The sequence below is a fragment of the Annamia dubia NIES-4383 genome (genome assembly GCF_055394725.1).
Genome location: NZ_AP025630.1, coordinates 2,285,687 through 2,343,357, shown reverse-complemented (window position 1 = coordinate 2,343,357; position 57,671 = coordinate 2,285,687). Strand labels below are relative to the sequence as shown.

The window sequence follows — 57,671 nt, the reverse complement described above, 5'->3', positions numbered from 1 at the left end:
TGACGGAGTTTTATTCTCTTTTTCTACATTGTTAATAAAATCATCAGAAACATTTGTTAACACATCAAGCAAACTAGAAACTATTTTTCCTATTTGTTTGCCAGTGTTTACCGCTCCTTGCATATCACTTATTTTAGCCATAACTTTTATTCCTCTAACATAATGTAGTTACCTGAATTATATCATTATGTTTATTTTTTTACTAATTTTTTTAGTTTTTTCGTTCTTGATTATTCTTAAATAAGACTTTAATTTTTGTTTATTCCTTTTAGATTTATCCCTTTTTCTGATTTGTGCAAGAAGTCTATTACAATTATTTTTAACCTTAAAAACAATTTAACCATTGTTTACTGTTGATTGCTCACTGTTTGAGTAATTTCCGTACCAAAAACAACAGCTAAAGCATTTTGACTGTGTTAAAATTTGTAAATACAAGGGAATAGTAGCAATTTATAAAAAAAAATTATGTTTGAACGCTTTACAGAAAAGGCCATTAAAGTCATTATGTTGGCTCAAGAAGAAGCTCGTCGCTTGGGTCATAACTTTGTTGGCACGGAACAGATCCTCCTCGGTTTAATTGGTGAAGGCACTGGTGTGGCCGCCAAGGTTTTAAAATCTATGGGAGTTAACCTTAAAGATGCTCGGATCGAAGTTGAAAAAATTATCGGTCGTGGCTCTGGTTTTGTGGCGGTAGAAATTCCTTTCACCCCTAGAGCTAAAAGAGTTTTAGAGTTATCTTTAGAGGAAGCCCGTCAACTCGGTCATAATTATATCGGCACTGAGCATTTACTCTTAGGTTTAATTCGTGAGGGTGAAGGGGTGGCCGCCAGAGTTCTCGAAAATTTAGGCGTTGATCTGGCTAAAGTTCGCACCCAAGTGATCAGAATGTTAGGAGAAACTGCGGAAGTGGCGGCCGGTGGCGGTGGCTCTCGTAGTAATAAAACTCCTACCCTCGATGAGTTTGGCTCTAATTTAACTCAGTTAGCGGTTGATGGTAAACTTGATCCCGTTGTAGGTCGTCAAAAAGAGATCGAGCGGGTGATCCAAATTCTTGGCCGTCGTACCAAAAATAACCCTGTGTTAATTGGTGAGCCGGGGGTAGGTAAAACAGCGATCGCTGAGGGCTTGGCTCAACGCATTGCTAATAAGGACATTCCAGACATCCTAGAAGATAAGAAGGTTGTAACCCTTGATATTGGTTTACTGGTAGCCGGAACGAAATACCGAGGGGAATTTGAGGAACGTCTCAAAAAGATTATGGACGAAATTCGTCAAGCTGGAAACGTAATTTTAGTTATTGATGAAGTTCACACTCTGATCGGTGCAGGTGCGGCCGAAGGCGCGATCGATGCGGCCAATATTCTCAAACCTGCTTTGGCAAGGGGTGAATTACAATGTATTGGAGCTACTACCCTAGACGAATACCGTAAGCATATTGAGCGGGATGCGGCCTTAGAAAGACGTTTTCAGCCCGTGATGGTGGGTGAGCCTTCCGTTGAGGAAACCATTGAAATTCTCTATGGTTTACGGGAACGCTATGAACAGCACCACAAACTGAAAATTTTAGATGAGGCTTTAGTGGCGGCCGCTAAATTATCCGATCGCTATATCAGCGATCGCTTTTTACCCGACAAGGCTATTGACTTAATTGATGAAGCCGGATCCCGTGTCCGTTTAATTAATTCCCAGTTACCTCCGGCCGCTAAGGAATTAGATAAGGAATTGCGTCAAGTCTTAAAAGATAAGGATGATGCGGTGCGCGCCCAAGAATTTGATAAAGCGGGAGAACTGCGCGATCGAGAAATGGAAATTAAGCAACAGATCCGGGAGTTGGCCGCCTCAAAAACAGGGGAAGGTAACAACGGTGATGCTGTAGTTGACTCTGAGGAGATCGCTCACATTGTAGCATCTTGGACGGGTGTACCCTTAAATAAACTTACCGAGTCCGAGTCTGAAAAACTGCTACAGATGGAAGATACCCTCCATCAACGCTTAATTGGTCAAGAAGAAGCGGTTAAAGCCGTTTCCCGTGCGATCCGCCGTGCCAGAGTGGGCTTGAAAAATCCCAACCGCCCGATCGCTAGTTTCATCTTTTCCGGGCCTACAGGGGTGGGTAAAACCGAATTAACAAAAGCCCTCGCTTCTTACTTCTTCGGCTCAGAGGATGCCATGATCCGCCTTGATATGTCCGAATATATGGAACGTCACACCGTTTCTAAATTAATCGGATCACCGCCGGGCTATGTGGGTTATAACGAAGGTGGCCAGTTAACGGAAGCCGTACGCCGCCGCCCCTATACCGTTGTGTTATTCGATGAAATTGAAAAGGCACACCCTGACATCTTCAATATGTTGTTACAAATTTTAGAAGATGGACGGTTAACCGATGCGAAGGGACGTACGGTAGACTTTAAGAATACGCTCTTAATTATGACCTCTAACATTGGTTCAAAAGTGATTGAAAAAGGTGGCGGTGGCTTAGGCTTTGAGTTTGCGGATGATCAAGCCGAGTCTCAATACAACCGGATCCGTTCTTTAGTTAATGAAGAATTGAAAAACTACTTCCGCCCTGAATTTTTAAACCGTCTTGATGAGATTATTGTCTTCCGTCAATTGAATAAAGAAGAAGTGAAGGAAATTGCGGAAATCATGCTCAAAGATGTGTTTAAACGCTTGACAGAGAAAGAAATTGATCTGGCTGTCACCGATAAATTTAAAGAGCGTCTGATTGAAGAAGGTTATAATCCTGCCTATGGGGCGCGTCCTTTACGCCGTGCGATTATGAGGTTATTAGAGGATGTGTTAGCCGAGGAAATTCTCTCAGGCCGTGTTAAAGAGGGTGACACTGCGATCGTTGATGTGAATGAGGAAGGAAAAGTTACGGTTAGCCCTGCCGAACAAAAACAATTAGTTGGTAGTGTTGCACCATAAACTTTAATTTTTTAAAAGATAACACTCATATTGTACGGAAATATAATTATTATTTCCGTACATTTTTTTAGTTATTGATTGAGAATATATTGATTAATAGTGACAAAATTTTTCGGCACAACGCACAAACATTTCTACACCAATACCTAAAGCCGTTTCATCAAAATTAAAACGGGGATGATGGTGAGGAAAATCTAAGCCTTTTTGACTATTGGCAGATCCCACAAAAAAATAACAACCGGGTATTTTTTGTAAAAAGAAAGACATATCTTCTCCTCCCATTGTTTGACATTGAGGCACAACTCCGGCCGGAGTTTCTAACACATTGATGGCTACAGATCGCACCAAGTCTGTCATTTTTTCATTGTTAATAACTGGGGGATAAAGTTGTTGATAATTTAACTCAAAGGTTGCCCCGTGTGCTTGACAAATTCCGCCGATAATCTCCCTAATTCTGTGATCAATTACCCGATCTAATTGGGGATTAAAATATCTAACTGTACCCTGCATTTTCGCAGTATCGGCGATTACATTGTGAGTTGTTCCTGCATGAAGGGATCCCACAGTGACAACGGCGGAGTCAAGGGGGTTAACATTGCGGGAAACAATGGTTTGCAAGGCGTTGACGATCTGACTACTCACAACCACTGCGTCTACTGTTTGATCGGGCATTGCACCATGGCCGCCTTTGCCAAAAATTGTGCATTCAAATAGCTCCACGGCCGCCATTAAAGCCCCACTTCTTACCCCGATCGTGCCTAATGGTAAGTTATTCCACAGATGTAAACCAATAATTCCATCCAGATCGGGATTTTTTAAAACCCCTTCTTCGATCATGGGTTTAGCCCCCCCCGGCCCTTCTTCGGCCGGTTGAAAAATAATTTTGATCTGCCCTTGAAATTGATCCCGATGTTGCCATAAATAATAAGCTGTTCCCAGTGCGATCGCTGTGTGGCCATCGTGGCCACATCCGTGCATTTTACCCTCATAAATGGAACGGTAGGAAACCTCATTTTCCTCTTGAATGGGTAAAGCATCCAGATCAGCCCTAATGCCTAAAACAGGGCCGGGTTTACCGCTATCAATGATAGCTACAATGCCAGTTTGAGCGATCTTAGTTTGATGGGGAATACCCCAATGGGTCAGCAGTCCAGAGACAAAGGAAGCGGTAAAATGTTCATTAAAAGCCAGTTCTGGCCGTTGATGTAAAGTTCTACGCCATTCTACTAATTTAGGGTATAAATCACGAATTTCTGAGCGAATTTGAGAAAGATTAATTAAATGAGGACTAGCCAGAGAAATAACCATATTTTAAAATAATTTCATTAATTGAAAATCACAATTTAGTTTTTTATATAATACCAATTTGGTCAGGATTATGACAAAATTTAATCTACTGGGGCGATCAATTATTTAATATTAAATATTAATGATTTTTTCGTAAATTAAAATACAGATTTTTCTGTTTAATTTTTTGACAATGACCTCTATTCAAAAATAGAGAATTGAAAGCAACGAAAAATTAGAACGGTTGTAAAATTAATCAAAAAATTAAAGAAAATCTATTCTTTAATTTTTTTAATCAATTGTTGTTACTTTTGCCTGTTAACTTTTCTGTTTATCCTGACTTGTGCAAGAAGTTTATTTTTTATTTTTGCCTATTTTGGCATTTTTAAACATAATTAACTAATTGTCAACTGATAAATGTTATATGATAATCAAGTTAATATTTTTTTAGTTCTACTTTAATTTTATTTATGTACGAAAAAATTACTCCCCCTACCACTGGCTCTAAAATTACTTTTAGTAATGGGAAACCTAATGTGCCGAATGATCCCATTATTCCTTTTATTCGGGGTGATGGCACGGGTATTGATATTTGGCCGGCAACGGAAAAAGTGATCAATGCCGCCGTAGAAAAGGCTTATGATGGAAAGCGTCAAATTCATTGGTTTAAAGTCTATGCAGGGGATGAAGCCTGTGAAAAATATGGCACTTATCAATATTTACCCCAAGATACCCTCACGGCTATTAAGGAGTATGGTGTGGCGATCAAAGGGCCTTTAACCACTCCTGTGGGCGGTGGTATTCGCTCTTTAAACGTGGCTTTGCGTCAAATTTTTAATTTATATGCTTGTGTGCGCCCCTGTCGTTATTATGCGGGTACGCCCTCTCCTCACAAAACTCCTGAAAAATTAGATATTATTGTATACCGAGAAAATACTGAGGATATTTATTTAGGAATTGAATGGGCTAAGGATAACGAAATTGGTAAAAAATTAATTGATTTACTTAATAATGAGTTAATTCCGGCCACTGCTGAACATGGGAAAAAACAAATTCCTTTAGATGCGGGAATTGGAATTAAACCTATTAGTAAAACTGGTTCTCAGCGTTTAGTTCGCCGTGCAATTTTAAATGCTTTACAGTTACCTCAAGATAAGCAACAAGTAACTTTAGTTCATAAGGGTAATATTATGAAATATACTGAAGGTGCTTTTCGTGACTGGGGTTACGAGTTAGCTACAACGGAATTTCGTAATGAATGTGTCACCGAGCGTGAATCATGGATTTTAAGTAATAAAGAGAAAAATCCTAACATTTCAACCGAAGAAAATGCCCGTCAAATTGATCCCGGTTATGATAATTTAACCCCCGAAAAACAAGGTAAAATCTGTCAAGAAGTGGAGGAAGTTTTAAATAGTATTTGGGCAACTCATGGCGATGGAAAATGGAAGAATAAAATCATGGTTAACGATCGCATTGCCGATAGTATTTTTCAACAAATTCAAACTCGCCCAGATGAATACTCAATTTTAGCTACCATGAACTTAAACGGTGATTATTTATCCGATGCGGCGGCGGCGATCGTTGGTGGCTTAGGGATGGGGCCAGGTGCTAATATTGGTGATGATTGCGCCATTTTTGAGGCTACTCACGGCACAGCCCCCAAACACGCCGGCCTTGACAGAATTAACCCCGGCTCGGTCATTTTATCCGGTGTGATGATGTTAGAGTTTATGGGGTGGCAAGAAGCGGCCGATCTGATTAAAAAAGGTCTTGGAGAGGCGATCGCCAATCAAGAAGTTACCTACGACTTAGCCCGTTTAATGGAGCCTCCCGTTGATCCCCCTCTCAAATGTTCTGAGTTTGCACAGGCGATTATTAATCATTTTTAAACTCAAATCATCCTAAAAATTAGTTTTTAAAAACACATTTTTAAAAACACAGTAGAGACACATTATAATGCGTCTCTACTAAAGATTAATAAAGCAATTTTGATTTATTATTCAACTTAAACTCTTAATAATTAGATAAAATAATTATAATTTTATTTAAGTTAAATTACCGATTAAGGTTTAATAGTTAAATTTACCATAATCGGAGCGGCGGGATTTGAACCCACGACCCCTACTACCCCAAAGTAGTGCGCTACCAAGCTGCGCTACGCCCCGTTTGTTCAGTGCTTAATCATAATAACTTATCTTTAGAAAAAAATCAAGGGGTGAGGGCAAAAATTTTTAAAGATAACGAAAATAATTAGTCGCCTGTGCCAATTCTTTGACACTATTTTCCGTCCAATTGCCCTCACAGCGTCTATCTTGATGTAAAATTAAACGCAAAGAATAATGTTCGGCCAAACCTTCCACTTCTAGCCAAACTAATTCGCTTTCCAATTCACAGGCGATCCTTTCTTCTTCCATTAATTCTTCTTTCATCATTTTCATAGTGTCTGTTAATTGTGGCAAAAGGCGACAAAAATCTTTAAATTCTGCTTCAGTTAATTCGATCGCCCATTGATCACTACCCACTAAACCTTTATAATAAGAAGCGTCTGGATCCCAGCCGATGCGCCATCCTTGCCCTTTTTTAAGAATACGACTCATTCAATAATTAATAATTGATAATTAAATGTTAAAATCTCAATAAATCGGCCGCTCCCGATGGTGGTAAATTAGGTAAAATCGGATTATTTTGTTGGTTATGGTCTGATGAATTATTCTGGTTAAGATTAGCATTTTGAGGGTTATAAATATTAACTAAAATATTTATTAATTGATTCCTTTGTTGACGGGTTAAAGATTGAATTATTCGGCGATCTTCCTCAAAAGGATTGACCGTAAAAAGAGTTCTCCCTGGGTATTGATCTAATAACATTGGTTCATTACTATCTAAATAATCAGCCAGAGTTAATTTCCAATCAAAACGATATTGCACTGGACGGCGTTTAATATATTGATGATAACGAATTAAACGGGTAATTAAAGTATTTTCGGGGGCTATTTGGCCAGTTTGTTGACTAATATATTGATTTTCTAATGGAAAATTATCTAACTGTTGATAAGCTTGAATTGCTACATTTTCAGGGGTTAAAGATTGGGCGATCGCAGTGGGATTAAAAGAATTAAAATAAGCAATTCCTAAAGTTAAAATTAAGGTGATTAAACTAATAGAAAAAAAAGAAATAATGTTATTTTTACTTTGCATAAAAATTAGGGATCAAAATGACTCATAACTAATGACTAATGACAGAGGAATAATGACCAATGATTAAAAATTAATCCCCAATAATTTCGGGTTGAGTTAATTCATCAGACATTTCAATAATGGCACGAATAACGGGTTTCATTAAAGGATCTTCGAGATTTTCAAACTCCTCATAACGCCTACGTTTAGCACGATTAGCCACTTGCACAGTAATTTTATAACGATTAGAAGCCGCCGCCATTAATTCATCAGAACGATACATAATTTGAGATGAATTAAAGGATTTTCTTTTATACATTCTTTTCATCATAGATGATTTGAGATTAATCAAAATAGGGTTTAATTACTTTTTTGATTTTATCACTTAAAAGACAATATTGGAAAATAGCCTCCTGTCTACCTCACCCCTTGCCCCTCTCCTCAGCAGAGATTAAAAATAAATTTTGACATTTTGAAAAGTCTGTGATATATTAGTAATTTGTAAGCGGATGTGGCGGAATTGGTAGACGCGCTAGATTTAGGTTCTTGTGTCTTACGGCGTGAAGGTTCGAGTCCTTTCATCCGCACTCAAAAAATAAAGCGAGAGGTTTTAACCTCTTGCTTTATTTTTTTATTCGATTTATTGATTTAAGGCTTTAATTAAGCTAGTTATTTGATCAAAAAATCCGGCTTTTTTCTGAGGATTTTGCTGTTCATTTAAACTATTTTCTTCAATTGGATTTAATAATTGATCTAAATATTCTCCCACTGGTTTATTGTTTTCTTGAGCTATCAACTCATAATCATCATCTTTTTCTCTTAATACCAACCAAGGTGAGGGATAATAGCGATATAACATTGCTCCCTCTAAGGGACGAATATAATAAGATGATTCTAAAATACTCAGAAAACGCTCTCTTAATTGACGAGCGGCATAACCGATTCCTACCACTGCCACATCTTCTAGTTGAGGTGTAAGTAGGATCACAGGGCGATCACCAACGATATTACATAATTTTTCCACTTTTTCCACTTCCACCGAGGAAGGGCAAACCAATAAAAATAGTTGATCATCATCACTCACTTTAGTTTCCACAGAAATTAAACGACTGCCGAGATCAACCACTTTAAAAGAGGTTTCCCCCCAGTCACGCCGTGCTAAGGCGGCCGCCCCCGTATCAGTAAAAATCACTTTTAAACCCATACCATAGTCGGCAAAAAAATCAGCAAATTGTTTAGCGATCATCTGTGCTTTTAAAGCAATTTCAGGAAAAACTAATTCAACTTGTAATCTATTTAAACCATCATTTAAAGCCTGTTGAGTTGCAATTTTAGCTTGATTAATTGCCTCATCTAAAGATTGAGGAAGATTGGGAATAGAACTGATCATAATTAGAAATTTAAAATAAATAATTTAAAATAATTTAGTTATTAAATAATTGTCAATTACCAATGGTCAACTGTCAATTGTTTGCCCCCAAATAGTGGCTAAAATTTGACGAGAACCTCCATAATTGCGATGTTCTCCTAAATAAATTCCTTGCCAAGTTCCTAAAGCAAAACGGCCATTTTTCACCGGAATTAAAACTTGACAACCCATTAAAGAAGATTTGATATGTGCGGCCATATCGTCATTTCCTTCGATCGTATGAACAAAATAATTAGCACCATCAGGAATTGCTTGATTAGACCATCTTTCAAAATCTCCACGCACATCTGGATCCGCATTTTCATTAATAGTTAAAGAAGCAGAAGTATGTTGGAGAAAAAGTTGAGCCATCCCGACTTTAAAATGTTTTAAATCTTGTAAATTTGCCTCAATTTCTGAGGTAATCAAATGATAACCTCGAGGACGAGGTTTTAAATTAATTTGTGCTTGACGAAATAACATTTTTTGTTTAATTTTTTCACAACAAATTTTGGCAAAAAAACTTTAATTTTATTTAGATTTTAGTCAACTCAAAATTAAAATTTTTTAATTTTGTTCAGCTATTTTTGACAAGAAAAGCTACAATATTTAATTATACATTAATTCAACAAGGATCAATCATTTAAACTATGTCATTTTTAACTAAAATTTTTGCGAAAATTCGTTTAAGTATGTTAGGCTTAGTCGTGGGGGGCATTTTGACGGTGATCGGCATTATTGCCTACGCTACAGGTAACGCCACCGTTAATTTAGCCGGTTTTTTCTATGGTATTCCGTTATTTTTGGGAGGATTAGCATTAAAAGCGGCCGAATTACCTCCCGTTCCCTTAAAGGAAGCCAGTGCAGAAATTTTAAAATTAAGAGAAAGTCAAGCCACCTTAATTCAAAATCAAATTCGTCAAGATGTCACTCGTTATCGCTATGGGCAAGATGCGCATTTAGATGAGTCTTTACAAAAATTAGGTTTAAGCCCAACGGATGAAGAAAGACCGATTTTAGATGGTTTAAAAGAGTTAGTAATTGAGGAAAAATATGCTTTAATGTTAGAGTTTTATTCTCCTTTAATTGCCTTAGAAAAATGGCAAGAAAAACAGGATAAAATTACTCGTTTTTTTGGGCCTAATATTGAAGTAACGATTGAAAGTCCAGCAGAAAATCGAGTTAATTTAGCATTAATTAGTAATCAAAAATAAGGCCATTACTTCATTAAAATAGGATGATTTTGTAGGGATATAGGGTTGCTATTTCCCTACAATAATTAATAATTAATTATTTTTCCAAACGAATCACATACCATTGAAGATAATTACCATCTTCAAATTCCAATTCACAATAATTATCTAATAAATATTGAGCTTTTTTTTCTAAAGTTTCAAATTTGTTTAACTGTCGTGGTAAAATATCAGGATGATCGTTTATTATTTTTTGTAATTTATTTAATAATTCATCATAACTAACAAAAGTTTCCGGTTGATTCGTTTCTAAAATTACAAAGCCATCTTCTTGATACATAATTGAATCTGCCATAAAAATTAACCTCTTGAATGATCAATTTAACTAAAATTAATTAATCTCTTATTATAAAACCATGAATCAACAATTTGACAATCCTTTTTTAAATCTTAATTATGAAACAGCCTTAGAAAACTTAGGAGATGATTATTTTGATATTGTAGCGGCCGCCGAATTTCCTGAACATATTTTAAGATTTCGTAATGATCAATTATTAGCTAAAATTGGATTAAAAAAAGAAGAAGTTAGGGAAGATCATTTTGTTGAAGCCTTCGGTTATTTTTACAGTCAACGCCCCTTTTTAGCCCTAAAATATCACGGTTATCAATTTGGCGAATATAACCCCTATTTAGGGGATGGTAGAGGTTTTCTTTATGGACAAATTAGGGGAATTGATCATAATTTATATGATTTTGGCACAAAAGGATCAGGCCGCACTCCTTACTCCCGAAATGCTGACGGCAGACTAACATTAAAGGGAGGAGTAAGGGAAGTTTTAGCCGCCGAAGCCCTACATTCTTTAGGTGTAAAAACATCTCGTTGTTTAAGTTTAATTGAAACGGGTGAAGCCTTATGGCGTGGGGATGAACCCTCTCCGACTCGTTCATCTGTGATGATTAGATTTAGTCTTTCTCATCTGCGTTTTGGCACTTTTGAAAGATTACATTATATACAACGATCTGATCTGATTAAAAAATTATTAGATCATGTTATTAATTACTACTATCCAGAGGTAACAAATGCTAAAATTGAACATCAAGAAGAACGATATTTAATGTTTTATGAAAGTTTAGTTAATCGAGTAGCAAAATTGGCCGCCCAGTGGATGAGTGCGGGTTTTTGTCATGGTGTATTAAATACAGATAATATGTCAATAACTGGGGAAAGTTTTGACTATGGGCCTTATGCTTTTATTTTAAATTATAATCATCAATTTACGGCCGCCTATTTTGATTATGGAGGGCGTTATAGTTATGGGAATCAACCTTTTATTTGTCGTTTAAATTTAGAAATGTTACAAGTCCCTTTAAAAATGATAGTATCCTCAAGGAAATTAGAAAATATATTAGTAAAATTTGATCAAATTTATCAGCAAAATTATAAAGAATTAATGTTAGCAAGGTTAGGTTTTAAAGAATTATCATTTTTTGAATCTGAAGAAATTTTAAAATTAACCATTCAAATATTAAAAGAAAGTCAAATTATTTATCATCACTTTTTTGCAGAATTAGCCCAAGGTTTTCAAACAATTTGGCGAGAAGAAGCATCAACAATTTTAGAAAATGCCTATTTTATTAACGAATTAAATCAACTAGGGGAAATTTGGCAAAAATGGCAAAACTTATATAGTAAAATTCTTAATAATTATGCTTTATCTGACTTAGAAATTATCCAAGAAAGATTACTTTATTATAACCCAAAAACCGCCTTATTAAAACCATTAATTGAAGAAATTTGGGAGGAAATCGCTAATAACAATAATTGGCAACCTTTTAATAATTTAGTCAAAATTTTACAAGATAAAAACTAATTTTTTGGAACTAAAGACCTAAACTTTGATAAACTTTAATAATATTAATAGATCTACGATTAAAAATTAATTTCTATGATGTGTGATTACCTTGTTCAAATTTTAACCGCGCGAGTCTATGATGTGGCGGTGGAAACTCCCTTAGAAATAGCTCCTAATCTCTCAAAAAGATTAAACAATAAAATACTCTTAAAAAGAGAGGATATGCAATCAGTTTTCTCTTTTAAACTGAGGGGAGCTTACAATAAAATGGCACAATTAAGTCCAGAATTATTAAAAAAAGGAGTAATTGCGGCCTCGGCGGGTAATCACGCACAGGGAGTGGCTTTAGGAGCTAGTCGCTTAGGCACTCAAGCCATCATTGTGATGCCCGTTACCACCCCCCAAGTTAAAATTGATGCGGTTAAAGCCAGAGGGGGCAACGTGGTGTTACATGGCGACACCTACGATGATGCTTGTGCCTACGCCCGTCAACTCGAAAAAGAAAAGGGCTTAACTTTTATCCATCCCTTCGATGATCCCTACGTTATCGCAGGGCAAGGCACTATTGGCATGGAAATTTTACGCCAATATCAACAACCGATCGATGCTATTTTCGTGGCGATCGGTGGTGGCGGTTTAATCGCCGGAATTTCCGCCTATATTAAGAGGTTATATCCTGAAATTAAGATTATTGGAGTTGAACCAGTGGATGCTGATGCGATGAAACAGTCTTTAGAGGCTGGCCATCGGGTAAAACTCTCTCAAGTGGGCTTATTTGCCGATGGTGTAGCCGTTAAAGAAGTAGGAGAAGAAACATTCCGCCTCTGTCAACAATATGTGGATGAAATCATCTTAGTTAGCACCGATGACACTTGTGCGGCGATCAAAGATGTGTTTGAGGATACCCGCTCAATTTTAGAGCCGGCCGGGGCATTGGCGATCGCAGGGGCAAAGGCCTATGTAGAAAGGGAAAAAATCGAAGGAAAAACCCTTGTGGCGGTGGCTTGTGGGGCCAATATGAATTTCGATCGCCTCCGTTTTGTAGCGGAAAGGGCGGAGTTAGGGGAAAGACGGGAAGCGATCTTTGCCGTCACAATTCCCGAAAGGCCGGGCAGTTTAAGAGAGTTTTGTGAGCTTTTAGGGCGAAGAAATCTAACAGAATTTAGCTATCGCATAGCAGAGGAAAAAGAGGCTCATATTTTTATCGGTGTGCAGATTCAAAATAAAAACGATGCGATCCAACTAGCCCAAACATGGGAAAAAGAAGGTTTTAAGACAATTGATCTAACGGATGACGAATTAACCAAACTCCATTTAAGACACATGGTAGGGGGGCGATCGCACCTAGCCCATCACGAATTATTTTATCGTTTTGAGTTTCCAGAAAGGCCGGGAGCATTAATGCAATTTGTGAGTTCAATGAGTCCCGATTGGAATATAAGTGTATTTCATTACCGTAATAATGGTGCTGATTATGGAAGGATAGCTGTAGGAATCCAAGTGCCTCCCTCAGAAATGAGTCAATGGCAAGAATTTTTAGATAATTTAGGTTATCATTATTGGGATGAAAGTAATAACCCTGCTTATAAATTATTTTTAGATTAAAATAATCCCATTTTGCCAACTGATGAGGTACATTAATTAACAGTTATTTGTTATTAGTTAAAATTAAAAATGTACCTCATTAAATTAATAAATAAATTAGTATAGCAATCCTAAATAGGTTGTGGCAAAATTCCATATTGATAAAGTTTGGGGAAATCAAATATTTGACCATGCACAAAAAACTTAAATAGCCACTTTACTATTTTAAATGATTTACATAAATGATAGAATTGTCTAATAAAATTTTTCACTTGTAGCCAAATATCTTCTACCGGATTTTGTTCTGGAGCATTAGGGGCAAATTTATGACAAGTAATTAACCATTCTTCTTCCAATAAATCTTGATTTATTATAGTTAAATACTCCCTAAATTCTTTTGAGTCATGATAGGTTGCTCCATCCCAAAATATTGCTAATCTTTTTCCTTTTCTTTTTGATAGTAAATACTTGATAAATTTGATCGTATTTTCTGTATTTCCACTTTCATATTCTTTGACAATAAATTCTTTAGTTTGATAGTCTAATGCCCCATAATAAGTTTGTCGGCTTTTTTCATTTTTAATGGGAATTTCTATTCTTTGATCTGTTCTTCCCCAAACATAACCTAAAATGTCTCCCCAAAGTAAATGACATTCATCAATCATAAACACTACAAGCTCTCCACTCTCTATTTCTTCTTTCCAAATCTCTAATTTTTCACTGATTTCTTTTTTTTTAGCTTCGACTAATTCGTCATTTTTAGCCGGATTCTTTTTTGAGTTTTTTCCAACTTATTTTCGCTTCTTTGAGCAAACTATAATAACTTTGATTGGATTTATAAATAATATTATATTCTCGCTCTAAATAAATTTTTAAATCTGATAATCTTAAATATTCTTGCTCTCTTAACCAATTAATAACTTGGTCTTTTTCTTCTGGTTTTAATTCACTTTTAGTTCCTTTAAACTGTAATTTCAAGCTTTCTACTCCACAAAAAAGAGCTTGATTTTTCCACATACTAATAAAGCTATGAGAAACTTGTAATAATTCTTTTACTTCATGGTATGATTTTCCTTCTAAAATCATTTTGACAGCTAAAGCCCTTTTTATTTCTTTAGCCTCTTTTGTTTGATTGATAAAATCATTTAACTCAGAAATAATGTTCATTTTTTTTTCCTTGAATTTAGATTATAATTAATATTATATCTGTTATGACCTATTTAGGATTGCTATATATCGCAAAAAATAAATAAATGATACAAATTTTAGTTTTGTTAATAAACTTTAAATGCTCTCTCAATTTAATAGACTTAAAAAAGGTCTAACTGATACAGTATTCCCTTCAATATTAGTAATTTCTACTAACATATCTGTTGTTAAAATAAGATTATTTTCTTCACAAATAGCGGAATACCAAGTTCCACAAATATAAATTTGACCTTTATGATAAGGTAAAATTGTAATAGTAACTACTCCTCTTTTCCCTATTAAATGACGTGGATCATTAAAACTTAAGCGTTGTTCTTTTTTTCCTAAACTAAACATAATTGTTAATCTCCTTACGTTATATTTTTTATTCGGTTAGATTATTCAAAATTATGCAGATATTATTATTAATTTTTGTAAAAAAGCCTTAAGTAAAATGTTACTTAAGGCTTAAATAAGAGCATATTTCTTCTTCTCCTGAGTGATTAGTAGACTGGAATATTGTAATCAGAAAAACAACGTTGCTGTTCAAAACCTACCACTGGAAAATTTGTATCAATATTGGTTACATTGTTTCCATAAGCGTTAAGTTCAAGTCCAAAATTAGGATTAGTAGTAGTAGTTCCACTCACACCACCATTCAAGTTATTATTAACACTACCACTAACGATTCCCCCATTGACTGATACACCAGCTTCAGACCCACCTCCTGCATTCCAACCCATACCTTGAGGGAATTGTCGTGCATCAACATAAGTTGTCATTGTATAAGGGACCCAATAAACTTCTAATCGTGCATTACCTTGTTGCATGACCCACGCTTTAGGGACATAAATACAGACTTTTCCTTGATAATTTTGATCAACAGTAATTGCTTGTGCTTTATCATGGAAGAAACTGGCAAGAGAAACTGTTGTTAATGCACCCAAAAGAACAGATTGAAAAAATTTTTTATTACTCATTTTATTTTGACTCCTCAATTTGTAAATTAAGTTTCTGTTTTTTAAGAGAAGGAGTAGGCTATTTTTTATAATAGTTAAATAGCCCACTGCTTTTTTTATCTACTCACGATCATTACGGGCTTTTTCCCATGCTTGATCACGGGCTGTTTGAGCATCGTAATTTGTTGATTCATAGGTTTTACCTGTTTGGTTATCACGCACCGTAGCGGTATGTGTATGCCAATCTTGACCACCAAGTCCAAATAAAACGTCACCATTATCAGTGGTAGTAGTATCGTAACGAGGGTTAGACATCGTTTTGTCTCCTATTTTTATTTAAATTTTGTTTAGTTTTTAAGCAATTTGTTGAATTAACTCTTTGCTTATGTATCTTTTATAAAATACTTTTTAAAGACTGTCAGTCAGTTATAGTTATTACTTAAAAAAATTTTTTTAGTTAAAAATAGTTACATTTAGTTAAAAAAGTAAGAAATAGTTAAAAAAGTTTTGCTAAACTTAGTTCAATTTGATTAAAGTTACTTAACTATGGATGCTGAAACTGCTGTAATGTTTGTTGATAGGTTGATTTCTCAGAAAACAGGGGAACACCTTACCCATGAGCAAAGAGAAATTTTTAGAGGTGTTTGGGATGGTAAAAAATATCCTCAAATTCTTGAGGATTCAAAGATTTATGCTTATTCAAAAAATCCAGAACAACAAGCTAAAACCACTGCCAGTAATTTATGGCAATGTTTAACAAAGATTTTTAATGAAAAGATTAGTCAAAAAAGTTTAAGGGCAACAGTAGAGCGTAAGTATAAAGAATTTTCTGAAAATCAAGGTAGTGAGAGCGTCTCGCTCTCTAATAATTCTGATCACAACCAAGATATAGGGGGATCAGACCCCAATTTTGTAGGTAGAGAAGATGCGATCGCCCATTTAAACAATCTGATTCAACAGGGGAAAAAAGTAATACAAATAATTGCTTCGGGAGGTACGGGTAAAACTGTTTTAGCTCAAAAATATCTCAATGATCATTTTCCCAAAGTTTTAGAATTTAATATTGCTAAAGAAAGAAAAGATATAGCTTCTGTTGAAAGTTTATTAGAGGAAAAATTACGTCAATTAGGAGAAGAACCCGGACGGGAATTTATGGTATCTTTAGATCGCCTCAAACAGAAGCTTAAAACCGAAAAGATTGGCATTTTAATTGATAATCTTGAACCTGCTTTAGATCATAATGGAATGTTTATTAATGGTCATCGTAGTTATGTGGAATTATTAAAAGTTTTAACCGATATTAGTGTTAATTCTATTACTTTTATTACCAGTCGTGAGCGTCTGGGTGAAAGTTTAGATATTACTCTTTATAATTTACCTAGTTTAACTATTTCGGCATGGGGTGAATATTGGCAAAATCAAAAAATTAACACCGATAGCCCTATTTTTACGGAAATTTATAAAGCTTTTGGTGGTAATGCTTTAGCGATGAAAGTATTATGTGAGATGATTATTAATGATTTTAAAGGTGATATGGTTGCTTATTGGCAAGATCAGAAAATAGAAGATAGTTTAATGATAGAAAAAGCTGTAGAAAATTTAATTAAGGAACAATTTGAAAGATTAAAAATGATTAATCTTTCTGCTTATAATTTGCTGTGTCGCTTAGGATGTTATCGTTATCAAGATGTGCCAACTGTATCAGAAAAAGGTTTATTTTGTTTACTGTGGCATCTAACAGAAAATAAACAAAAAAAAGAAGTGATTAAAGTATTAAAAGAACGGGCTTTAGTTGAATTTAATAATGGGGATTATTGGTTACATCCTGTTATTCGAGAGGAAGCAATTGAGAGATTAAGAAATAGTGAAGATTGGGAAAAAGCTAATACCCAAGCGGCAGAATTTTGGACTGAAAGTGTTAAAAGTGTTGAAACTATTAAAGATGCTTTAACTGCTTTTGAAGCTTATTATCATTATTTGAATATTGGAGATTATGATCAAGCTGGTTATGTACTTACATTAGCAAGAAATAATCAATGGGAAAAAAAAGAATATATTGTATGTTCATGTTATAGGTTAGGTTTATTAAATCAAACAATTATTAATATAGAAAAAATTATTAATAAAATCAATAATAATCATAAGCAAGGATATACTTTAGCTAGATTGTATAATAACTTAGGAGATTTATATTGGTTAACTGGTTGCCTTTCAAAAGCAATTAAAGCACATCACAAAAGTATGATGATTGCAACCGAGTTTAATATAAAACAACTCAAAACGGTTTCTTACTTCAATATTGCTCTTTGTCTGATAGATATAGGAAATATAAAACCAAGCATAATTTTTTGTAAAAAAGCATTAGACATCTCTATAATATAATATAAATAAAAAAATTAAGCTATCATCAACAAAAATTTTAAGGAGAAATAGCCAAAATGAGTAATTATACTTGGCAATATATTCAAGATCACAAACAAGCAACTAAAAGATTATTAGGAATTAATTATGAACAATTAGAACTGCTAATCGCACATCTTTTAATCTTGGAGAAACAAGCAAAAGAAGAATCTGAAAAACAAAAAACTAGAATTATCAATTCCGGTGGTGGTAGAGAGAGTAAACTTTCAAAAGAAAACCAGATTATTTTGACTTTAATTTATTTAAGACATCATCTGAGTTTTCAACTATTAGGTATCGTCTTTCAAGTAAGTGAATCAACTGCGAATAATTTGTTTGATTATTGGCAAAAATTATGAGAGAAGCTTTGCCATGCTCTTTACTAGAACAAGTAAAAAGTCCCCAGAAAAAATAGAAGAAATGTTGGAAAAATTGAAGGAAAATGAATTATTAGTAGATAGTGAAGAACAGCCAAGAGAAAGACCTTTAGACTATGAAGAACAGAAAAAATATTATAGTGGAAAAAAATGTGAACATACTTTTAAAAATCAATTAATTAGTCTTCCAAAAGGCAGAGATATTGTGGATGTAGTGGCGGGAAAACCAGGTCCTTCAAGTGATATTAACATTTGTCGTCAAAATCTCAAGAAGTTTGGGATGAATCAAATGTTTAAAGGGGATAAAGCTTATGTGGGAGAGCCACAAATTATTACCCCAAAGAAAAAACCGAAAAAAGGAGTATTAACTCAGGAAGAAAAAGAAGAAAATAAAAAGATTTCATCGGTCAGAATATTTATAGAACATTTAATTAGAATCATAAAAATATGGCGAGTAGCAAGAGAAAGATTTAGATTAAGAAAAGATAAATATCAGTCAGTATTTTTAACAGTTTGTGGGTTAGTGAGATTAAGAATTGAGAGTTTAGTTTTAGAAATAGTAAAATCATCGTCATCAAGTGAAGTAATTGATGTTTTAATCAGTCATACTTTTGGGAGGAAATTAGATTTAGAGGAAATTTTGACGTGAAATTAACTTTACGGCGATTGATTGCTGAGTGCTGATTAAAGATGAAACTGTTACCATATAAGCTTTATCAGTTATTGGAGATGTCTATTACCGATCAAAAGAGTAGACATCCTTAACCAAGGTTGCCCTTGGTTGTACAAACTGGATATTTGCTTCATTACCCCGATTTTGAAGCTTGATAATCATTAACTGAAACCAGTCGCCAATGAGAATCTTCTGTTAATTCTAAAACCCATTGATGATACTTAAATAAACTCTCTCGATGTCCCACACTGATAAAAGTTGTTCGTGATCTTTGTAACTCCTGATATAACATTTCCTCGTTCTTTAAGTCTAAAGCACTTGTGGCCTCATCTAAGATGACATAGCGCGGATGGGTAACTAACAATCGTGCAAACGCAAGACGTTGTTGTTCTCCTAAAGATAATATATTCTCCCAAGGAACTTCAGCATCAAAGTTATCAACTTTTGTGACTACATTTTGAAGATTAACTTGTTGTAAAACTTCTTCAAGTTCTTGATCTGTCATGGTACGGGTTGTTTTAGGATAAAGTAACTGTTCTCTTAAAGTACCCAAAATAATATAGGGACGTTGAGGTAAAAAGAGAAATTCTCCTAAGGCGGGTCGCCTTAAACATCCCTCTCCTGCATTCCAGAGGCCGGCAATGGCTCTTAATAAAGAGCTTTTACCCCTGCCACTAGGCCCAACAATTAATAAGCTTTCTCCCGTTTCAATCGAGAGGGATAAATCCTCCACAATCACTTTTTCATAATCCGGTGTTTGTAGAGTCACATCCTCAAAACTGATTTTCTTTTGTTCGAGAGTTTGAATGGTACTGGCATTTTCCTGTTCTCTGGTGACTTCTTCCAAAGCCGATGAAAATTCCGATAGACGCTCAACATAACTGGAAAATCTGCCCGATGAGCCAAATTCGAGGATTAACTCGGAAAATCCGTTAGCAAACATACTACAGGCAATAATAGCTTGATTAACCTGCCCGAAATCAATTTCTCCACGAATATAGGCCGGGGCAAAAACGATAAAGGGAAATATTTGAATTACTGAGCGGTAACCCCGACTGAAAAGATCTTGATTTTTTTCCCAATTAATTTTACTGAGTGAACTTCTGATTAAATTAGTAAATCGGCGCTCAATAATTTTTGATTCTTGATTTTCTCCTTGAAAAAAAGCAATTGATTCGGCATGATTGCGAACATGGGTTAAAGTATAAGTGTAATTGGCTTTCGATTCTAGTTCTTCTTGAGTAATTTTATCTAATTCTTGACTTAAATAAACTGCAATTAAATTGCCGATAATGGTATATGCAATTAAAATAAGGGCGGCCAGTGGCGAAATTGAGAAAAGAATGACTAAAAAAGTCGTCATTTCTAAGACTTTTTCTAATAAAATCGCTACAAAATTAACCGCATTTCTGGCAATGGGTTCTATTTCTTGAGCCAGTCTTTGATCTGGATTATCTACATCGGATCTAAAATTGATTTTATAATAGGCTCGATCGCCCAAATATTGACCAACTATCTCCCGATTAAGCCATTGATACCAATTGATTATAATTCTTTTTTTTACAAGTTTAGAAAAGGCGGTAAACAGAGTAATTAATAGTAATCCCAAGCCATAAATTGAGAGGATTGTGATAAATTTAGAAAGGTTTTTGTCTTGAATAATAACATCAACTAAATAGCGATTAACAAAGCTATTCACCGCATTGGAGGCAACCAGACCTACAATTAATAAGATCAGGAGCAAGAGCATTGCCCATGAACCCATGACTTCGGAAAAGGGCCTCCCTTTGGGATCCTTTGGATACCAGTAAGGGGCGGCAATTATTTTCAAATTATCGAAAAATTGAGTAAAACTTTTTAAGGGTTGTTGTTGAAAAAATTTAGTTTGCATAGTCTCAATACAGGGTAATTGTTAGCAAATGTCTTTAAGTCGGAACGAAAAGGCATAAATAGGCAGATTTAATCCCTTAAAAAAGCCTCCAAATCAGCAAGTTCTTGTAAAATTAAATCCTCATCAATCTCCTGCTGAACTTCACTCAAATCAATCATCTTCTGGGCGGGTTTTTGAATTTGTTCACCGAAAATATGCTCGAAAAGATAATCAACCAAGCGTCTAATATTGGGAAAATCAAAGACTAAAGAAGTGGACAAGGTAACTTCTAATCCTTTCTCTAAACGATTTTTCAATTCAATAGAGGATAAGGAGTCAATCCCCATTTCAATCAATCCTTGTTCTGGATCGGGCATCCCTTTAATTCCCAAAATAATTCTGACTTGTTTGCCAACATATTCTAACAAATATTCCCTACGTTCTCCTAAAGAAATCTCCTCTAAAAGATAGCGTACAGAAGGGGATTTTGGAACGGGCTTAATGGGGGTTTCACCAAGTCCTAAATTTTTGAGTAGGGGTTTATCTCCTTTAAATTGATAGATCTTTTTAAAGCGAACCCAGTCTACATCAGCGATTAAAACTTGTGTTTGATTAGAGGCGATTATGGCATCCATTGCCGAAAAAGCCGTATCAAGATCAATTTCCCTCATTCCAATCTGTTTGAGCCAGTCTTCATACTCTTGAGAAACAATACCATTACCTGCTAATAAGGCCCAATTTAAAGTAGTTGCTCTGAGTCCTTGAAGATGACGCACATAAGCCAATCCATCCATAAAATGACTAACGGTATCATATAAACCTTGTTCTTTCGCTCCCCAAATAGCACCTGCCGAAGAAAATAGCACAAAATAGTCTAATTCAATTCCTAAAGATAGCTGATGTAAATTCCAAGAGCCTTTAACTTTTGCCTGAAAAATAGCTTCGAGATCCTCAAAAGTACAGTCTTTTAATTCAGCTTGTCGGCCTGAGATTCCGGCAAGGTGGAAAACTCCCCTTAGGGGATAGGGGCTTTTTTCAATCTGGCTGAAGATGGACTCCATCGCCTCAAAATTACCTACGTCTGCGCAAATGACTTGGATTGATGCCCCTTTTTGCTCTAATTTTCTGAGGGTTTGTGAGATTTCCATTAATTCCGTTTCGCTGTCCCACCGAGAACGGGATGAGAAGGGGCGGCGGGTCGTCAAAATCAGATGTTTCGCTCCTAAATTGACTAAATGTTGAGCTAATTCTAACCCTAGATGTCCTATTCCCCCCGTAATTAAATAGGTAGAGTTCGATCGCATCTCAAGGGGTTTTGTCTCTAAAGACTTCTGGGGAAGCAAACGTGCCACATAACTTTGACTTTGGCGCAAAATCAAATGATCTTCATCCCCAATCTGAGTTAATCCTCTGATTAATTCCTCTGTTTTTTGATTAATATTCACATCAGGATCAAGATCAATCATACCCCCCCATAAATGAGGATTTTCTAGGGCAATAACACGCCCCATCGCCCAGAGGGGAGATTGAGCCAAAAAGGTAGGCTTTTGTGAGTTAAAGGTTTGGCCGCCCTGAGTAACAAGGAACAATTTAGGAGAATTGGGAATTTTTTGAAGGGCTTTGAGAAGATTTAACAGATAGTTACACCGATTTAATAAAATAGATTCTGGTTGATTTTCTTGATCATTATTCACAAGATAAATAATCTGATCGGGTTGTGGATTCAAGCTAAACCATTCTTCTAATTGTTCTAATTGATGGCCATTTAAAGCATATTCAAAAGATGATAGCTCAGTGTTTTTATTACTTTGATAAATTATCTGACAAGACTCATAATTTTCGAGAATTTGCTTTTGAAGGGCAAGGGGAAAAGCATTTGTTTCTGGTTTTATATCGGTAAAAATTAACCAATTTTTGCCCAGATGATTGACTGATTCTTGATTTTGAGCAACAATAATACTTTGTTGAAATAAAGCTTTATCTATTTTTTGATCGGGAGAAACCGATTTAACTTGGGAAAAGCCGGATTTGAGCAGAATTGATTCCCAAGTTGAGGCCGTAATAATGGGATGATTTGGGCGTAAATCATAGTCGCTAAAACGCCACCAACCTTGAGTTACACCAAAAATTAAATCAATCCAGTTAGATTGATGGGTTAATTCCAACAGTAATAAATGACCACCTCGGCGCAATAAACTCTGAATATTAGGCAAAGTTTCCTCTTGTAAAGAGGCGGTAGAATGTAAAACATTGGCGGCAATAATTAAATCATAATCACCTGAATCAAAACCTTGTAATTTCGGGTCTTTTTCAATGTCAAGAACCTTATATTCTATAGTAGAACAATCTGAAAAAATCTCTTTTGCTGTCTCTAAAAAGACGAGGGAAACATCGGTAAATGTGTAATGAATAGGATGAGAATGACAAGCTTTGAGAACTTGTTGGGTTGTCGCCCCAGTTCCTGCACCGATTTCGAGAATACGCAGGGGGCGTGAGGTGTCAGCATTTGAGAGCAAAAGTTCAACCGTTTTAGAGATGGTCTGATTGAGAATTTTAGCCCAAGATGTATTTTTATAAAAATCTTTTGCTCCTATTTCCTCAGAAAAGAGAATGGATAAAGGCGGAATTTCTCCTGTTAAAATGGCCGCTAAATTTGTGGACACTCGCCAAAATAAGCTTAATTCTATCTTAGCATTAGGATAATGATTAATTAAATGCTCTAAAGCTAAATCAGGGTTAGAATTAGCTGAATCTTTGATGATTTTCCAGCCAGAATTTTGCTTTTCTAAAATGCCATTTTTAGCTAATATATCTATGCAATGATTCCATAAGCCTTGATGTTCTACTTTAATCTTCTGTTGAAACACAGAAAGAAAGGTGTTAATTTCAAAAAGTTTTAAATCTTTTAGCGCTTTTATAATAAAATCGGCGGTCAATTTTTCCATTTCACAAAAAGCCAGATCAACCCCTGTTAATTCTGGGGATTGGAGTTGGGGTTCTAAGTAAGCCTCTAAATCCGTTTTTAAAGTTGTGAGGTTGTGCAATTTCCCATTTCCTAAACCAGAGGGAAGCCATGCCACTTGATAGAGCAACTCAGCAAAGTTAGATTTTCCCGGATCTTGATGATGAAGTTTAATTAATTGTTGCACAAGTGCCGATACTGTTTCCTGTTCATCCTCAGAATAATTACCAGTTTTCAAGAGAGTTTTTATTAAATTATCACTCTCTTTTTGAGATAACATTTTAACTAAATTAGATTCTTTTGCAACCGTTGTGGAGGATGTTTTTAAGGGAATCCAATGTTGACGTTTTTCAAAGGGATAGGTAGGTAAAGGGCATCTTCGGGAATGGTAATCTTTCTCAAAGCTAAACCAATCTATGTCTACCCCACGAACATAAAGCTTCCCGAGACTTTCTAACAACACTTGCCAATCGGAAAATCCTGAGCGTAAACTAGGTAAAGTTAGGGGTTCAGATGAAGATAAAGACGACTGAACAATAGCTGACAGAACAGGTTGAGGCCCAATTTCAATAAAAGTATCACAGCCAAGAGCCTGTAGGGATAAAACCCCTTGATGAAATTGTACCGTATTGAGTAAATGTTGAATCCAATAGTCAACACTCATTATACTCTCATTTGCGACTTCTCCCGTTAGGTTAGAAATCAGAGGAATGTGAGGTTTACTAAAAGAAATTTCCTCAAGAATAGCTTTAAATTCTGTCACCATTGGCTCAACTAAAGGAGAGTGAAAACCATGAGAAACTTTGAGTTGACGAACTTTAATTCCTAGATTTGTAAAGTGATCAAATAATTTTTCAATTAAATATTTTTCTCCAGAAATTACCGTATGTTGTGCGCTGTTAATAGCGGCAATGGCGACTTTGATCCCTTGTTTTTCACATTCTTTGATCACCGATTTTTGATCAAGAAAAACAGCCATCATTGCCCCCTGATTTTGAGGTAATTTACCCATCAAATTACCTCGATTAGTAACAAGTTTTAAGCCATTTTCAAGATCAAAAACCCCTGCAAAACAAGCGGCCGAATATTCACCTAAACTATGGCCTAAAATAGCGGCTGGTTTGATCCCCCAAGAATGCCATAATTGAGCGAGGGCAACTTCAATCAGAAATAAGGCGGGTTGAGTATGGGCAGTTTGAGTTAAGGTGTCATCTCCCTGAGCAAAAATCACATTTAAGAGGGATTTACCCGTTAGTTTTTGATAGTAGGTTTCCCCCTGATCTAAAGTTTGCTTAAAGGTAGGTTGAGTCTGATAAAGTTCAGATGCCATGCCCCCATATTGAGAACCTTGCCCCGTGAATAAAAAGGCAATTTTAGGCGGTTTTTTTTCATCAACTTTACCGTTAATTATTGAGTCATAACCTTTTTCAAATTGCTGTAATTGCTCAATCAAATCAGTATATTTAGAACCAGTTAAGGCCAAACGATGGGAAAAATGAACCCGGCCGGTATTCGCTGTAAATACCACATCGCACAGATCTCCTTCGGGTTGATTTTCTAAAAAGTCTCGGTAGCGACTCCCCAACTCTTTTAAAGCGGTTTCGGTTCGAGCCGAAAGGGTCAACAAATGATAGGGGCGTTTGCTCTGATTTTCTTCGGCCATAATGGGGGGGGCTTCTTCTAGGATCACATGGGCGTTAACTCCGCCAATACCTAGAGAATTAACCCCTGCTCGGCGGGGCGATTTTTCCCCTTGAGTTACCCAAGGCTTGGCCTTGGTATTGATATAAAAAGGAGTCTGAGCAAAATTAATTTGAGGATTAGGAGTTTGAAAATGTAATGTAGGTGCTATAGTTTGATGTTTGAGCGCTAAAGTTGCCTTAATTAAACCTGCAATACCCGAAGCAATTTGCATATGTCCGATATTGGTTTTGACCGAACCTAAAGCACATTGCTCAGAATTGCCTCCTTGATAGACTTTCGCTAAAGCATCAACTTCAATGGGATCCCCAAGGGGCGTTCCCGTGCCATGAGCCTCAACAAAACCAATGGTATTAGGCTCAACCCCTGCAACCGCTAGAGCTTCCAGAGCGGCCGAAATTTGCCCTTCTCCCCCCGGAGCCGTAAACCCTAATTTTGTGCCACCATCATTATTGATCGCAGAGCCTTTAATAACTGCGTAAATATGATCACGATCGGCTAAAGCATCTGATAATCTTTTGAGCAGAACTACCCCCACCCCACTGCCAAAAATAGTCCCCTTTGCTTGGGCATCAAAGGCGCGACAATGACCATCAGGAGAAACAATCAATCCCTCTTGGTACAAATAACCTATTTTTTGAGGAGAATTAATTGAAGCCGCTCCAGCTAAAGCCATGTCACTTTCTCCACTGATTAAACTCTGACAAGCCAGATGAGCCACAACTAAGCCAGTAGAACAAGCTGTCTGAATATTAACGCTCGGGCCTTGTAAATTGAGTTTATAAGAAATTCTGGTGGTTAAATAGTCCTTATCATTGGCCACCATCGTTTGAAACCCGCCCATTGAGTCTAAGGTGAAGGGTTGTAATTCATCATTACTATCTAATTGCCCCCGATTAGGATAACAATTATTCATTAAATAAGTGTTCATACTTGCACCTGCAAATATGCCGATTGATCCTTGATAAATGTGAGGATTATAACCTGCATTTTCCAAACATTCCCAACTACATTCAAGAAGTAATCTTTGCTGAGGATCCAGTAATTCCGCCTCCCTATCTGTGTAACCAAAAAATTCACTATCAAAGTATTCAACCCGATCTAAAATTGGTCGAGCTTTAACATAATTAGGCTGATTAAAAAGCTCTGGAGATACTCCCGATTCTAGTAATTCTTCATCTGAAAAGAAAGAAATCGTTTCCACTCCATTTTTTAAATTTTCCCAGAATGTGGTTAAATTATCAGCCCCCGGAAATTGCCCGGCCATGCCAATAATTGCGATGTCATGGCTTTCAAGGTGGCCACTGGTTCTATTTTTGGCGCGCAGACGGCTTTTTTGTTCGATAATTTGGGTAGTATTTGATTCTTGACTTAGGAAACGGGCAAGGGTAGCAACGGTGGGATTTTTAAACATTTCAGCGATGGATAGCTGACAGTTAAAGAGTTTTTCGAGTTGATTTTGAACACGGATTAAGTGTAGAGAATGCCCCCCCAGTTCAAAAAAGTTATCATGTAAACCTACTGAATTTAACTGTAAAACCTCGCCCCAAACCGTTGCGATTTGGCGTTCATGATCTGATTGAGGTAAGGTTTGATTTTTTTGACGTTCTGTTTCTAAATATTGGTTAATTTCTTGGATGCAGTTATGAAATAATCCTTGCTCAAATTGTTTCTTTAATTGAGATTTTTGTACTTTACCAATAGAAGTTTTAGGTACTAAATCTATCTCTAATGGAATAATATAAGCAGGAGAAATGCCGATTTTTTGAGTTAAATGAGTGCGAATTTTTTTAACTACTTTTACCCTCTCTTGAAATTGATCGGATTGGGGGCTAAAAGTAATAACTAATAAATCGGTTTCTAAATTTTGATCAAACACAGCAAAAGCGGCTGTATAAGAGACATTAACCCCTTCTAATTCTTCGATCGCCGTTTCAATTTCATGGGCAAAATAATTAATTCCATTAATAATAATTTCTTGTTTTTCTCGCCCCGTAATAAAGAGTTCCCCATTGAATAAATAGCCCAAATCTCCAGTGGTAAACCACCCTTGTTCAAAAACTTCTCGGTTAAGTTCTTGATTTTGATAATAACCTTTAGTAACAGAATTACCTCGCATTTGAAGCCTTCCAATTTCGCCTTCAGGCAGGGGATTATTTTCCTGATCAACAATGCGAATCGTTGCGCCCGGAATGGGTTTACCGAGAGAGACAAAACTATTTTCTTCGGTGAGTTGATCCCAACTTAAACCCGTTGACCAAGTAATCCCAGAGCATGATTCAGTCATGCCAAAAGCAGGTTTAATGGCAAGATTGGGGAGTTGATGTTTTTCGAGAATTTCTAAAAATAGACGGATCGTTTTTACTGAAACTTGTTCCCCCGCATTGACTAAAAATTTCATCGAAGAAAGATTATAAGATGTTTTTTCAAGTGCTTGTGCTTGTTGGTTGATCAGTGAAAATGCGAAGTTAGGCGCCCAAGAAATGCTGACTTTATACTTTTGAATTAAGTCTAACCATTTGAGAGGGGAACGCAGGATTAATTCCATCGGAACATGAATTTGATGACAGGCCAGATCCACCGCCATAATGCCTAAAAAGACGATCGCCCCCACATGATCCAAGGGCATCCAATTGAGGGTAACTTCTTGAGGGGTAAAACCGTTCATGGCCACGGTACCGGCCGACATAGATAGGATATTATCATGGGTTAACATGACCCCTTTAGGCAGTCCCGTACTGCCAGAAGTAAAGAGTAATAAAGCCGGATCCTGTGGGTTAAGAGTGGGCAATTGATGAGCTTGAGAGGCTGTTTTTCTTAGTGTATTAATCGAGACACATTGCCACCCTTTTAAATGAGAATAAGTCCCTAATTTTTCAATTTCAGTAATTAAGTGATTATCGGATAAAATGAGGGGTTTGTCTAAAAATTTCCAGACATTTTCTAGTTTTTTAACGGCAGAATTTTCCAGATCATAACTAGGCGCAATTGTTAAAGGAACGGGAATAATTCCCCCTAAAAAACAAGCCCAAAGAGTGGGAATAAAATCTTGAGTTTTGGTAATTTGTAGGATAACTTGATCCCCTAATTTTATTCCTTGTTTTTGCAATCCATTTAAGATCAAAAGAGCCTCTTGATATAAGTCTTGATAACTCTGGAAAAAATCACTTGTTTCATTTTGAATGTAAGTGATTCCCTGATTATGATGTTGAGTAGCATCAATTAAGACTTGAGCAAGAGTCTTGGAATTATCTTCTAATTTACCTCCAAAACTAATGGAATGTTTAGACATTTTTAGACCTCATATTTATGTATAAAAAAGTTTTTTTATGTTCGATGATTGGGATAGATTTAGTTTAGTTTGATCTCGCAAAAGTTTTGAGCGATAATTGTTAAAGGATCGATCGCTTTAATTGTCTCAATACCATTGAGTTTGAGAGATTTTGTTAAAAGATGAAATTCCGTACACCCTGAAATATAGGAACGAGTATTATATTTATCTAATAATTCTTCTATATTCCTCAGAATAGTTAAGGGATCATGTCCTCTTTTTAGCACTTTATAAATCATTTCATGGATCAATTGTTGATCATTTTCAGATAAAGAAATAATTTGATCGGCGGCCGCGCAACCTTCATGAAATAATTTTTTCTGATAAGTCCCCGTACTAGCCAATAAAAGACTCGGTTGATTATATTTTTGGAGTTCTTGATCCGCTATTTTGATTAAAGAAATGAGCTTATTCGTCAAATATTCAGGAATTTGAGGTAAAGCATAATGAGCGGTACAACAGCCGATCACGATGCGATCGGCCAGTTTATTTAGATGTTCGAGATTGACTTGAATAAAATCAATAAATTCTTTCTCTTTTCCACTATCAATTGATCCCGTGCGATCGGGTGCACAAGGCAGGGAAAAAACGATCACATTAGGGGATTCTTGCTCTTTTTCAATAAAGGGATTATAGTCATAAATTGACTTAAGAAATTCAGCCGTAACCACTGGCCCCATGCCCCCTAAAACGCCTAGAATCGGTAATTTTGTATTCATTAAATCTTCTCCTAATTGAGTAATTATTATTAATTAAAAGTTAAAGCCTTCCCCAAACAAATCATCATCTTCTTGAACAGAATTTGGTGAGGAAGATAAAGATAAATTGATTAAAGGTTCATGGGGTAATTTTAAGATTTGATCTAGTAATTTACTAAATAAATCTATCAACAATACAATGCGCTCATGAATAAATATATCACTGTTGTATATTAGCTTAAGATACAGTTGTGCTTCTTCCACAAAAATAAATTCTAAATCAAATTTAGAGCTAATCATTTTCGGGTCAATCGAGTTAACTGTAATTCCTTCTAAAGCTAGGTCTACATTTTGATTATTTTGGAGAACAACGGCCACATCAAATAGAGCGTTACGACTAGGATCCCGTTGTAAATTCAAATCAGATATGATCCGATCAAAGGGGTATTCTTGATTGTCATAAGCCTCTAGGGTGGTGGTTTTTACCTTATTAATAACATCAGTAAAACTGTCATTATTTGCTATTTGATCCCTCAAGACTAAAGTATTAACATAAAACCCAATTTGTTCCTCTAAATCAGGATGATTTCTACCCGCAATGGCCGAGCCTATTGTAATTTCATTTTGTTCGGTATAAAGGAATAAAAAGCTTTTAACTAAGCTCACTAAACCCATAAATAAACTCCCATTTTCAGCTTTAATTAACTTCTTAAAACGGTTAATTAATTCTGGATCGGGTTGCCATGTGATTGTCTTACCTTGAAAACTTTGAATAGGGGGGCGGGGATAATCAATCGGTAAGTTAAGACGCGCAGGAGCAGGTGTTAATTTAGTTAACCAATAATCCTTTTGTGCTTGAAGTTTAGAGGTTTTTAATTGATTTTCTTGCCAAGAAGTATAGTCTTTATAATTGATTCTTAGGGGGGGTAATAATTGATAATTTTCTTGTCCATCCGCATGATAATGGGCGAGAAAATCTTTAATTAAAACCCCTGCTGACCAACCATCAGAAATAATATGGTGCATATTAAATAACACAATATAATTTTCTGGGCTTAGTTTGAGTAGGTTAACTTTAATTAAAGGGCCTACTTCTAAATCAAAACTTATCTTAGCATTATGGGTGATCGCCTCATCAATTCGCTGTTGTTGTTCTTTTTCACTATACTCTGTCAAGTCTATTTGTTTGATTACAAAATTCATGTGATCATGGACAACTTGACGAGGTTCATTATTAATTAAAGTAAAGGTTGTGCGTAAAATTTCATGGCGTTGAATTAACTGTTGAAAGGCATTTTCAAAAGCATCAATCTTGAGATTACCCTTAAATTGATAGGCACTAGGCATTCCATAGGCATTATGATTATGATCCAGAAATTCTAAAGCCCAGAGACGGCGCTGGCCATGAGACATAGGATAGGATTTTTGGGGGAGAATGGCCGGGATTGGCTCTTGATAATCAGATTGAGTTTGGGAGATTAAAGCCCCCAATCCCGCAACGGTTGGAACTTTAAAGAAATCAGCCAATTTTACGCATACATTTAATTCTTTATGAACCCGATTGACAACCCTTGACAAAAGTAGGGAATGACCGCCAATTTCAAAGAAGTTATCAAAAATACCGATGGGGTGTTTCGAGAGAAATTGCTCCCAAATCTTAACAAGATTTGATTCTAATTGATTACGGGGAGCAACATAATTAGAATTAACGTAAGATTGACCCATTTCTCCCATTTCTTTTAAAGAATGAAGGTCAAGTTTTCCGTGTCTAGTTAAGGGGAATTGGTTTAAGAAAACAAAGTAACTTGGTATCATGTAAACAGGTAAAAAGTTACTTAAAAATTCTCGAATTTCAGCAATTTCGATCGCTTTTTTAGTTTGACAATAGGCCGATAATTGGGTTTGATTATTAACTTGAATAGGTAAGACAATCGCCCTTTCAATGGGGGCATAATTGGTTAATTGAGATTCAATTTCTCCAGGATCAATGCGATAACCATTAACTTTAACTTGATTATCTTTTCTGCCTATAAATTCAATGACTCCAGTGGCGGTTTGTTTCCCTAAATCACCAGTTCTAAACATAATTTTTGTCTGATCAAGAAAGCTCGGTTTAAATTTTTCTTGAGTCATTTCAGAAAGGTTATGATAACCAGATGCTAAGGCCGCTCCTTCTACACAAATTTCGCCGATAACATGGGGGGGGACGGGATTATCAAATTCATCAAGAACAGATAATTGATTATTATGAAAAACTTGACCAAGGGGAACTTCACCATCTAAATTTTCATTGATTTGATATTGGGATACTCCCACACAAGTTTCCGTAGAACCATAGACATTACTAACAATTTGAGCTTGAAAACGTCTCTTTAAATTTAAGGCCGTTTCTTGATCTAATTTCTCTCCCCCCACTGAGATATATTTCAAGCTAGAAATAGTTTCTTCTGGCTCAAGTAAACCTAAGATTTCTCGATAAATAGAGGGGGTAGTGTGTATTGCATTAATTTGATTTTCTTGTAAGAAAGAAACTAAATGTCCTATATATTTTATTTCATAAATATATAAAGGCGCTCCTATGGTTAAAGGAAGAAAAATATTACGAATAGATGGATCATGGGTAACGGCCGCTGTGAAAATATAGCGCCATTCACGATGTCGATCTAAATCAAAAGTTAGTCGTAAACTTTGAATAACATTAACAATTGAAATGTGACGACCCATCACTCCTTTCGGATTACCTGTTGACCCTGAAGTGTAGAAAATATAGGCAGTTTGGCTCGGATCTCGCCAGATTTGCGGCTCATCTTTATTATATTTTTCAATAAGAGAATCAATTTGATCTAAACAAATTGTTGGCATTTGTTGAGGTAATTTTGTCTCAAAATTACTTTCCGTTAAACACAACTGACAGCCACTATCTTTTAAAATAAATTCAATTCGACTTTGAGGATATTGGTAGTCTATGGGAACATAAGTTGCTCCAATTTTAAAAGTAGCAAGAATGGCGATAATTAAGTTACAATTACGGCCAATCATAACCCCGATCGCTGTTTTTGATTCGGGCTGATATTTGTGCTGTAAATAATGGGTTAAACGGTTTACCTTTTCGTTTAATTCTTGATAGGAAAGGGTTATATTTCCAGCAATTAAAGCCGGAGCATTGGGAGTAGATTTAACTTGAGCAATAAAGTCGTCAATGATAGTAGAATTATCTAAAATTTGGTGACTTTTTCCCCTTAATCCTGCGAGTAATTTTTCCTGTTGAATTGGGGTTAATAATGGTAATTGATAAAGCCGTTGATTATCATTATTAATAATACCCATTAACAGGATTTCAAAACTTTCGAGAAACTGCTCAATTGTCTCTTTTTTAAACAGTTCTGTGTTGTAATTACAATAAATAATCAGGTTATGATCCAGTTCAATTAAATTAAATCCTAAATCAAAAGGTGTGTAACCAATTGGCTCTGGTGGGAGGGATACTTTTAACCCTTTAAATTCAGGTAAAGTTAAACTAGGATCCATATTAAAAGATACGGAAATCAGAGGAGAACGGGAAAAATCTCTTTTCAATTTTAGGGTGGCTAATAAATCCTCTAAAGTATAACTTTGATGACGAAAAGCATTGATCAGAGTTTGCTTAGTCTGTTGCAAATGTTCAACAAAGGACGTTTGAGCATCTACTTGTATGCGTAGGGGCAAAAATTGGGAACAAAAACCAACTAAATTATCACTGCCCTCAATTTGTCGCCCTGAAATGGGGATGCCAATAATTAAATCATCATGAGCGCAAATACGGCGTAAAAAGGCGGTATAAGCGGCGAATATCGTCATAAATAATGTGGCTTTATTTTTGCGTCCCACTTGGTGCAAATTCTGCCCTAGTTCAGGGGCGATGATTTTACTTTGTTGTCCCCCTGTATAAGTTTTAACGCTGGGACGGGGAAAGTCCGTAGGAAGCTCAAAAGTAGGCAATTCTCCCTGATAGGTTTTCAACCAAAAATCACGATGCTCTAACATCTGGGGACTTTGTGCTTCTTGTTCCCGTAAGGCTAAATATTGTTGAAACTGCATTGGCAGTTGAAGAAGCCCTTGAGTTTGGCTATTTTTGGCTGAATAAAGTTGACCAATTTCATTCAAAATTAAACCGAGTGACCAACCATCGGCCACAATATGATGGGTTTTTAATGACAGGAGATAATGGTCAGGTTTTAAACGCATTAAAATAGCAGAAAATAAAGGAGCAATAGACAGATCAAAAGTTTTTTGAGAAAACTGAGAGCGTAGGTTTAAAGCCGTATTTTCTGGGTTTTTTTCATTAGTTAAATCAATTAAATTTAACTTAATGTCAACTTGATTGATAACTTCTTGTAATTCCCCTTGTTCTAAAATTTTGGTGCGCAAAGCTTCATGACGATTAATAACTTGATTAATCGTTTTTTCTAAGATCGAAACCTCTAAATAACCTCGTAATTCTAAGGAGGTTGTGACGTTATAGGAGGCTGAAGCATTAGGATCTAATTCTGCTAATAACCAAAGCTGACGTTGAGCTTCACTGGTGGGAAAGGTTTGCTTTAAAGAGGGTAATTTCGCCCTCCCATCTTCATCTTCAGAGAGGGACTTTTTTTCTTCTTTTTTAACTTGGGGGCGTTTGGTATTAACAAAAAAACCGCCTTGCTGTAATTCGGTAATGGCTTCTTTGACGGCGATGATTACCTTATCTATATCTTCATGGGTATGGCAAGTAGATAGAAAACACACTCTTTTTTCCCATGTATAGATTCCTTTAAGATTTAATAAGTAATAAAAAAGAGGTAATTCGATGGGCTGTAAGAAAAGACTATAAGCTCCAAAGGGTTCAAAGCGGAATAAAGAGCCAAAATTGACAACCCGAATTGGAATATCTACCTCTTGAAAAAATTGATTAAGTTCGGTGGCTAACCGATGGGTTAATTGATTGACATTTTCTTGAAGGGTGGGGCTGTTGTCCCGAAGGTGTAAAAGCACGGCACGACAAGCGGCCAGAGCTAAAGGATGACGGCAAAAAGTTCCGCCAAAAGCGGTTAATTCCGTTTGGGGATGGGAGTCATCTCCATATTGCCAGAAACCGCCGTCAACGGTATCTAACCAATCTGCTTTACCGCAAATCATACTAATGGGGAGGCCTCCACCAATGGCTTTACCGTGAATGACTAGATCCGCCTTGACATTGAACCATTCTTGAGAACCTCCCGCAGCGATGCGAAATCCGGTAATAATTTCATCAAAAATTAGGGTAATCCCTTTTTCAAGGGTGATTTTGCGTAATTTTTGCAAAAATTCTTGAGGTTGTAGATCCGGTTTACGACTCTGAACTGGTTCAACTAATACGGCGGCCAATTCTTCCCCATGAGAGGCAATCACCTCAAGGCTTTCTTCTACTCCATAACTCAAAACCATCACATCTTCCACCATCCCCGCAGGAGTGCCTAGACTGAGGGGGTGAGCGGTGGTTACATCTTCTCCTACTCTTGCTAAAATTCCGTCAAAAGTTCCATGATAGGATCCGGCAAACATGACGATTTTTTTGCGTTTTGTGCGCGATCGAGCGATGCGAATGGCGGCCATAATGGCTTCCGTTCCCGTGTTACTGAAGGCCACTCGCTCCACTCCCCCCAGTTCACTCATTAAAGCGGCGGTTTCGGCGGCCAGATTTGACTGCATTCCTAAGCTTATCCCCCGCTCCATCTGCTCTTGAACGGCTTGAATCACAAAATCGGGGCTATGGCCAAAAAAGTTAACCCCAAACCCCATGGCTAAATCAATATAATTATTGCCATCAATATCGGTAAAATAAGCTCCTTGAGCCGACTCTGAAACGATGGGATATTGAAATTCCTTTAAGCTCATGCGAAAATCAATAGTCGGTTTAACGTCAACCATTGTCCGGCGGCTATTTTGTGAATAGGCTTTTGATTTGGCCGTTTTTTGATTATAAATTTTTTGTAAATTGTCAATAAAGGCCTGTTGTTGTTCGGTTAAAGATTTATTTTCATTTAGTTTTAAGGCTAAGGGGTTTAAATTGGGGGAGCTGGGTTTTGGTGCAGTTTTTGGCCTTTCTTGGGTAGCTACCTCAGAGATTTCCCTTGGCAGATTTTGCACTGAGATCATTTCAGTCTGGGGGGTTGAGCTTGGTGTGACCAGACTGGGGGCAACCGATGAAGGTGTTTGGAGGATTTCCAATTGCTTGATAATGGTCTTCTCATGGAGATCTTTAAGATCTTTTAACGATTGCAATTGAGCCATCATTAAGGCTTCTTTGCCCGATGTTTCAATGGTAAAAGATGGCTCAGGGGTGACGGAGATGGACTGGCTTTGGCTTGGGGTAGAGGCAATGATTAATTCTTGCCCATTATTAATAGTAAGATTGTTCTGTTTAGAAAAACTATTGGCCGTGGCAAAACCACAGCTTTTTAAAACAGAACACCATTTTTCCCCACTTAATAAGGGAGTATCGGGGCGTAATTCCCGATCCTGAAAGCGCCACCAGCCGGGGGTTAAGCCAAAGGTTAAATTAAGCCAAGGGTTATTTTCTACGGTTTCAAGCAGAACTAAGTACCCTCCCGGTCGTAAAATTTCCTTAATATGGGTTAGGGTTTGTGTAATATTGCGGGTTGCATGAAGCACATTGGCGGCCACTACGATATGATAACGATTGGCCGGTATGCCTTGAGAAATGGGAGACTTTTCGATGTCTAATTGATGAAAGTTGAGGTTATATTTTTGGCTGAATTTTTGTCTGGCTTGATTGAGTAAAAAGGGAGAGATTTCGCTAAATGAATAATTAACATGGTTGAGGTTTACTTGAGTGAGAATGGTTGCGGAAGTTGCACCTGTTCCCCCCCCTATTTCCATAATTTGATAGGGGCGATCGCTGTGGGAAAAGTTAATTAAAATCTGATTAATGGCCTCAGCCACCTGTTGATTCATCCGGCGCGAGACGGGAGAATTACCATAAATACTTTCTGCATGGGCAACAGAGCCTTCTGGAAAAATTAGGGTTAAAGGATCTATATTTCCTTTGAGAATTTCGGCTAAATTTTCGCCACAGCGTTGCAACATTTCTAATTCTGGGGTGGCGGCTGGGCAGTTTTCCTGTAAGCGTTTCAGGGCTTGAGGTAGGTTAAAAGATTGGGGTACATTTTTAACTGTCCAAATCTTACCTTGATTTTGAAGAATATTCGCTTGTTCTAAATCAGATAAATAACGAGTTAATAAAACATGATATTTGGGTGCAATAGATAAGGTTTTCTGTAAGTTTTCTGTTGTCCATTGTTCCCCTTGATTGAGTTTTTTTCCTAAAGTTTCTAAAGCTTTGATAATATAATTAATCGCAATGGGTTGCAATTGAGCAATAACTTGTAAATAATTGTTAAATTCTACTTCATGATCGGGTAAGTTAATCGCTTTTTCAGAAGGTGATTTTACCGGATTTTGTTCAACAAAATTAGCTAGATATTGAGCAATATCAACTAGAGTTTGTAAATCAGTAAAAAGTTGATCTATTTTAATTTTAACTTTAAATTTTTCTTCAATTTTGCGAGAAAAATCCGTCAAAATAATTGAGTCTGCCCCTAAATTTAATAATGTTTCATTTTCAGGCAGGTCGCTTTCATCTTCTTTCAAAAGTAAAGCGAGAATAGACTTTAATTGATTACGAATTTCAAGTTGATGGTTTTGCATATCTAATATTGTATTTTTGGGAAAATTAGCTGTTTCTAATATGGGGGAAATGTCGTTAGTAAATTGAGAATTTGTTCTCAGATTTGCTGAAAACTGAAAAGATTTTCTTTGAAAAGGATAATTAGGTAATCTAACTTTTTGATAGCCATAATTTTGATTAAATTGTTCTAGGTTAAAATCAATTCCATTAAGATAAAGTTGCCCTAAAGCTGACAGCATTGTCTGCCAATTATCTAAACCACGATTGAGGGAACTTAACCAGATCACTTCATCATTATAACGGCGGCCTTGCTCTGCTAATATGGGTCTTGAACCTACCTCTAAAAATAGATTATATCCCTTATTTAAAGCAGTCATTAAACCTGATAAAAATTGGACTGGTTCTCGACATTGTTTGACCCAGTAATTTGCATCTGGTTGATGTTCTAAAATCTGTCCGTCAAGTCCTGAAACTAAAAGAATTTGAGGCTTTTGATAATTAATTTGACGGGCTTGTTTTTCAAATTCTGTTAAAATTGGCTCGATTAAAGGGGAATGGAAAGCTTGAGTAACGGGCAGATATTGTGCCGATATTTTTCGCTTTTTACAGGTGTTAATAATCTCCTCAATACTATCACTTTGCCCTGCAATTACAATCTGTTGGGGATGATTAATGGCGGCAATTGAAACGGTTTGATTATAATTTTTAATTAGGTCAACAACCGTCTGTTGATCAGTGAAAATTGAAGCCATTTTACCTGAAGGTGTATTTTGCATTAATTGACCCCGTTTGACAATTAAGGCCAGTCCATCTTCTAAGCTAAATACCCCCGCAACACAAGCGGCCACATATTCCCCCACACTATGACCGATCAGTAAACTAGGGGTGATTCCCCAAGCTTTCCACACCATAGTTAGGGCATATTCTAGGGCAAAAATGGCCGGTTGAGCATAGGCGGTTTGATTGAGTAAATCGGTTTGTTCCCCAAATAATATTTCAGTTAAAGGATGATCTAAATGGGGAGCTAAGATCTCGGCACATCTGTCAATAGATTGACGAAATATCGGCTCTGTTTGATAGAGTTGATACCCCATCTGGGCATAACAAGCACCTTGCCCTGTGAACAGAAAGACAATTTTAGGCTGTTTTTCCCCACTCAAACGCTGATAAAAAGTTAAATCGTCAAGGGGCTTTTCCTGTGCAAAAGCGGTTAATCTTTGTTGTAATTGAGATAGACTATCGCCAACAATGGCTAAACGCTCAGGTAAAGTGGCTCTGCCAACGGCCGCACTATAACAAATATCCCCTATTTCGGTGGGGTGTTCCCCTAAGTGATCATCAAATCGTTGTGCTAATTCTTTTAAGGCGCTTTTATTGTGGGCTGAAAGGGTCAACAGATGACTGGGAAGTTGTGGCTTAATTGCTCTAGTTTTGGTTAAGGGGGCTTGTTGAACGATTACATGGGCATTTGTACCTGAAAAACCGAAAGCACTTACCCCTGCGATCGCAATTTTATCATTATTTGGCCAAGGTATATTTTGGGTGGGAATTTTGATAGAATGGTCTTGCCAATTAATCAGAGGATTGGGATTTTGGAAGTGAAGATGGGGCGGAATTTCACCATGTTGAAGAATTAAAATTGTTTTGATGATCCCGGCCATGCCCGAGGCCGCTTCAAGATGGCCAAGATTGGTTTTGACTGACCCAACATAAAGAGGCTGCGATCGCTTTCCATAAACTGAGGCAATGGCATTCATTTCGATGGGATCCCCTAAAGATGTGCCTGTGCCATGGGCTTCTATGTAGCCCACATCTTCAGGGCTGAGTCTGGCATCGCTTAGGGCTTGGCGCAGTAAATCCTGTTGAGCCGGCCCACTGGGTACGGTTAAACCGGCCGCTGTGCCATTATGATTGATGGCCGAGCCTCGTAATAAGGCAAGAATGGGATCGCCGTTTTTTTCTGCTTCTGACAGGGTTTTTAATACTAAAACTCCACAGCCTTCCCCCCGAACATACCCATTGGCTGAAGCGTCAAAGGTTTTGCAACGGCCATCGGGGGACATCATTCCTGAATGAGAAAGGTTAATGGTAATGGCCGGGTCTAAAATGAGGTTAACTCCGCCGACTAAAGCCACTTCACATTCATTATTTCTCAGGCTTCGGATGGCTTGGTGAACTGCTACTAATGAGGAGGCACAGGCGGAATCGAGCGATAGGCAAGGGCCTCGAAGATTTAAAAAATAAGATAGTCTCCCTGCGGCGGCACTGAGGGAGTTTCCCGTCCCAAAGAAGGAGTCAATTTCTTCATAGTTGCTACTATAAACCTTGATGGCATGATCCATGCTGGTGATGCCCACAAATACCCCGACTTTGTTATTTGCTAATTTGGTTGGGGGTAAATTGGCATTTTCTAAGGCTTCCCATGCTACTTCTAAGAGTAATTTTTGTTGAGGATCCATGGAAGTTGCTTCTCTGGCTGAGATAGAAAAGAAACGCGCATCAAATTCCGTAATATTTTCTTGAAGAAATCCCCCAAATGCTGTATTCATCTTGCCTACAGTGAGTTCTTCCGAATACAGTTTTGAGACATCCCAACGGCTTTTAGGCACTTGTGTTACCGCATCAAGGCCGGCTTGGCAAAAACTCCAATATTTTTCTGGAGAATTAAGTCCCCCCGGAAAACGACAGCCCATACCTACTACCGCAATCAGTTCACTTTGGTTCTTCTCTAACTGATTGATACGGTTTTGCATTACCTCCATTTTGCTTAAGGTACTGGCTATCAACTTTTTATAATCTATACTCTCAACCATATAGCCTTTTGTGGATTGTTCAGTTCATTGATTTCAACTCATTTACTATACCAGATTTTAGACTGATTGAATTATTTTTAAATTAAAATTTAATCATATTGATCAAGTTCGGTTAATTTCTGATTGAGTAGTCTGGCCAAATCGTCTTCACTCAGATTTTCATAGGGATCAAGGTAATCAGGCTCTGAGATTAAATTGTCTTTAATCTCTAAATCAAGATAATTCGGTAGTATTTCCTCCCATAAATAGTTGCTTAGACTTAGAAGATTAGGATAATCAAAAATGACCGAGGACGGTAAGGTGCATCCTAAATCTGTTTCTAAGTGATTTTTAAATTCTATAACCATCAGGGAGTTTAAACCTAAGTCTAAAAATGATGTTTTCTGAGGAATAACTTTATTTTCGTTAAATCCGGCAATTTTTCGCAATATTTTCTCAATTCCTTCAGTTAAAGCGGTTGTTTGCTCATCTAGGGGGACTGATTTTAATAGTTCTAATAGTTGTGCTGGATTTGTCTGTTTTTGAGAGTTTTGGGTTAATACTTCTCTAAAAAAGGGCTGGTCAATGTTGAAAGTTTTATTAAAAGTATTCCAATCAATATCTATAACTATGCCTTGGCTAATGTCGCCTAAAATTAACTGCTTGAGATATTCAAAGGCTCGATCGCAAGACATGGTTTTTAAGCCCCAATTGGCAAAACGCTCTTTTTCCTCTGTGTTACCAGTGTCCCAAGCTCCCCAATTAATACTAATTCCAGTTAATCCTAAACTGTGTCTTTGTTGCATTAGCCCGTCCATGAAGGCATTAGCGGCCGCATAATTACTTTGGCCGGGTGAGCCAAGGATAACGGCCGCCGAAGAAAAGCTCACAAAAAAGTCTAAAGATAAAGAGCGACTATAGCGATCTAATAATAAAGTGCCTTCTACTTTTGGACTCATTACCCTCTGATATTTTGACCAAGTTTGATGAGGGATCAATCCGTCATCTAATACGGCCGCCCCGTGAATTATTCCTCGCAAAACGGGCAAATCTTTGCCAAAACGGGCAAATAAATTTTTCAAATCTTCAGGGGAGGTAATATCGGCTTCAATGAGGGTTACTTGTGTTCCTTTTTCCTCTAGTGAAGCGATCAATTGGGGTGAAGACTTAACTTGACGACTACATAATACTAGGTGAGTTGCCCCCATTTCCGATAACCATTGAGCTACTAAACTCCCAAGTTTACCTAAACCTCCTGTAATTAAATAAGCTCCTGTTTGAAGGTTTAACTCTTTTGTTTCTGAGTTAGGAGCAATTGCAGAAACTAATCTTGCTCCATAACGGTTGCCTTGACGTAAAGCTAATCGAAATTCATTAGGATAATTATGTAATTCATTGAATAAAAATTCAGCTTCATTAGCTTCTTTATGATCGGGTAAATCTATGCAAACACAACTCATTTTAGGATATTCTTGGTTAATAACTGCCCCTAATCCCCATAAATGAGACTGTTGAGGAGATAAATTTGCATCATTAATCATCTTATTCGCACCACGAGTAATCAGCCATAAATGAGGTGTTTTTTCTGATTTATTTGTGAGAGTTTGAACTAAATTTAAGAGGGCATGAGAACTCTGATATACGGTATCGGCCGCATCTTCAACCTCTGGCGATTCCCAGTAAAAGATAACCCCAGTCGCAAATTCTCCGGCCGGATAGGCTTCTTGATAAAGGTGCTCAAAATCAGTTTTTTGGGTGAAATTAATCGTAAAAGAATCTTGATCATTGCGTTGATAATGATCACCCATTTCTATATTAATTACCTTTTCTCCTGCTTTTTGGTATAAATTAATGAGGGGATTTAAGTCTGTTCCCTGACGAACAAAGACGAGCCAAGAATTTTGAGCATTTCCGGCAACAGTTGGCCTTGAAGGTAGTTTTTCCCATTCCACTTGATAAAACCAGTTATGGGGCTTTTCTTGCCATAAACGCTGTAAAACATTCGGCTCTGTACGCCGTGCCGTTAAGTCCGTAAATCTTGCGCAAAGCTGTTCTTGCTCATCATAAATATTAAGATTAACTCGCATTTCACCATTAAGATCTGAGGTAATATCAACTTTTGTTGAAACTTGAAAAGTTGGATTTCGGAATATTTCAAAGGAAGAAAATCCATAAGGTAAATGCAATTGTTGACCGTGAATTTCGGGAAAAGCCGCGCCAATACTTTGCAAACAAACATCTAAAAGAACGGGATGAAAACAGTAACGGCGATCCCATAAATTAGGGTTAATTTTAATTTTAGCTTGAGAACCTTTTTCCAATGAATATAATTCTTGAATTGCTTTAAAATGCTCTCCATAACTAATTCCCATCTGTTGATAAAGTTCATAAAATCGAGGAATAGAAACCGATTTTTTATTACTTTCTAATGGGTCTTTACTTAAGCTTAATTGATCAAGGTTTTTAATATTATTAGGTTTAACTTCACCCGTAACATGAAGAAGCCATTGATCTTGTGTGGAATCATTACTAAATATTTCAAAACTATAAATATTTTGAGATGATTTTTTCGGTTTAAAAATTAATTGCACCGTTGTGGGGGTTGGGGATAAAAGTAAACCCTGATGAATAGCCACATTTTGAATACTCATAAAAGGCTCATTAAATATTTTCCGACTAGCGGCTAAAATTGCCTCAATAAAACCAGTTGCAGGAAATATGATTTTCTCAAAAACTCTGTGTTCTTCTAAATAATTTGGACTAAGGGAACTAATCTCCCCTTCACAGATCAGATCTCTCGTTGCTAATTTTTTAAAATCTTTAAGGAAAGGATGTGACTGAGTTGTTATTTCTTTAAGAGAAAATTCAGAATTAGAGAGCCAAAATCTTTCTCTTTCAAAGGGATAAGTTGGTAAAGAAATGCGCTGACCTTGTTTAAATACTTCAGTCCATTTTACGCCATAACCGTTGACAAAAAGATTGGCTAAACTTTGATACATTTGTACCTGTTCATCTTTTCCGGGTACAAGACTGGGCAACCACAATAGATTTTGATTGGGGGCGATCAGCCTTGCCATGCCTAATAATACAGGCTTTGATCCCACTTCAAGAAAACAGCGATAACCGTGATCAATTAAATAGTTAAATCCTTGACTAAAGTGTACCGTATGGCGTAGATGGTTCACCCAATAATCAGGGGTTGTAATTTCCGAACCCACCGCTTTACCCGTAAGATTACTAATAATGGTTAAACTCGGCTCATGAAGGGAAATTTGCCCTAATACCTTGGCAAATTGATCAAGAATGGGTTGCATTAAAGGAGAATGAAAAGCGTGGGATACGGCTAAACTCTTGGTTTTATAGCCTTGAGCTATAAAGGTTTTTTCCAGTTGCTCAACCATTTCTTTAAGCCCAGAAATGACCGTAATTGAGCCATTGGCGGAGGCAATATTAACTTGATCTTCAAAGGAATTGAGGGCGGTGGCTACGGTGTCATAATCGGCATAAATAGCGCACATACTCCCATTATGAGGCAATTCACCCATTAATTTACCTCTTTGAGTTACCAAGTTTAAGGCATCTTCTAAAGAAAAAACCCCCGCCAAACAGGCCGCCACATATTCCCCAATGCTATGGCCTAAAAGGGCTGAAGGTTGTATGCCCCAAGATTGCCATAATTTAGCAAGGGCATATTCAACGGAAAACAGCACGGGCTGGGTGATTTGAGTTTGTTCTAATAACTCGCTATTTTGCTGTTGAAAGATTAAGTCTAAGAGGGATTTTCCTAAAAGGGGTTGTAAAATTTGATCACAAAGATCTAGGGTTTCTTTAAAGACGATTTCACGCTGATAAAGGGTTTCTCCCATGCCTGAATATTGAGAGCCTTGTCCAGAAAATAAAAAGGCGATTTTTGGAGAATTTTCTCGGAAAATTGGCTTGATCAGAGCCTCAGAATCCTTCCCATTTTGGTAGTCTATTAAGGCTTGTTTGGCGGTGGTGATGGAGTCAGCTAAAATACAGATGCGCTCAGAAAAAATGGGGCGACCGGTACTAGCGGTAAAGCAAACATCAGCCAAATTGAGAGGTTCAGTTAAAATGTCTTGATAATTTCTGGCTAACTGTTGAAGGGATGTTTCCGAGCGAGTGGAAAGGGGTAATAAACAATAGTTATTCCCTGATTTATGAGGTAAATCAGCGTCAATTTCCCCAAGAATCAGATGAGCATTTGTACCACTAAATCCAAAGGAACTAACTCCGGCAATTCGGGGGCGATCGCTCCGATGCCAAGGGATTTCTTGCACCGGAACTTCAAAAAGGTGAGAACTCCAATCAAAACGGGGATTAGGTTTTTTAAAGTGAAGATGGGGGGGGATTTTATGGTGTTGTAAGGCTAAAACTGTTTTTATCAATCCGGCAATACCGGCCGCCCCTTCTAAATGGCCTAAATTGGTTTTGACCGAACCAATAATTAAGGGACGATGGGGGGGGCGTTGGCCAAAAACGGCGGCCATACTTTCTAATTCAATGGGATCCCCAAGGGCTGTACCCGTGCCATGAGCTTCGATGTAGTCTATTTGTTCTGGTTTAAGATGGGCGCTTTTGAGGGCTTGATCTAATAATTTTTCTTGAGCTTGACCATTGGGAACGGTTAGGCCGCTACTGGGCCCGTCATGGTTAACGGCCGTACCATAAATTTTGGCCAAAATTTGATCTCCATTTTCAAGGGCTTGACTCAATCTTTTTAAGACAATGATTCCGCATCCTTCTCCTCGCACCATTCCATTGGCACTTTGATCAAAGGTTTTGCAATGTCCATCGGGAGAGAGCATCTGGGCGCGACTTTCAATTAGGGAAATAATGGGGGTTAAGATGAGATTAACTCCCCCTGCCAAGGCCAGATCGCATTCCCCATTGCGTAAGGCATTATAAGCTAAATGAACCGATACTAATGAGGAAGAACAGGCCGTATCAATGGTCATGGCTGGCCCCTGTAAGCCGAGGACGTAGGAAAGACGACCGGCCGCTATACTGACGGAAGTGCCTGATCCCGTATAGGCGTTGATCGCTTGGGGGGAATAGCTTAATTGAGCATAATCTTGAGTCATGCAACCGATAAAAACTCCGGTTTGACTGTTGCGTAATTTTTGGGGGTTTTGTCCGGCGGTTTCTAAGGCTTCCCAAGCGGTTTCTAAGAGAAGCCGTTGCTGGGGATCCATGGCTACGGCTTCTCTGGGAATAATGCCAAAAAATTCGGCATCAAATCGATCGATTTCTTCTAAAAATGCGCCGTAAGGGGCGTATATTTTGCCGGGGGTATCGGGATTGGGATCGTACCATGTCTGTTGATCCCAACGATCTTGAGGAATTGGTGTTACTGCATCTTTCCCCTGTTCTAAGAGTTCCCAGAAGGTTTTTAAATCTTTGGCGCGGCCGGGAAAGCGACAAGCCATCCCCACGATGACAATTGGATCATCATCAAGTTGGGGTGTTTCAGGGGTCAATTTTGCGCGCTGTTTTTGAGGAATTTCGGCTTTAATGGTTGGGGTGACGGGAGTTAAGGGGGCTTGAGAAGGTGCTAAAATTTCTCGCTGTAAATAATCGGCTAAAGTTTCAACATTGGGAAAGCGAAAAGTAATCGTTGAAGGCAGGGAACAATTAAAATCTGTTTGTAATAAATTGCGTAACTCGGTGGAGGTGAGGGAATCCATCCCCAAGTCAAAAAAGCCTTGTTGGGGGGAAAAAGTCTCATCCTTTGAGCGCCCTAAGACGGTGGAAACACGCTTACTAATATGATCAATTAACCAGTTATGACGCTGTTTTAATGGTAGGTTTTGCCACTGTTTTAAAACATCGGATAAGGAGGCAGATTGAGGTTTACCCTGATGTTGGAAGTTTTGATAAAAGTTTTGGTTAAGATAAGGGAATTTTTGCCAATCAATAATGATTACACCTGTGCGAATAATCTGATTGAGGAGAATTTTTGCGAGGGTATTAAGAGCTAAATTAGGCTTCATGGCTTGATAGCCTTTGGCGGCCAATCTTTCTAAGACATTGCGATCTACGGCCGCGCCTATTTCACTCCATGGCCCCCAGTTGATAACAGTTCCGGGTAAATTATGGGCGTGACGATAATAAACAAAAGCATCTTCAAAAGCATTGGCCGCCGCCGCATTAGCTTGGCCGGCGGATCCAATCAAAGACACGGCGGAAGTGTAACAAACAAAAAAATCTAAAGGATCATTAAGGGTAAGTTGATGAAGTAACCAAGTACCTTTCACTTTGGGGGATAAAACATAGTTAAAGCGCTCTGGTGTAAGCCCCACTAAAGTGGTATCGTCTAAAGTTCCCGCAATGTGAAAAATGCCACCGATGGGGTGTTTCCCCCGACATTCTTCTAAGAGGGTTTGTAATTTTTCGCCATCGGTAATATCAAGTTGTTTGATGATAATTTCCGCCTCTTGAGAAGACAAATCGGCTAAAATTTCTGGTTTAATACCTTTTTCCCCTGTACGGGAGCATAAAACTAAATGTCGCGCCCCCCTTTCCACCATCCAACGGGTAGTAACTAATCCTAATCCCCCCGTTCCTCCTGTGATTAAATAATAAACATCAGGAGAAAAGGTAAGATTACCCTCATTAAGTTGTCGGGTTACTAAACGGGGATAAAAACGCTGTGCGCCCCTTAGTGCTACCCTTGTTTCTTGGGGATTACTGTAGATTTCTTGGAGCAGGTTTTCGGCTGAATTGACTTGATTGGGATCTAGGTCAATGGCCTTAAATTTAAGTTCAGGGTGTTCTAAGATTAAGCTTAAAGCTATCCCTAATAAAGAAGCTTGAGCAGGGGAAGTTAAGGTTTTGATTTCTTGGGCGGGGACTGCTCCCTGAGTCACTAAAATTAGAGCGGGGGGCTTTTCTAGTTGTAACAACGCCTGTAAGAAAAAGAGGAAGCGCTGACAATGGCTTTCCACTTGTTCATAAATTTGTGTGTCATTGTTTTCTAATCCCCAGAAGTACAGGATTTGATGGGTTTGTGGGGTGATGGATTTTTTCAAGATGGCTTGGTAATCTTGCGCACAATCGGGGTTAAGATCTTGGGGAAAAACGCAAGAACAATTTACGCCCCTATCTTGAAATAGGGTAACTAAATTTTTAGCAATTCCCTGAGTATCAGCCCAGATTAGTTGATGGGAGTAGGGTTTTTGAGGCTGAGGTGATAATTTTTTGCTACTTTTGGCAATAATGACACTTTGTTTTAATAAATTTCGGGTTTTGCTTTGACTTGGCTCAATAATATTAATGTCTTCAAAGTGATTTTGAATGAGCAATTTTTGCCAATCTTTTGTACTGACTAAAGGATAACCATTGCGCTCAACATCTTGAGTGCATAACCACCATCCTTGGGTTAAGCCAAAGGTTAAATCTACCCACCGTCTTGCTCCTGTGCTTTCTAAGAGGATAAGCAACCCATCGGGAGCGATTAATGAGCGCACATTTTCAAGGGTTTGTTGAATGTCGGCGGTGGCATGAAGTACATTAGCGGCAATAATTAGATCAAAACTTCCGGGTACAAAATCTTGAGTAAAGGGATTTTTTTCCAGATCTAATGTTTGGTATTGAATAAAAGGATAGTCTCTGAATTTTTCCTTAGCTCTGGTTAAAAAACTTGAGGAAATATCGGTGAATACATATTCAATATTTCTGCCGGATAGATGGGGTAAAATGCCCGTAGTGGCGGATCCCGTACCTCCTCCGATTTCTAAAATTCTGAGTTGATCATGGGGGGAATTTTGGGCGATCGCACTGCTGAGGGTGGCGGCCACTAACTGATTCATCAATTTAGCTCCAGCGGCCTCGGAATAAATAGAGGCGATCGCTTCTAAATCCCCTTGGGGAAAGAGCAATTCCACCGGATCAACTTGATGAGTCATCACTTGTGCCAAGGCCGAGCCACAACGCTCGATTAAATTAATTTCGGCAGTATAATCGGCAAATTCTCGGCGCATAATTTCAATTTGTGATTGGGATGAAGGCGCTTCTAATTCTTTGAGCCATAACCAGCCATCGGTTTGCTCAGTTACGATCTTTTCTTCTTCTAAAATAGCTAAACATCGAGATAATAAAGGCCGGTAAAAATCGTCAACTTGGCCTTGAATTGCTATTTGTTTTTCGTCATAAGTTTGACCTAATTTTGGCTGTCCATTTAGTTTTATTAATGCTTCCCAAATGTAGGTTAAACTTATTTTTTCCATTGCTTCCATTAAGCTTTCATATTGGGCTAATTTCTCCCCTAATTGTTGTTCTAATTCTTCTGGTTTAATCTTATTTTTGATCTCTTTTGGAGTGGCTAAATTGTCCCTGTTATTGCCTAATAATTGTTCGGAAGCAACCCATTCTTCACAATAGGTTTGGGGGAGGTTTTCTTGGGGGATAAGTTCTTGAGGTTGGACGGCTTTTAGTTCTAAGTTAATGATAGAAATAAGGGGCTTTCCTTCTGGAGAATAAACATCAATATCGGCGATAATAATATTAGTATTATTTGAATTTTTCTTAAGTTTAGTAATACTAATTACCTGCTCATCAGGTGACTCAAAAAATGTTAATTTTTCAAGGCGAACAGGCACATAAGTTATAGATGATTCTTGTTGGAATAAGATGGCCGCAATCCCCTGAAAACAAGCATCTAACATAGCGGGATGAACTCGATACTGGTTATTTTCTAAGCCTAGATCATGGGTTAATTTTATCCGAGCAAAGGATATATTTTGACCCCGTTTTAGTTGGTTGATTAATCGAAAATTGACCCCGTAATTGATGCCAGATTTTTGATATTTTTCATAAAAAGATTTAATTTCAACCTGTTCAGGACAACTTTTTTCGATTGTTTCTAGCTGACAATTTGTTAAAGAATTTAATTTTAATTCGTCAATTTTACCTTTTACTAATACCTCCCAGTTTTGCTCAACTTGATGATAAATTTGAAAAGTTTTTTGCTCAATAATTAACTGTAATGTATCTTCTGTATTTTTAAGGATTAATGCTTTCTTAAATTCAATATTTTCTAATATTAATTGTTTATTTTCTTGGGCTGATAAAACCATTTCGATCAAGGCAGATCCGGGCAATATTGCCTGATCAAAAACTTGATGTTCTTCTAAAAATTGGGGTTTATTTTTACTAATATTTCCTCGATATTGAAGGGTAGATAAAGGAGAGGGAAAGCGCTCACCTAAAAGGGGATGCCCAGAGGAAGTAGAAGCATTTTGCTTAAAATTATTTGATTGATTTTCTGAATTTATCCAGTAATGTTTGCGGATAAAAGGTGAATTTGGGAGGCTAATTTTTTGACCTAAACGGTTATGATGAAAGCCTTGCCAATTAATATTAAATCCTTGCACATAGAGTTTTCCTAATACGGTTTGTTGATGGTAGTCATGGTGATCATTTTCCCCTAAACTGGATAACCATAAAATAGAATTTTCAGTTAATTTTTGACGAGCAATATTAATTAAATTTGAGCCTGTGCCAACTTCTAAGAAAATCTTATATCCCATTTGATCAAGATTAGAAATTCCTTGGGTAATTGACTCAACTTCTGGCTTAATTTTTTCTCTATTATCAAGAGAAGTTTTAAGGGATTTTTTAACGATTTCTCCTTGATAAATTAGGGTAATATACGGGCTATTAAAATTAATTTCTGTGGCTATTTTTAGGGGTGATAAAATATCTTTTTGATTGGGGTTTTCTTGTAAAAGATGGGCATATTTTACCACTAATTTAACCGTATCTTCAAGAGAAAATACCCCCGCCTGTTGGGCGGCCAAATATTCCCCTACGCCAGAGCCTAAAACCGCATTAGGAGCAATTCCCCACGATTTCCAAAGTTCACAAAGGCTATAATGATAAGCGAATAAAATTGGCTGAAGATAAAGAGGTTGTTTAAGTTTAGTTTCTAAAGATTTTTTTGATGATAATAATTCTTTTATAGAAAATTCTAAATAATTTTGAAAGAACTGATCACAATTCACAAAAGCTTGATAAAATACTGGTTCATCAGTGAGTAATTTTTCAATTATTTCTGGATTTATGTTTTCTTGATCATTGCAAAGAAACGCAATTTTAGGATTAGTTTCGGCTACTCCATAACTAAGTTCAGATTTATTTTGTTCAAGTCGTTTTTCTTCGTCATTACTATTAACAAAAAACTCAAGTTTTTGACGCAAATTTTCCTGACTAGACACCACAAAAGCGAGGCGATTTTTATGCGCAAATCTTCCCTTATTTAAGGATAAAGCAATATCTTTTATCTTTAATTCTTGTGCTTTTTCAAGATAATTAATAAATTCGGTGGCTAAAAGGTTCAATCGCTCTTGATCTTTGGCTGAAAAAGTAACGAGAATTGGTGAGTTTTCTGTGCTTTGGGGTTGGGGTTGGGGGGGTTCAGTTAAAATGACATGAGCATTAGTGCCTGAAGCCCCAAAGGAACTGACTCCGGCGGCTTTTATCCTATCATGGTTAACCGTCCAAGGGCGGTTTTCGGTAACTACATTAATGGGTAAATTCTGCCAATTAATATGAGGATTAGGGTTTTTAAAATTAAGATGGGCGGGAATTTCACCATAATGCAAAGATAAGGCGGTTTTGATTAAGCCCGAAATTCCGGCGGCGGCCGCTAGATGGCCTAAATTGGTTTTTACTGAACCCACTAACAAGGGGTTCGATTTTGAGCGATTGGGGCATAAGGCTTCAGCGATGGCTTTAATTTCAATGGGATCCCCTAAAGATGTGCCTGTGCCATGAGCCTCAACATAATCAATGCTATCGGCTTCTAAACGAGCGTCAGCTAAGGCTTCACGAATTAATTCCTTCTGGATCGAACCGTTGGGAACGGTAAAGCCTCCACTGGCACCATCGTTATTAACCGCCGTTCCCCGAATTACTGCCCAAATGCGATCGCCGTCTTCAAGAGCGTCACTGAGGCGTTTTAAGACGATTACTCCGCAACCTTCTCCTATGCCAAAACCATCGGCGCTTTCGTCAAAGGTTTTGCATTGGCCATCGGCGGCCAACATTTGATTGCGACACAAGGCGATCACCACTTCGGGAGTTAAAATTAGGTTTACCCCCCCCACTAGGGCTTGTCTGCATTCTTGGGAACGCAAAGATCTACAGGCTAGATGAACGGCAACTAAGGAGGAAGAACAGGCGGTATCTATGGCCAAGCTCGGCCCATTGAGATTTAAGAGGTAAGAAATACGCCCGGCCGCCGCATTGTTATGGTTGCCCGAAATGTGATAAGCTCCGATGGCTCGATAGTCTTCTTGGGGAGCAATCAGACGGGCATAGTCATTGTTAGTAATACCGATAAAAACCCCTGTTTTGTCTTTCCTAGAGGCGGGGGCGGCCATTCCTGCATTTTCTAGGGCTTCAAAGGCAACTTCTAAAAGTAATCTTTGTTGGGGATCCATGGCAATGGCTTCTTTTGGGGCTATTCCGAAAAAATGCGCGTCAAACTGGGATACATCATCGAGAAAACCCCCTTGAGAAATATAAATTTTTCCTGCTTTGTTGCGATCTAAATCATAAAAATTTTCTTGATTCCAGCGCTGATTGGGGATGTCTCTAAGGGTATTTTTCCCTTCTTTGAGGAACGACCAAAAAGACTCAGGGGTGGCAATATTATCACCTAAACGACAACCTAAACCGACAATCGCTATGGGTTCACTTTGTTTGGCTTCAAAAACTTTTAATCTCTCTTTGGCTTCGTTAAGTGCTTTAAAAACTCTAGTTTGAATTAATTTGTCGTTTTGTGATAAATTCTTTTGATCTTTGAACTCCATACTTTTAGGGGGTTTTGCTTTGGCTAATAACAATTTTTGACTAACAGAAGAATACCTTATTAATGAGATAATAGTCAATAGATTTTAATAAGCAATAATGGCGACTTAATGTTATTATCAGGACAATCGAGTTTAATTGTTTTACAAAAATTTACAATTGTAAATAATTGTGATCAATCTTAACTTCAAAAGCCTAATTCTTAACTTAGGTTTAAGGTGTGATCGTATCAAAATTTCTGTTTCGATTCTCCTAGTATTCATTGCTAAATGTTAATTTAAGAAAAATTACTATGACTTCTATTTTGCCAAAAACTCTAACTTTAGAGGGTCAAAAGCACAAGGTTCTTTTAATCGGGAAAATGTACGATGAGGCGGGGGAAAAACTCCTTAAAGAATTTACTGATCTGGAAATTTTATCTAACCCCACACAGGAACAAATTAATCAAGGGATTCAAGAAGTATCTGGGGTTTTTGTTCGTTATCCTAATAAGTTAGATGGCTCATCAATCGGATTAGCAAAAAACTTAAAAGTCATTAGTACATCTGGATTTGGCACGGATTCAATTGATATTGAGGCGGCAACAAAACGGGGAATTGTTGTTGTTAATAATCCTGGGATGTCCACAACTGCGGTGGCTGAACATACCCTATCTATGATTTTAGCTTTGGCCAAAAAGCTTTCTTTTTTGGATCATTGTGTTAAAACGGGTAATTATTTAATTCGCAATCAGATCCAACCGATTCAACTGGAAAATAAAACCCTTGGGATTGTTGGTTTGGGCAGAATTGGAACTTTAGTTGCTCATAAGTGTAATGTGGCATTTGGGATGAAAGTATTGGCTTATGATCCCTACGTTCCGGCTAGTAAAGCGGAATCGGTGGGAGCAAGGTGGGTCAAGGATTTAGACGATCTTTTGGCTGAATCGGATTTTGTGTCTTTACACCCTGAACTTACCAGTGAAACAAGAGAAATGTTTAATCTCAATGTTTTTCAAAAGATGAAACCAACTGCTTTTTTAATTAATACATCTCGTGGCAAAGTGGTCTGTGAGAAGGATTTAGTGGTTGCTCTTGAACAAAAATTGATCGCTGGATGTGGGATGGATGTATTTGAACCTGAACCGCCTTCTTTAGATAATTCCTTATATAATTTTGATCATGTCATTCTCTCTCCTCATTTAGCGGGGGTAACTCCTGAAGCGAGTTTAGCGGCGGCTCTTTCGGCGGCCAATCAAATTTTACAAGTGCTTCAGGGGCAAAAACCCCCTTATTTGATTAATCCTGAAGCTTGGAATCTTGAATGAGGAGATAATAGACTTCTGGCACAAGTCAAAACAAGGGAAAGGTAATAATCATTCATCAAATCTATTAAAGAATTGATTGAATTTGGTTTTTTTATTAATAATTATTAGGAGAATATTAATTTGGAAAATATCGGTAAAATTCCCCTCAAAGATGAATGGCGTAATCGCTGGGCAGTCATCAAACAATTTCTTAAGCATCCGATTCAGGAAATCGCATTTTTGCAAGATAAATTTAACGTTTCTGAACTTTATACTAATATCGCCAAACGGGATCCCCATCTTTATGATCCTAATTATCCCCAATGGCTCAATTTTGGCTATTGGAAGGAGGAAACAACTTATAATGGAGCTTGTGCGGCTTTAGCTCGTAAATTGGCAGAAGTGGGGGAACTAAAAGCTGAGGATCGGCTTTTAGATGTGGGTTTTGGCTTTGCTGAACAGGATTTACTGTGGGTAAGGGAAAATAATGTTAGTTCAATTACTGGGCTAAATACTACACAATTACAGGTGGAAATTGCACAAGAAAGGGTGGCTCAAGCCGGATTAGCCGATCGAATTAAACTTCAAGTTGGCTCGGCTACTCAGATTCCTTTTGCTGACAATTCTTTTGATAAGGTGACGGCTTTAGAATGTGCTTTTCATTTTGACACCCGTGAAGATTTTTTTGCAGAGGCTTTTCGAGTTTTGCGCTCTGGTGGAAAGGTGGCAATCGCTGACTGTTTGCCTAGAGTGGGGCGAGGAATTGATTTTTGGTTAAATGTGAATAGCAAAAAAATGTGTATTCCTTTCGCTAATCAGTATAACCGACATATTTATATCGAAAAACTCAAAAAGTATGGATTTATTAATATCCAAGCTTTACCGATTAGTGAATATGTTTGGCCGGCCATGGTTCATTATTTCGCCCAAATTAGCCAAGGGGTTAGTAAACATGATTTAGTGATCGATCTTCAAAAAGATAACCCCGGCCTTGAAGCTTGGTCAAGGGATCGGGGTTGGTTTATGGCTTTTGATGATTATGTTTTATTTTCAGCACAAAAACCTGATTAATTGTCTTTTTCTGGGCGCAAAATACTCTTAATAATTAGGGCATTTTGTTGAAGATGGGGAGGATCAATCATTTCTCGGTGAACACCAGAGGCATAATGATTGATTCTTTGTGTTTTTGTGGCTTGACTCCAATCGTCTTTGGCTTCATAGTTTCCTTCGGCGCGAATCAGATGAATATTGCCTTGAATTTGCACATTTTTTAAGTCAGTATTCCAGAGAAAATTAAAATATTCCCAGACTTGATGATAAGTGCGATCGCGCAGTTTCTGATTTTCTAAAAAGTAACCTCTTAATTCTTGACGTTTGGGGTTTAATAAGAATGTATCAACCCCTTCTTGAATCTCTGACATCTCGGCTTTTTTTGCTTCACGGCCGCCTCTGTAGGTATCAAGTAAAATGACATCGGAAACCAGTCGCCCCCGATTTTCTAATTGTTGAGCCATTAACATGGCTAAAAAGCCTCCGGCCGAATGTCCCATTAATTTGATCTCTTGATTTTGAGATAATTGATCAATTAATTCTGCGTATTTTTCTAACATTAATTGATCGCTAATATAGCGAAAAGTATAGATAGCATAATCCGTTAAATACTCCGCTAAATTAGCATAGGCGGCGGCAAAACCAAGGGCTGGGGGGAATAAAAAGACGGCCTTTTCTTGCTCTTGATTAAACACAACATAAGGGCGTTCTTTTGGTTGAATATTCATCTCTTGAGCATAGATAATATATTCACTTAATTGGGCAATTGTTGGTTTTTCATAAATCATTGATAACGGAATTTCTATTTCCATTTTTTCATAAATTAAGGCCATAAGATTCATGGCCTGTAATGAATGGCCTCCTAACTCAAAAAAGTTATCATTAACTCCTATTTTCCCTTGTTGTAAAAGTTGTTGCCAAAGGGCGACTAAGTTTGTTTCTGTTTGATTACGGGGGGCTAAATAAGGTGATTCAACCTTGGAAATTTCATCGGGCATTGGTAATTGATGAAAGTCTATTTTTCCGTTAGGATTTAATGGAAAATCTGGCAAGATAATAAAGGCTGAAGGTATCATATAAACGGGCAATTTTTCCTGTAAGAAACGGTGGAAATCTTTAGGAGTTAAAAGTTGATCTTTGATGGTTAAATAGGCAACTAAGCGTTGATTGTTTGGTGTATCTTCTCGCATAATTACAACAGTTTGTTCAACTTGTGGATGACTTTCTAAAACTGTTTCAATTTCTCCTAATTCAATGCGTAATCCTCTCAGCTTGACTTGATTATCAATTCTTCCTAAATATTCAATGTTTCCATCGGGAAGATAGCGAACTAAATCCCCTGTTTTATATAATTTACCCTCTCCAAAAGGATTAGGAATAAATTTTTCAGCAGTCAATTGAGGTTGGTTGAGGTATCCACGAGCTAAACCCATTCCCCCAATATGTAATTCTCCGGCAACTCCAATGGGAACGGGTTTTAAATGACGATCGAGGATGTAAACTTGAACATTTGCAATAGGGCGACCAATGGAAATTGACTCACAATTGGGCTGACAGTGCCAGATCGTAGTGTCAACGGCGGCCTCGGTAGGCCCATAAACATTATATAATTCACAGTTTAATTGTTGAAAAAATCGTTGATTTAATTCATAAGATAAAGCCTCTCCTCCGACAAATAATTGTTTTAAAGAGTGGCAATTTTTAGCGTTGGGATGTTGCAAAAAAACCCGTAAAATTGAGGGAACACAAGTAAAATAAGTTACTTGTTTTTGCACAATTAAATCTATTAAATAATCTAGATCTTGATAGCGATCTGATTTAGTTATGACTAGGGTAGCACCAGAGGTTAAAGACAAGAAAATTTCCCAAACTGAAACATCAAAACTAAAAGCAGTGATTTGAATAGTACAATTTTCAGAGTTAAACTGATTATTATGGATAATAGATTGTATAGTATTACAAATTCCTTTATGAATATTCATTACGCCTTTGGGTTTTCCCGTTGAACCTGAAGTGTAAATCACATAGGCTAGATTTTCTGGGGTAACTTGAGGATTGATATTTTCTTGACTATAATTGGCTATTTTTGACCAATCTGTATCTAAACATAATATTTCGGCTTGATTTTTGGGTAGCAAATTAACTAAAGATTGCTGAGTTAATAGCAGAGAAATTGCTGAGTCGTCCATCATGTAAGCTATGCGCTCAGGGGGATAATTAGGATCTAAAGGAATATAAGCCCCTCCAGCTTTTATAATTCCTAATATGCCAATAATCATCTCAAAAGAACGATTAATAAATATTCCTACTAAAAATTCTGAAGTTACGCCTTTTTCTTGTAAATAATGGGCCAGTTGATTAGCCCGATTATTTAACTCTTGATAGGTCAATTTTTCGTTTTCAAAAATAAGAGCAACTGCTTCAGGATTTTCTTTAACTTTTTGTTCAAATAACTGATGTAAACACAGTTGAGGGTGAGCAATTTCGGTTTGATTCCATTCTATTAATAACTGATGATTTTCTTCGGGTGTTAATAAATTAATCTCGGATAATTGACAATCTGAATTTTGAATTACATTGTTAATAATTTGTAAAAAATGCCCCTTCATTCTGGCAATAGTTTCAGGTAAAAATAAATCTGGTTCATATTCGATTCTTAAAGTGAGATTATTACTATTTTCAAAAAAGCTCCAAGTCATGTCAAATTGAGCCATTCGAGGTTTGAGGGGATAAGATTGATGCTCTAAACCCGGAATTTTTAAGGTAGTTTTGCTTTCTTGACTGAGCAGGGAAAACATCACATCAAAGAGGGGATTTCGTGATAAATCCCTGTCTAAATCAAGTGTGGAAACTAATTTATCAAAAGGATAATCACGATACTCATAAGCATCAAGACAGGTGTTAGTAACTTCGGTTAAAATTTGCTTAAAAGTTGCCCTTTCTGGTAATAAAGTTCTCAAGGCTAAAGTATTAACATAAAATCCGATCTGGTTTTCTAAATCGGGATGATTTCGTGCGCAAATGGGGATGCCAACCACTAGATCCTGTTGCCCCGTATAGCGGTAAAGTAGTATTTTAAAAAAAGTTAATAAGGTAATAAATAAAGTCGTCTGATTTTGAGCCGCAAAAGTTTGTAATTGTTGGCTGAGACTGGGATCAAAACTATAGGTGTAGGAAGCCGCTTGAGCCGATTTTACTTGAGGCCTAGGAAAGTCGATCGGCAAGTTTAAAAGGGGAGGTTGTTGAGCAAAAACATTACACCAATACTCATGTTGTTCTCTGATTTCCTCACTTTCTAGCCACTGATTTTGCCATAGTGCATAATCTTTATACTGTAAGGTAAGGGGGGGTAATTCCGCTTGTTTTTGTTGAGTATAAGCAGAGTATAATGTGAAAAATTCTTGAAAGA

At 37.2% G+C, this 57,671-nt stretch carries 28 protein-coding genes and 2 tRNA genes (2 of these 30 running past the window's edge); 11 read left to right on the top strand and 19 right to left on the bottom strand.

What is annotated here, in order from left to right:
- Positions 1-141, bottom strand: partial view of a hypothetical protein gene (locus Anndu_RS10510; RefSeq protein WP_464101151.1) — the 5' portion only. Its footprint begins 12 nt before the window's first position; only the first 141 of its 153 coding nucleotides appear in the window; the start codon lies at positions 139-141; its stop codon lies beyond the left edge, outside the window.
- Positions 142-465: 324 nt separating this feature from the next.
- Between Anndu_RS10510 and Anndu_RS10505 the strand changes: the two genes are divergently transcribed.
- Complete coding sequence (locus Anndu_RS10505) at positions 466-2,931, top strand: ATP-dependent Clp protease ATP-binding subunit (RefSeq protein WP_464101150.1); 2,466 nt, start codon at positions 466-468, stop codon at positions 2,929-2,931.
- Between the two features lie 93 nt (positions 2,932-3,024).
- Here Anndu_RS10505 and Anndu_RS10500 read toward each other — a convergent pair whose 3' ends face one another.
- Positions 3,025-4,239 (bottom strand): M20 metallopeptidase family protein, encoded by a 1,215-nt coding sequence (locus Anndu_RS10500; RefSeq protein WP_464101149.1) that lies wholly within the window; start codon positions 4,237-4,239, stop codon positions 3,025-3,027.
- 440 nt (positions 4,240-4,679) lie between these two features.
- Between Anndu_RS10500 and Anndu_RS10495 the strand changes: the two genes are divergently transcribed.
- Positions 4,680-6,110: an NADP-dependent isocitrate dehydrogenase gene (locus tag Anndu_RS10495; protein WP_464104075.1), complete on the top strand. Its 1,431-nt coding sequence runs from the start codon at positions 4,680-4,682 to the stop codon at positions 6,108-6,110.
- A gap of 202 nt (positions 6,111-6,312) precedes the next feature.
- Here the strand turns inward: Anndu_RS10495 and Anndu_RS10490 are convergent.
- From Anndu_RS10490 to Anndu_RS10475, 4 genes are all read right to left on the bottom strand, one after another.
- A tRNA-Pro gene (locus Anndu_RS10490) sits at positions 6,313-6,386 on the bottom strand.
- Between the two features lie 66 nt (positions 6,387-6,452).
- Positions 6,453-6,818: a DUF1818 family protein gene (locus Anndu_RS10485; protein WP_464101148.1), complete on the bottom strand. Its 366-nt coding sequence runs from the start codon at positions 6,816-6,818 to the stop codon at positions 6,453-6,455.
- A 28-nt stretch (positions 6,819-6,846) separates the two neighbouring features.
- Positions 6,847-7,419 (bottom strand): hypothetical protein, encoded by a 573-nt coding sequence (locus Anndu_RS10480; protein ID WP_464101147.1) that lies wholly within the window; start codon positions 7,417-7,419, stop codon positions 6,847-6,849.
- Positions 7,420-7,489: 70 nt separating this feature from the next.
- Positions 7,490-7,717: a DNA-directed RNA polymerase subunit omega gene (locus Anndu_RS10475; protein WP_464101146.1), complete on the bottom strand. Its 228-nt coding sequence runs from the start codon at positions 7,715-7,717 to the stop codon at positions 7,490-7,492.
- A 186-nt stretch (positions 7,718-7,903) separates the two neighbouring features.
- Here Anndu_RS10475 and Anndu_RS10470 point away from each other — a divergent pair.
- A tRNA-Leu gene (locus tag Anndu_RS10470) sits at positions 7,904-7,985 on the top strand.
- A 53-nt stretch (positions 7,986-8,038) separates the two neighbouring features.
- Here Anndu_RS10470 and Anndu_RS10465 read toward each other — a convergent pair.
- Complete coding sequence (locus Anndu_RS10465; RefSeq protein ID WP_464101145.1) at positions 8,039-8,788, bottom strand: DUF1995 family protein; 750 nt, start codon at positions 8,786-8,788, stop codon at positions 8,039-8,041.
- A 66-nt stretch (positions 8,789-8,854) separates the two neighbouring features.
- A complete protein-coding gene (locus Anndu_RS10460; protein ID WP_464101144.1) occupies positions 8,855-9,289 on the bottom strand; it encodes a secondary thiamine-phosphate synthase enzyme YjbQ in 435 nt (144 codons plus the stop codon).
- Positions 9,290-9,474: 185 nt separating this feature from the next.
- Here Anndu_RS10460 and Anndu_RS10455 point away from each other — a divergent pair, with 185 nt between their 5' ends.
- Complete coding sequence (locus Anndu_RS10455; RefSeq protein ID WP_464104074.1) at positions 9,475-10,020, top strand: DUF2854 domain-containing protein; 546 nt, start codon at positions 9,475-9,477, stop codon at positions 10,018-10,020.
- A gap of 76 nt (positions 10,021-10,096) precedes the next feature.
- On the opposite strand, the gene Anndu_RS10450 is transcribed toward Anndu_RS10455, so the two are convergent.
- The gene (locus Anndu_RS10450; RefSeq protein ID WP_464101143.1) at positions 10,097-10,354 is read right to left on the bottom strand and encodes a CRR7 family NDH-1 assembly protein; all 258 of its coding nucleotides are present in this window, start codon (positions 10,352-10,354) and stop codon (positions 10,097-10,099) included.
- Positions 10,355-10,415: 61 nt separating this feature from the next.
- On the opposite strand from Anndu_RS10450, the gene Anndu_RS10445 reads away from it, so the two are divergent.
- Together Anndu_RS10445 and ilvA are read left to right on the top strand one after the other, a co-directional pair.
- Complete coding sequence (locus Anndu_RS10445) at positions 10,416-11,870, top strand: protein adenylyltransferase SelO (protein ID WP_464101142.1); 1,455 nt, start codon at positions 10,416-10,418, stop codon at positions 11,868-11,870.
- A 75-nt stretch (positions 11,871-11,945) separates the two neighbouring features.
- Positions 11,946-13,457 (top strand): threonine ammonia-lyase, biosynthetic, encoded by a 1,512-nt coding sequence (ilvA, locus tag Anndu_RS10440; protein ID WP_464101141.1) that lies wholly within the window; start codon positions 11,946-11,948, stop codon positions 13,455-13,457.
- 110 nt (positions 13,458-13,567) lie between these two features.
- Here ilvA and Anndu_RS10435 read toward each other — a convergent pair.
- The 4 genes from Anndu_RS10435 to Anndu_RS10420 all read right to left on the bottom strand — a co-directional run bounded on the left by Anndu_RS10435 (position 13,568) and on the right by Anndu_RS10420 (position 15,898).
- Positions 13,568-14,594, bottom strand: a protein-coding gene (locus tag Anndu_RS10435) for an IS630 family transposase (RefSeq protein ID WP_464104073.1) whose coding sequence is annotated in 2 segments (ribosomal slippage) — positions 13,568-14,216 and positions 14,215-14,594 — 1,029 coding nt in all. Because the reading frame shifts where the segments join, the coding sequence is not laid out codon by codon here.
- A gap of 138 nt (positions 14,595-14,732) precedes the next feature.
- Positions 14,733-14,981, bottom strand: a complete 249-nt coding sequence (locus Anndu_RS10430) for an NfeD family protein (RefSeq protein ID WP_464101140.1) — start codon at positions 14,979-14,981, stop codon at positions 14,733-14,735.
- A gap of 146 nt (positions 14,982-15,127) precedes the next feature.
- Complete coding sequence (locus Anndu_RS10425; RefSeq protein ID WP_464101139.1) at positions 15,128-15,604, bottom strand: hypothetical protein; 477 nt, start codon at positions 15,602-15,604, stop codon at positions 15,128-15,130.
- 99 nt (positions 15,605-15,703) lie between these two features.
- A complete protein-coding gene (locus Anndu_RS10420) occupies positions 15,704-15,898 on the bottom strand; it encodes a hypothetical protein (protein ID WP_464101138.1) in 195 nt (64 codons plus the stop codon).
- Positions 15,899-16,129: 231 nt separating this feature from the next.
- On the opposite strand from Anndu_RS10420, the gene Anndu_RS10415 reads away from it, so the two are divergent.
- Genes Anndu_RS10415 through Anndu_RS10405 form a run of 3 tightly spaced genes read left to right on the top strand, consistent with a single transcriptional unit; the run spans position 16,130 to position 19,009 of the window.
- Positions 16,130-17,965: an NB-ARC domain-containing protein gene (locus tag Anndu_RS10415; protein WP_464101137.1), complete on the top strand. Its 1,836-nt coding sequence runs from the start codon at positions 16,130-16,132 to the stop codon at positions 17,963-17,965.
- A gap of 56 nt (positions 17,966-18,021) precedes the next feature.
- On the top strand, positions 18,022-18,342 hold the full coding sequence (locus Anndu_RS10410; RefSeq protein ID WP_464100878.1) for a helix-turn-helix domain-containing protein: 321 nt from the start codon (positions 18,022-18,024) through the stop codon (positions 18,340-18,342).
- A gap of 13 nt (positions 18,343-18,355) precedes the next feature.
- On the top strand, positions 18,356-19,009 hold the full coding sequence (locus Anndu_RS10405; protein ID WP_464101136.1) for an HARBI1 family protein: 654 nt from the start codon (positions 18,356-18,358) through the stop codon (positions 19,007-19,009).
- A 157-nt stretch (positions 19,010-19,166) separates the two neighbouring features.
- Here the strand turns inward: Anndu_RS10405 and Anndu_RS10400 are convergent, their stop codons facing one another.
- From Anndu_RS10400 to Anndu_RS10380, 5 genes are all read right to left on the bottom strand, one after another.
- A complete protein-coding gene (locus Anndu_RS10400; protein WP_464101135.1) occupies positions 19,167-20,924 on the bottom strand; it encodes an ABC transporter ATP-binding protein/permease in 1,758 nt (585 codons plus the stop codon).
- A 68-nt stretch (positions 20,925-20,992) separates the two neighbouring features.
- On the bottom strand, positions 20,993-28,858 hold the full coding sequence (locus Anndu_RS10395; protein ID WP_464101134.1) for an SDR family NAD(P)-dependent oxidoreductase: 7,866 nt from the start codon (positions 28,856-28,858) through the stop codon (positions 20,993-20,995).
- Positions 28,859-28,917: 59 nt separating this feature from the next.
- Positions 28,918-29,616, bottom strand: coding sequence for an aspartate/glutamate racemase family protein (locus Anndu_RS10390; RefSeq protein ID WP_464101133.1), 699 nt, complete (start codon positions 29,614-29,616; stop codon positions 28,918-28,920).
- A 33-nt stretch (positions 29,617-29,649) separates the two neighbouring features.
- Positions 29,650-40,113 carry an amino acid adenylation domain-containing protein gene (locus Anndu_RS10385; protein ID WP_464101132.1) on the bottom strand — a complete coding sequence of 3,488 codons (10,464 nt, stop codon included), beginning with the start codon at positions 40,111-40,113 and terminating at the stop codon, positions 29,650-29,652.
- Positions 40,114-40,202: 89 nt separating this feature from the next.
- The gene (locus tag Anndu_RS10380; protein WP_464101131.1) at positions 40,203-51,929 is read right to left on the bottom strand and encodes an SDR family NAD(P)-dependent oxidoreductase; all 11,727 of its coding nucleotides are present in this window, start codon (positions 51,927-51,929) and stop codon (positions 40,203-40,205) included.
- Positions 51,930-52,219: 290 nt separating this feature from the next.
- Here Anndu_RS10380 and Anndu_RS10375 point away from each other — a divergent pair, with 290 nt between their 5' ends.
- On the top strand, positions 52,220-53,233 hold the full coding sequence (locus Anndu_RS10375) for a hydroxyacid dehydrogenase (RefSeq protein ID WP_464101130.1): 1,014 nt from the start codon (positions 52,220-52,222) through the stop codon (positions 53,231-53,233).
- 120 nt (positions 53,234-53,353) lie between these two features.
- Positions 53,354-54,283 (top strand): SAM-dependent methyltransferase, encoded by a 930-nt coding sequence (locus Anndu_RS10370; protein ID WP_464101129.1) that lies wholly within the window; start codon positions 53,354-53,356, stop codon positions 54,281-54,283.
- On the opposite strand, the gene Anndu_RS10365 is transcribed toward Anndu_RS10370, so the two are convergent.
- Positions 54,280-57,671: the 3' portion of a non-ribosomal peptide synthetase gene (locus Anndu_RS10365; protein WP_464101128.1), read on the bottom strand. 487 nt of this gene lie beyond the right edge of the window; 3,392 of the gene's 3,879 nt are visible here — the last part of the coding sequence; the start codon falls outside the window, past its right edge — the gene reads right to left on this strand; the stop codon is at positions 54,280-54,282. The two genes, Anndu_RS10370 and Anndu_RS10365, sit on opposite strands and share 4 nt — an antisense overlap.

What these genes read in the sequence shown, in the direction of transcription:
- Anndu_RS10505 (WP_464101150.1), top strand. Translation starts at nt 466, where the DNA reads ATGTTTGAACGCTTTACAGAAAAGGCCATTAAAGTCATTATGTTGGCT.
- Anndu_RS10500 (WP_464101149.1), bottom strand. Translation starts at nt 4,239, where the DNA reads ATGGTTATTTCTCTGGCTAGTCCTCATTTAATTAATCTTTCTCAAATT.
- Anndu_RS10485 (WP_464101148.1), bottom strand. Translation starts at nt 6,818, where the DNA reads ATGAGTCGTATTCTTAAAAAAGGGCAAGGATGGCGCATCGGCTGGGAT.
- Anndu_RS10480 (WP_464101147.1), bottom strand. Translation starts at nt 7,419, where the DNA reads ATGCAAAGTAAAAATAACATTATTTCTTTTTTTTCTATTAGTTTAATC.
- Anndu_RS10475 (WP_464101146.1), bottom strand. Translation starts at nt 7,717, where the DNA reads ATGTATAAAAGAAAATCCTTTAATTCATCTCAAATTATGTATCGTTCT.
- Anndu_RS10465 (WP_464101145.1), bottom strand. Translation starts at nt 8,788, where the DNA reads ATGATCAGTTCTATTCCCAATCTTCCTCAATCTTTAGATGAGGCAATT.
- Anndu_RS10460 (WP_464101144.1), bottom strand. Translation starts at nt 9,289, where the DNA reads ATGTTATTTCGTCAAGCACAAATTAATTTAAAACCTCGTCCTCGAGGT.
- Anndu_RS10450 (WP_464101143.1), bottom strand. Translation starts at nt 10,354, where the DNA reads ATGGCAGATTCAATTATGTATCAAGAAGATGGCTTTGTAATTTTAGAA.
- Anndu_RS10445 (WP_464101142.1), top strand. Translation starts at nt 10,416, where the DNA reads ATGAATCAACAATTTGACAATCCTTTTTTAAATCTTAATTATGAAACA.
- ilvA (WP_464101141.1), top strand. Translation starts at nt 11,946, where the DNA reads ATGATGTGTGATTACCTTGTTCAAATTTTAACCGCGCGAGTCTATGAT.
- Anndu_RS10430 (WP_464101140.1), bottom strand. Translation starts at nt 14,981, where the DNA reads ATGTTTAGTTTAGGAAAAAAAGAACAACGCTTAAGTTTTAATGATCCA.
- Anndu_RS10425 (WP_464101139.1), bottom strand. Translation starts at nt 15,604, where the DNA reads ATGAGTAATAAAAAATTTTTTCAATCTGTTCTTTTGGGTGCATTAACA.
- Anndu_RS10420 (WP_464101138.1), bottom strand. Translation starts at nt 15,898, where the DNA reads ATGTCTAACCCTCGTTACGATACTACTACCACTGATAATGGTGACGTT.
- Anndu_RS10415 (WP_464101137.1), top strand. Translation starts at nt 16,130, where the DNA reads ATGGATGCTGAAACTGCTGTAATGTTTGTTGATAGGTTGATTTCTCAG.
- Anndu_RS10410 (WP_464100878.1), top strand. Translation starts at nt 18,022, where the DNA reads ATGAGTAATTATACTTGGCAATATATTCAAGATCACAAACAAGCAACT.
- Anndu_RS10405 (WP_464101136.1), top strand. Translation starts at nt 18,356, where the DNA reads ATGCTCTTTACTAGAACAAGTAAAAAGTCCCCAGAAAAAATAGAAGAA.
- Anndu_RS10400 (WP_464101135.1), bottom strand. Translation starts at nt 20,924, where the DNA reads ATGCAAACTAAATTTTTTCAACAACAACCCTTAAAAAGTTTTACTCAA.
- Anndu_RS10395 (WP_464101134.1), bottom strand. Translation starts at nt 28,858, where the DNA reads ATGTCTAAACATTCCATTAGTTTTGGAGGTAAATTAGAAGATAATTCC.
- Anndu_RS10390 (WP_464101133.1), bottom strand. Translation starts at nt 29,616, where the DNA reads ATGAATACAAAATTACCGATTCTAGGCGTTTTAGGGGGCATGGGGCCA.
- Anndu_RS10385 (WP_464101132.1), bottom strand. Translation starts at nt 40,113, where the DNA reads ATGGTTGAGAGTATAGATTATAAAAAGTTGATAGCCAGTACCTTAAGC.
- Anndu_RS10380 (WP_464101131.1), bottom strand. Translation starts at nt 51,929, where the DNA reads ATGGAGTTCAAAGATCAAAAGAATTTATCACAAAACGACAAATTAATT.
- Anndu_RS10375 (WP_464101130.1), top strand. Translation starts at nt 52,220, where the DNA reads ATGACTTCTATTTTGCCAAAAACTCTAACTTTAGAGGGTCAAAAGCAC.